Genomic DNA, 54,201 nt, shown 5'->3' with positions numbered 1-54,201 from the left:
TCGAGTAGCTGGCCATACAGGCCAACGCCATATTCGCTGCCACGGCTAGCGGCAACACAGCGCTGCGCAGCACCATCAGCATCAACGGCATGCCCAGTACCAGCAGCAACGAGCCATACATCAGCTCATCGTTGCCCATGCGGCCCACTTGATGCAGCGTAAAGGCCGATAACCACGCTGCACAAGGCGCTGAAGGCAAGGGTGCGGGCTAACAGAATGCTGGCCTGGTCGGTCAAATCATGTGGCAGGAACTGCCCGAGAAAACCCTGTCGCATGCAAGCTCCAATCAGTAGGTTGTGCTCAGCAGTATCGGCGCAAATGGTCGCGTGCTTGAGGGTGGAAAGTGCCAATGTGACGGACGAAATGGCAAAAGGTCAGCCTGGGCGATAAGGCGTCAGCTGCGCCGTTCAGCTCAGCGTCTGGCGATACTGCCCAGGCGTCAGGCCTTTCCAGCGCTTGAAAGCATGGAGGAAGTTTGACACTTCGCTGTAGCCCAAACGTTCGGCAATCTCTTCCAGGCTCAGACTGATGATGGCCAGCAGTTCTTCGGCCAGGGCTTGGCGCACTTCTTCCTGTAACTGGCGAAAGCTGTTGCCCTGATCTTTCAGGTGACGACGCAAGGTGCGGCTGCTGAGGTTCAGCTCATGGGCGATCAACTCCATATCCGGCAGCCGCCCCGGTGTACTCAGTAAGCGGTCACGAATCTGCCCGGCCAGGCCGCTGCGCACTTGGCGCTTGGCCAGTAAGGCCTGGCATTGCAGCTCGCAGAGCTGGGTGCTGTGAGGGTTGGCGCGGGGCAGGGGTAAATCCAACAGGTGACGTAGGAAGCTGATGCGATTGCGCGCACAAGCGAACTCCGGCAGCAGACCAAACTGTTCGATAAATGGCGCCGGATTGTGTGGCGTTGACATGCTCAACTGCACGTGGCTCAGGGGTATTCGAGCGCCGGTCAACTCGCGCTGAATCACCATGACCGCGACCGCATCGCGCAGCAGTAAGAAATCACGCAGCGGGTCCGGCAAGTGGCTGCCGTCAAGCTCCAGGTGGGCGTGGCTGGCATCTTCGCTCAGGGTGATGCGGTTGAAGGCGAAGGTCAGGTCCAGGTAGCGCAGACCGAGTTCGGCGGCTTGGCGGAACGTCTGACTGCTGAGCAAGGCATAGCCCCAGATGCCATAGGTGGTCAGCTGATAACGCAGGCCGGCTTGCAGGCCCAGGTCGTATTGCGCGGGAAGGGCGTCGATCAGATTGCGGATCAGCTGCAGCTCTTGCGCCCCTTCGATTTCACTGTGCAGCTCGGCCAGCTGCAGGGGGCTGAGGCCGGTGTTGTGCAGGCAGCGTTCGACGCTCAGGCCGTGATCGAGGCCTAGTTGCGTCAGCAGTTGAGCGCTGATGATGCTGCGCCTGGATAGGTGAACGGCATTGGCGGGCATGCATCTGTCCGAAAGTCACAATCAATTGGCCGACTATGCCATAACCCGCCAGGCAGCTGACAAGTAGCATCTTGTCATTCGCATTGTTTGCGGTTGGGGATACAACAATGAATAACAACTCCGAGAATCAGGCACCGTTGCGCGTGCTGATTATTGGCAGCGGTTTTGGTGGCTTGGGTATGGCCATTCAGTTGCAGAAAGCCGGTATCGAAGATTTTCTGATCCTAGAGAAGGCTGCAGAAGTAGGCGGCACCTGGCGTGATAACAGCTACCCCGGCGCGGCCTGCGATGTGCCCTCGCACCTGTATTCATTTTCCTTTGAGCTGAAAAGCGACTGGAGCCGTAAATTCGCGCCCCAGGCGGAAATTCACGGCTACATGCTGCACTGCGTGAACAAGTACCAGCTGCGCTCGCGTATTCGCTGCAATGCCGAAGTGGCTTCGGCAGCGTTTGATGCCGAAGCCGCGCTGTGGCGGGTAACCCTAAGCAATGGTGAAGAGCTCTGCGCCGAAGTGCTGATCAGCGCCTGTGGACAGCTCAATCAGCCGACCTTTCCCGCGCTGCCCGGTATAGAACGTTTTCAGGGCGAGGCTTTCCACTCGGCGCGTTGGCGGCATGATCTGGACCTGTCCGGCAAGCGCGTGGGGGTGATCGGTACGGGTGCTTCGGCGATTCAGTTTGTTCCGCAGATCCAGCCCAAGGTTGCCGACCTCAAGCTGTTCCAGCGCTCGCCGGCCTATGTATTAGCCAAACCAGACCGCGTGTACAAACCTTGGGAACTCGCCGTGATGCGCCGGCTGCCGTGGCTGCAGCGCATTGATCGTGGCCTCAAATACATCCAGTACGAGGTACGCGGTCTGGCGTTTATCAGTGTCCCGCGGCTGATGAAGCTGTTTCGCTTCAGTTTCGAGCGTCAGCTAAATCAGCACATCAGTAACCCGCATTTACGCACTCAGCTGCAGCCGGATTACCCCATGGGCTGCAAGCGTATCCTGATCAGCAATGACTACTATCCAGCGTTAGCGCAACCCAATGTGTCGGTGATCAGCGAGGCGATCAGCGCCGTCACTGAAACCGCCATCGTCACCGCCGATGGCCGCGAGCACCCCTGCGATGTGCTGATCTATGGCACCGGCTTTGCGGCCACGGATTTCCTCGCGCCGATGCACATTACCGGGCTGGGCGGGCTGTCGCTCAACCAGGCTTGGCGTGACGGTGCCGAAGCCTATAAAGGCATCAGCGTCAGCGGCTTTCCCAACCTGTTTATTCTCTACGGACCCAATACCAACCTGGGCCACAACTCGATTATCTACATGCTTGAGAGTCAGTTTCGCTATGTGTTGAGTTGCCTTGATGTGCTGCGCCAGGGAGTGCGTTATCTGGATGTGAAGGCCACGGCACAGCAGCGCTTTAATCAGCAGATCCAGGCCAGCTCACATCGAACGATATGGGAACAAGGGTGTTCAAGCTGGTACAAAACCGCCTCTGGCAAAAGCACCAACAACTGGCCGGGCTATACCTTTACCTACCGCCAGCAGACCCGCGCACCGGAGTTAAATGACTATGAATGCACCCGTTGAATTCACTGCCCCAGCGGCCGATCAGGCGTTCCTGCGCAGCGTTTTGCGTACCAGTCTGCGCCTGTTTTTTCGTGGTTTGGTGCGCCCACCTATGCCGGTTGCCGGGCAGCGCGCGGTGTTGCGCCTGCTAACCGCCGCCAGCCCGACTCCGCGCGGGGTCACCCGCAGCGCTGGCACGCTGGGCGGGCGACCTTGCGAATGGCACAAGCCGCAGGGGGCTCGTGGCACTGTGCTGTTGTACCTGCATGGCGGGGCATTTCTGATTGGTGGAGCGAATACCCATCGAGCGATTTGCGCCAATTTGGCTAAGCGTGGGCAGATGGACGTGTGCGCACTGGACTACCGCCTGGCGCCGGAGCATCAATACCCGGCGGCACGCGAAGATGCCCTGGCGGCGTTTCAGGCTCTGCTTGAACAAGGCTACAGACCTGAGCAGATTGTGCTGGGCGGTGATTCAGCCGGTGGCAACCTGAGCCTGATTACCAGCTTGCGTTTGCGCGATTTGAGTTTGCCGCAGCCCGCGGCGTTGGTGTGTTTTTCCCCGGTAACTGATTTCACCGGTACGCAGCTTCACGAGCCACCGGCGGGTGATCCGCTGATCCATCCTAAGTGGGTGGAACTGGCGTTGAAGCTGTATTGCCCAACCGACGTGGCGCATGACGACCCCGGGTTATCGCCACAGTTTGCCGACCTCCAAGGGCTGGCTCCGCTGCTGATCCAGGTGGGTGAAGACGAGGTTCTGCGTAATGACAGCCTGCGCTTTGCCGACAAAGCCAAAGCCGCCGGTGTGGATGTGCGCCTGCAGCGTTATCCAGGCCTGTGGCACGTGTTCCAGGCCCACGCGGGCATGCTTAAGGCCGCCGATTTTGCTCTGGCCGAAGTGGTGAGCTTTCTGCGTGAGCGGGGCTGCTGAGTGCGCAATATTTTGATTACCGGTGCGGCCTCGGGGATCGGCGCGGCCACCGCACGGCTGTTTCATCAGCACGGTTGGCAGGTCGGTTTGCTCGATATCAATCATCAGGCGCTGGCCAAGCTGGCAGGCGAGCTGGGTAACGTCTGGCATGCCGAGCTGGATGTAACTGATCCGGCAGCGGTCAAGGTTGCCTTGGCGGATTTTTGCGCCTTGCATGGTGGGCAGTTACGTTTGCTGTTTAACAGTGCCGGTATTTTGCACTGTGGCCATTTCGAGGACATTGAGCTGGCCGAGCATGCGCGAATTTTGCAAATCAACGTGCAGGGGTTGTTAAACATGACCCATGCGGCGTTCCCGTATCTGAACGCCACACCGCAAGCGCAGGTGATCAACATGGGCTCGGCCTCCGGGCTGTATGGCGTGCCGCATCTGGCCAGTTACTCGGCCTCCAAGTTCGCCGTACGCGGGCTGACCGAAGCGCTGGACTTGGAATGGGCCAAGCACGGCATCCGCGTCGGTGATCTGATGCCGCCCTTTGTCAGCACGCCGATGCTTAACAATCAACGCTTTCAGGCCCCTGTACTGCGCCGTTTAGGGGTTAACTTGGATGCGCACGCCGTGGCCCAGGCTGCCTGGATGCAAGCGCAAAGTCGTGCGGTACACCGGCCAATCAGTCTGCAATTCAAACTGATGTACTGGTCCGGCCAGTTGACACCAGCCTGGCTGACCCGGCGCATCATGGCCTGGTTAGGTCGCGATTGAGGCGGACGATATTTTTAGCTGGGCAAAGGCTACGCGATAGGACTAGTCTGCAATTAACGCGTCTGACGTGTTCGCTCTGAACACGCCTGCGTTGGCCAGACCCTGGTTTCAGGTCTGGCTTATGACATATCAAGCAGCTTGATCGCTTGATTCTCGGGTGGCACTGCACTGGGTGCCGCAACACCGCTGAAGCTCTAGCGGTAGCAATGGGAAAGCGTTTACCAGGTCGTTGCACTGCAGTATCGACACCTTGTTGGTTCTTTAGCGTCCTGTGAATTTGTCCATCGCCTGAGGAGGTCACTTCATGAGCACAGCCTTGCACGATGATGTCAGCAATGGGGTTTTACGGCGGATGAAAGAGGGTGGCTTCGACTTTGCCAGCTTTCATCCCATCGAGTTCTATGCCCTTTTTCCGGATGAGGAGCGGGCCCGCTTGGCCACCCGCAAGTTCCGTGGAGAGTCTTTCCACGCCCTGGTGACCGAACGTGATGACGGCGTTTGGCACCTGCAAGTCAGTAAAGTAATGTTCGCGACGTATCACGGTATTGATGACTTCGAGCATGACCTGGAGTCAGTTGTGGCGCCGCTTGGCGGCAAGCTGGATGGGTGGGGCGTTACCCAGGAAGTGAGAAACCTGCAGCCCTGATGGTCTCAAATACCGGCCAGCCTCAAGCTGGCCGGTTTCGTATCAGCCCCACGTATGTATCTCCCTCACCAATCGCCTCTCGACCCCAGCCTGCGCTTTGCATCAGACTCGGCGCATGACCGACATTCTGATTTTTACCCATATTGATTACTGTCCACCGGCCCATTTGGGCAAGGTGCTGGCGCAGGCTGGCCACGCATTTACCGTGCTGCGCGCCGATTTGGGCGAGCTGGAGGGCATCGATCTTGATCGCCCCAAGGCCGTGGCCATCATGGGTGGGCCGATGAGCGTGAATGACCCGTTGCCCTGGCTGCAAACCGAAGTGGCCGCGCTGCAACACTTGATCCGCCGCGACATCCCGCTGATCGGCCACTGCCTGGGCGGCCAGTTACTGGCCAAGGCTCTGGGTGCGGACATTACTCGCATGCCTTACACCGAAAGCGGCTGGCAGCCGTTGAGTCGTCTCGATCAGGCTGCGCCCAGCCCTTGGTTGCAGCACCTGCCGGCGCAGTTCGCGATGTTTCAATGGCATGGCGACAGCTTTGCCATTCCGGCTGGCGCGCAGCCCTTGCTCGGCAGCCCCTGGTGCAGCAACCAGGCATTTGCCTGGGGCGATAAGCTGCTGGCCCTGCAAGGCCACCCGGAAATGGACGAAGCCCTAGTGCGTCAATGGCTCGGCGACTGGCATCATCTGCTGGACGATAGCCAGCCCAGCCAGCAGAGCAGGGCGCAGATGCTCGAAGGCTTGCCGGCCAAGGTCGTTGAACTGAACCGCGTTGCCGAGGGGTTCTATCGCCACTGGTTATACTTGGCTGGTCTCTGATACGCAGGCGAGACAGCCAGTACCTTGGCCAATCGACACTGCGAATTTTCGTTACCTTACTCACACCATGGAAAGGTCTTGAGATGAAGCCCAAGCCGAAACCTAGCATTGTTGTATTTGCCAAAGACATCCGAAAACTGGCGCACTTCTATCAAGAAGTCGTAGAGATGAGCGTCGCCCACGCCGACAAGGGTCACATCGTTTTAGACCAGGAAGGGTTTCAACTGGTTATTCATGGCATCCCCACGAAAATTGCGGCGCAAATCCAGATAACTGAACCCCCACAGATTCGTGAAAATACCCCCATCAAGCCTTGTTTGCCGGTGGCGAGCATCGATTCTGCACGCCTGCGGGCGGCAGAGCTTGGAGGGAGCGTCGGGGCTAAAAGCCAGGAATGGGAAGCCCGTGGTTTCAGAGCCTGCGACGGATACGACCCGGAAGGTAATGTGTTTCAGGTGCGAGAAGGCGCCTGACCAGCACATGGCCGCAGTGCTCCATACGGTGGGGCTTTTGTGGCATTGCGGGCGCTTATGCAGGGTAGCCAGACCCGCGCCGTTGCCAAGCTGCTGAGGTTGGCTGGTGTGGGTTTCTGCGTTTTTCTGAGTGCCCAAGCCATTCAGGCGTGCGCGCCTTAAAACGGCGCGCGCCGTGACCTGTCGTTCAGCAAGGCGCCCAGGCTTGGTGCGTGTTGCCTGGGTCTAATATCTAACTCATTGAAATATAAGCGTTGTCGTCGATGGCGCGGGCTTTGCAAAGCTGTCTCCATGTCCGGGTGACAAGGAGTACGGCATGGCCCGCACCTTTTACGACGAAATGTACGAAGCGAGTGGCGCTGTCCGCCCGCACTATCAAGCCTTTGCCCGTTGGTTAGCGGATACGCCGGAGGAACTGCTGGCGCAGCGCCGCCGCGAGGCTGACCTGTTGTTCCACCGCGCCGGTATCACCTTCACCCTGTATGGCGATGACCAGGGCACTGAGCGGCTGATTCCCTTCGACATCATCCCGCGCAGCATTCCTGCCAGTGAATGGCGCATCGTCGAGCGTGGTTGCACTCAGCGCGTGCAGGCGCTGAACATGTTCCTCGCCGACCTCTATCACGACCAACGCATCATCAAGGCCGGCATCGTGCCTGCCGAGCAGGTGCTGGCCAACGAGGGCTACCAGATCGCCATGCAGGGCCTCAACCTGCATCGCGACCTCTACGCCCATATCGCCGGCATTGATCTGGTGCGCGATGGCGACGGCAGCTACTACGTGCTGGAAGACAACCTGCGCACACCCAGCGGCGTCAGCTACATGCTCGAAGACCGCAAGATGATGATGCGTCTGTTCCCCGAACTGTTCGCCGCCCAGCGTGTGGCGCCGATCGATCATTACCCGAACCTGCTGCTCGACACCCTTAAAGCCTCCAGCCCGCTGGATAATCCCAACGTCGTGGTGCTGACCCCGGGGCGCTTCAACAGCGCTTATTTCGAGCATGCCTTCCTCTCCCGTGAAATGGGCGTGGAGTTGGTTGAGGGTGCCGACCTGTTCGTGCGCGACGACAAGCTGTTTATGCGCACCACCTCGGGCGCCAAGCAGGTGGATGTGATTTACCGTCGCCTCGACGATGCCTTCCTCGACCCATTGGCCTTCAATCCGGACTCCATGCTTGGCGTGCCCGGTCTGCTGGCCTGCTACCGCAGCGGCAATGTGGTGTTGGCCAATGCCATCGGCACTGGGGTGGCGGACGACAAATCCATCTACCCCTATGTCGATGACATGATTCGCTTCTACCTGAGCGAAGAGCCGATTCTGAAAAATGTGCCGACCTACCAGTGCCGCAAACCGGCTGAGCTGTCGCATGTTTTGGCCAACCTGGAACAGCTGGTGGTCAAGGAAACCCAAGGCTCCGGCGGCTACGGCATGCTGGTCGGCCCTGCTGCGAGCAAGGCTGAAATCGCAGACTTCCGCGCCCGGCTAATTGCCCGCCCCGAAGCCTATATCGCCCAACCGACCCTGTGCCTGTCGACGTGCCCGACCTTTGTCGAGCGCGGTATCGCGCCGCGGCATATCGATCTGCGGCCGTTCGTTCTGTCCGGCAAAGAAACCCGCATCGTCCCCGGCGGCCTGACGCGCGTTGCGCTTCGCGATGGCTCGTTGGTGGTCAACTCGTCCCAGGGTGGCGGCACCAAAGACACCTGGGTGGTGGAGGATTCATCATGTTGAGTCGTACTGCCTCTGATCTGTACTGGATGTCGCGCTATCTGGAGCGCGCGGAAAACCTCGCCCGCATGCTTGAGGTCAGTTACTCGCTGTCGCTGATGCCGCAGGACGGCCGTGGCGATGGCCTGGAAGAACTGGCACTGCCGCTGCTGATTACCGGCACCCTGGATGACTACCTAGAGCGCCACGGCCCGATGCACGCCGAGCGCATGCTGAACTTCTTTGCGTTGGATGCGAGCAACCCAGGCAGCATCTATTGCTGCCTGCAGGCCGCGCGCAGCAACGCACATGCGGTGCGCGGGCGCATTACCGCCGACATGTGGGAAAACATCAACGCCACCTGGCTGGAGATTCGCGGCATCGCCGAGCAAGGCATCGGTCGTTACGGCATCAGCCGCTTCTGCGAGTGGGTCAAGGAGCGCTCGCACCTGTTCCGTGGCGCCACCTTCGGCACCATCATGCGCGGCGACCCGTACCGCTTTATCCGCCTGGGCACCTTTATCGAGCGCGCCGACAACACTCTGCGTCTGCTCGATGCGCGCTATGAAATGCTCGGCGAAGACATCGACGAAATCGACGGTCGCCCGGCCCGCAGCTACTACCAGTGGACCGCGCTGCTGCGTGCGTTGTCCTCGTTCGAGGCGTTTGCCGAGATTTACCGTGGCTCGCCTGGTACGCGCAAAGTTTCTGAGCTGCTGCTGCTACGCGCCGATGTGCCGCGCTCGCTGCGCGCCTGCATGGACGAACTCAACCTGATGCTCGCCAGCCTGCCCGGCGACAACGGCCGCCCGGCCCAACGCCTGGCCGCCGAACTGGAAGCGCGGCTGCGCTACACCAGCATCGAAGAAGTACTCGACGAGGGCCTGCACGCCTGGCTCACCGATTTCATCCTGCTGGTTCGCCAGTTAGGCCAAGCCATCCAAAGCTCCTACCTGGAGGTCGCATGAGACTGTCCATCAGCCACGACACCACCTATCGCTATGAAGATCAGGTGCGTAACAGCATTCAGTACCTGCGCATGACCCCGCACGACAGCGAACGTCAGCAGGTACTCAGTTGGCAGCTGACCTTGCCGCGTCCGGTGCGCGCGCAGCTCGATCCCTACGGCAATATCCTGCATGTGTTGACCCTGGATGAGCCGCACGAATCCATCGTCATCGGCGCCCGTGGCCAGGTGGAGATCGACGAAGCGCGCGAGGCCGAACACGAAAGCCAGTCGGCGCTGCCGTTTCTGCGCTTTACCCGCCTGACCGAGGCTGATGAAGCCCTGCGCGAGTTCGCCAAGCTGCAAAGCCATAGCCGGCCGGATCGCAGCGGCTTGATCGACTTGATGCATGCACTCAATGCGCATATCAGCTACCAGCCGGGCACCACCGCCGTAGAAACCAGCGCGGCTGAAGCCTTCGCCGGCGGTAAAGGTGTCTGCCAGGATCACGCTCACGCCTTTCTGGCTTGTGCGCGCAGCCTGGGCATCCCGTCGCGTTATGTCTCGGGTTATCTGTTTACCGATAGCGAAGACCACCTGGCCAGCCACGCCTGGGCCGAAGCCTGGCTGGACGACGCCTGGTACAGCTTTGATGTGACCAACTGTTTGGCCAAACCGGAGCGGCATTTGAAGTTGGCCGTGGGCCTGGACTATCTGGATGCCTGCCCGGTAAGAGGTATGCGCCGGGGTGGTGGGGTTGAGCAGATGCATGCTCAGGTTGAGGTTGCACCGTTGGTGCGGGTGCAACAGCAGTAGGGGCGCTGCGCTGGCTTTGTACGGTGGGTTAGTCCGTAGGAGAGGCTTTAGCCGCGAGCTTTTGATGCTTTCTGTTCAGGTTCTGCGACAAGTTCATTAGCGTGGTGATTTCTGATTTTGGTTTCGCCCCTTACGGGCGAGTCACTTTGATTCGCTTCGCTCACCCCTTCGGGGCCGTGCTAAAGCACGTTCAGCCTTCGGCTGTGTCAGTCGCCGAAAAGTAACCAAAAGGTCTAGCCCCGACATCCGGCCCTGCCTGCGGCAGGGTTCGTTCACGCCATCGTTGCTCCTGGGGCCCGCCGCGAAGGGCCATCCATGGCCCATCGCGGCTCTCGCATCCATGTCGCTCAACCCCTTGACTCGCTTTGCTCGCCCTGCGGGCCAGCCTGCGGCTGTTACTCCGCTGCGCTTCGTTTCACAACGATTCTGTTCACCCTCCTGAAGGGGCGTTTGGCGTCGTCTGCACGTTTTGTGGGAATTAACTACAAGCCAAAGCCAAGGGCTTTAGGCATTTTGGTTTCTAAACACACATTTCAGATGCGCGTGCAAAATCCCGTCAGGAGGCTGAGCGTAGGTGTTGCGTAGGGGGACGAGCCGCATGGATGCGGCGAGAGGCTTAAAGGGCCAGGGACGGCCCTTGTAAGCCGGCCCCGGAGCAACACCGGAGCGAGGGGAACGAAGCGAAGCGCAGTAACAGTCGCAGGCTGGCCCGAAGGGTGAACGAAGCGAATCAGTGGAGCGTAGCGAAACCCGGATGCAGAGGCGCATTCTCTTTGGTTACTTTCTCTTGTGCGAAGCAAGAGAAAGTGACTCGCCGTAAAGGCGAAAAGCGTCGGTCTAGTCGACCAAGATCTTTTGTAAAACGGTGCTAGGGAGTAAGTAAAGTGTTCACTACTCTTCGTAAAGCCCTCAAGGCTGCATCTTCCGCCCCGTCATATGCCCCAAATACTCAACCAACTCCCCCAGTTCCTTGTCACTCAATACCTCAACCGCAAACCCCGGCATCTTGCCCTGCGGCCAGCGCCGCAAGCTCTGTGGGTCGCGGATATAGCGGGTGAGAAAGTCGCCACTGAAATACTCGGTTGGGTTGTGCGGAATATTCAGGTCGGGGCCCAATTGCGAGTCGCCGGCACCGTTCAAGCGGTGACAGGCCATGCAGTTCTTCTGGTACTGGGCAAAGCCGGCTTGCACCGCCGGGCTGGCGTCGGCGGCTGGGAGTAGTTGCGGAAAGCGCTGTTCTACGGGAGCTAGTTTGCGGATGGCGGTGAGCTGAAATGGCCACTGTTCCGGGCCGATCTGGCTAGCGGCTGGGTTTTGCCAGACCAGGTAGAACGGCCCGGCGCTGGGTTTGCTTTTGCCTAAAACTGGCCAGGGTTGTGCCGGATCTTCGATGGCCAGCCAGGCTTGGCTGCCGGTTTGGCTCAGTATGGGGGCGGCGGAGAGTTCAGCGGCAAAGCCGTCGCTAGCCACCAGTTGCAGGTGATCACCTGGCTGCACGCCGTCCAGCAGCGCGGCCAACGGCACGGCGCGATAGTGCATGCTGCGTTTGTAACTGACGTCGTCACTGATCTTGACGCGTTGCGCCTGCGGATGGGCGAGCAGTTGGGTGCTGCTCAGACGCTGGCTGCCGTTACCCAGTTCCAGCGTCAGTTCGGCTGCATGCAGGTGGGTGAAGGGCAGTAAGGTCAGCAAGCCTATCCATAGCGCGCGTTGGTTCAATCCTGCGACTCCAGGGCGAGTTTCAGTTCGTCGTAGCCGCCGGCGTTGATCAGATTTTTGTAGCCCATGGCGCGCAGGCTTTCTTCGGCGATGCTAGAGCGGCGGCCGCTGCGGCAGTAAAGAACGATGGGTGTGTCTTTGTCCGGGGCCAAGGCGCTGATCTGACTGGCAATCTGTTCGTGGCCAATACGTTCGGCGTTTGGCAAGGCACCGGCTTCGAATTCTTCCTGCGTACGCACATCTATAAGCAGCGTATCGGTGGATTGTAAGGCGGTGACCGCAGCGTTGAGTTCGGCTTCGCCTGCCATCAGCGGCAGGCTGATGAGGAAACCGAGAGTGGCAATTAAACGGCGCATAACGAACTCCTAGGGTTGATTGAAATCACCCTAGCACAGGCGCTGCTTTGCACGCGTTTGTCGAGGCTGTGCTGCCGCTGCCGGCTCACTCCACGGTGGCGGGCAGGGCAGGAAATCAGGGCTTAGCTGACCAAGCGGGTCAGGTTGGGAAGAATCAGAATGACTGTGGTAGCAAACACGATCATGCCTGCCTGACGCATTTTCACTGGATTGAACATGGCGGTTGGCCTTGTTGTTTTTTGCGGGTGGTCGTCGCTGTCCTGCGCAATGTGCGGATGCGACGCCACGCCTCGTATTGATCATTCAAACCGTCCCGGCAAAACCCGGCGACGACGCCTACAGCAACCGACCTGCACGCTATTTGCCGGTGGCTTGATTCAACTGTAGGAGCGCGCAGCGGCGAGCTATAGACGCCTTGATTACTAAGGTGCGCGGGTTAGTTGCCAGCGGTTATGACGCAGGCCTTGTTATAGGCACGCGGGCCTTGAGCTAGACGCGCTTATTGCCCTTCGCTCAGTGATTGACCGTTTGTCTGAGCTGAGCGGTCAATAGGCCTGAGCATTTCGGTCATTGAGCCTGCCTGTGCGCGGCGTATGGTGACTGCATTCAACAAAAACAGGCGTGGGCTCGACCTGCGCTGCTAGCCACCCTCCATTGGAGGTCTGAGGACGCCATGACCGAAGCATTTATTTTCGACGCGGTGCGCACGCCCCGCGGTAAGGGCAAGAAAGACGGCGCGCTGTACAGCGTCAAGCCCGTCGACCTTGTTGCCGGCCTACTCAAGGCGTTGCAAACGCGCAATAACCTCGATACCAGCCAGGTCGATGACATTGTGCTGGGCTGCGTGACGCCGGTGGGCGATCAAGGTGCAGACATTGCCAAGACGGCCGCCATGGTTGCCGATTGGGATGTCAGCGTGTCGGGCGTGCAGCTCAACCGCTTCTGCGCCTCGGGCCTGGAAGCAGTGAACCTCGGCGCGATGAAGGTGCGTTCCGGTTTTGAAGATTTGGTGGTGGTGGGTGGCGTCGAGTCGATGTCGCGCATTCCCATGGGCTCCGATGGCGGCGCCTGGGTGATGGACCCGGCCACCAATATGCACACTCATTTCACCCCACAGGGTATCGGCGCCGATTTGATCGCCACCCTCGAAGGCTTTAGCCGTACTGACGTCGACAGTTTTGCCCTGCGCTCGCAGCAGAAAGCCGCTCGCGCCAGCAAGGACGCCTCCTTCAGCAAGTCGCTGATTCCGGTAGCCGACCAGAACGGCATCGTATTGCTCGATCACGACGAATTTATCCGTGGAGAATCCACCCTCGAAGGCCTGGGCAAGCTCAAGCCAAGTTTCGAGATGATGGGTCAGATGGGCTTCGACAGCACGGCGCTGCGGGTTTACAGCCACGTCGAACAAATCAATCACGTGCACACGCCGGGTAACAGTTCAGGCATCGTCGATGGCTCGGCCTTAATGTTGATTGGCTCCGAAGCCAAGGGCCGCGAACTGGGCCTCAAGCCACGTGCGCGCATTGTTGCCACCGCTGTGACCAGCACCGACCCGACCATCATGCTCACCGGCCCCGCGCCGGCTACGCGTAAGGCCCTGGCTAAAGCCGGGCTGAATATCGCGGACATCGACCTGTTCGAAGTCAACGAAGCCTTCGCCTCGGTGGTGATGAAGTTTATGAAGGAAATGGGCGTCAGCGAAGACAAGGTCAACGTTAACGGCGGCTCTATCGCCATGGGCCACCCGCTGGGTGCGACCGGTTGCGCCATCCTCGGCACCCTGCTCGACGAGCTGGAGAAGCGCCAGTTGCGCTATGGCCTGGCCACTCTGTGCGTGGGCGGCGGTATGGGTATTGCCACCATCATCGAACGAATCTGAACCGTAGGATGGGTGGAGCGAAGCGATACCCATCGCCCCGTTTGATGGGTATCGCGGGGCTCAACCCATCCTACGTCCCCCACTTTGGGATGAGAGCAAGAATATGACTGACGCCATCCGTTACGAAAAAGGCCAGGACAATATCGTCGTGCTGACCATGGACATGCCCGGCCAGAGCGCCAACACCATGAACGCGGTGTACCGCGAAGCCATGGGCAAGATTGTCGAGCGCCTGGAAGCTGAAAAAGACTCTATTGCTGGGGTGATTGTGACCTCGGCGAAAAAGACCTTCTTCGCCGGCGGCGACCTGGGTGAGCTGATCAAAGTCACCAAGGCTGACGCGCAAACTTTTTACAACATGATCCTCAACATCAAAGGCCAACTGCGCCGCCTGGAAACCTTGGGTAAACCGGTGGTGGCTGCCATCAATGGCGCGGCGCTCGGTGGTGGCTGGGAAATCTGCCTGGCTTGTCATCACCGTATCGCGCTAGACAGCTCCAGCGTGCAGCTGGGCCTGCCGGAAGTGACCCTCGGTCTGCTGCCGGGCGGCGGCGGTGTGGTGCGCATGGTGCGCCTGCTCGGTCTGGAAAAGGCTCTGCCGTACTTGGCTGAAGGCAAGAAGGTTCGCCCGGATGCCGCGCTTAAAGCCGGTTTGATTCATGAGCTGGCATCCGACAAAGATGACTTGCTGGCCAAGGCCCGCGCCTGGATTGCCGCCAACCCGGCGCCGAAGCAGCCGTGGGATGTCACGGGTTATAAGATCCCGGGTGGCACGCCGTCGAGCCCGAATGTGGCGCAGATGCTGGCCATCGCCCCAAGCGTGCTGCGTGACAAAACTAAAGGCTGCTTCCCGGCGCCGGAGAAGATCATGTGCGCCGCCGTTGAGGGTGCCCAGGTTGACTTCGATACCGCACAAATCATCGAAGCGCGCTACTTCACCGAGCTGACCACCGGCCAGGTGGCGAAGAACATGATTGGTACCTTCTGGTTCCAGCTCAACGAGATCAACGCCGGAGGCTCACGCCCGCAAGGCTTCGAACCCTACGTGACCAAAAAGGTTGGCGTACTCGGGGCCGGCATGATGGGTGCCGGTATTGCCTACGTGTCGGCGGTTGCTGGGATCGATGTCGTGCTCAAAGACATCTCCATTGACGCGGCCGAGAAGGGTAAAGACTACTCGGCCAAGCTGTTGGCGAAGAAGGTGAGCCGTGGCCAGATGAGTGCCGAAAAACGCGATGGCATCCTGGCGCGGATCAAGCCCAGTGCTCGCGAATCTGACTTCGAAGGCTGTGACCTGATCATTGAGGCGGTATTTGAAGACCGCGACCTCAAGGCCAAGGTTACTGCCGCTGCCGAGCGTGCGGCGCTGTCTGATGCGGTGATCGCGTCCAATACCTCAACTTTGCCGATCACGGGCTTGGCTGCAGCTGTACAGAACCAAGATAAATTTATCGGCCTGCATTTCTTCAGTCCGGTGGACAAGATGCCGCTGGTGGAAATCATCAAGGGCGAACAGACCAGCGATGAAACCCTGGCGCGCGGCTTCGACTACGTCATGCAGATCAAGAAAACCCCGATCGTGGTCAACGACAGTCGCGGCTTCTTCACCTCGCGGGTATTCGGCACCTTCACCAATGAAGGCTTGGCCATGCTTGGCGAAGGCGTATCGGCGGCGATGATCGAGACCGAAGCGCGCAAGGCCGGCATGCCGGTTGGCCCGTTGGCGATCAGCGACGAAGTGTCGATGAGCCTGATGAATCATATTCGCCAGCAAACCATTAAGGATCTGGCGGACGAAGGTAAGCAGATCCCTGAGCATCCGGCTTACGCCGTCATCGACATGATGCTTAACGAGTACAAGCGTCCCGGTAAGGCGGCCGGCGCTGGCTTCTATGATTATCCGGAGGGTGGTAAGAAGCACTTGTGGCCAGAGCTGAAGACGCGCTTCGAGAAGTGCGACGCGCAAATTTCGCAGCTCGACGTGCGCGATCGCATCCTGTTTATCCAGGCCATCGAGACCGTGCGCTGTGTGGAAGAGGGCGTGTTGACATCGGTTGCTGACGCCAATATCGGCTCGATCTTCGGCATAGGCTTTGCTGCCTGGACCGGTGGTGCGTTGCAGTTCATCAACCAGTACGGTGTGCAAGACTTTGTCGCCCGCGCCCAGTACCTGGCCGAGCAGTACGGCGAGCGCTTCCTGCCGCCGGCGTTGTTGCTGGACAAGGCCGCGAAAAATCAGAGCTTCTAACGCCGTCGCGTTAAAGTGGATGCACTGAAAACCGGCTCCCTGTGAGCCGGTTTTTTATGGCCTACCATCCATGGCGGCCACGCAACGCGAGCCATGGTGCCGAGCATTGTTTATTGAGTGGGGCCGCTAGACTGCTGCAACGGCCGCGCGGGTGTGGCGCAAAAGGGGTGTTATGAACGTTGGAATCAATACTGCGCTGGCAATCAGCCTGGGGTTACTGGCCGTACCGGTATGGGCGGATGATTGCGCCAATGCCATGGATCAGTTCACCCTCAACCAGTGCGCGGCGGCGGAGTACGCGACTCAGGACAAACGCCTGAATCAGCTGTACGGCGATTATCGCAAGCGTTTGGATGATGGACAAAAGCAGCAGCTCAAGGACGTGCAGCTGGCCTGGATCAAGTTCCGTGACCTGGCCTGTGCATTTGAGTCGGCGTCAGTGGAGGGCGGTTCAGCCTATCCGATGATGATGAACGGCTGTTTGAGCGCAAAAACCTCGTCGCGGGCCGATGAACTGGAACAGTTGAGCGCCTGTGAAGAGGGCGACCTGAGCTGTCCGGCGCCCGCTCCGTAATACGCTGCTTACTCAGCACGCCTGACGGCCGCACACCAGTTGCTGAATGGCCTGGCGCTCGCTCAGCTGGGTAGGCATGCGCAGGGTGGTCAGGGTGCCGTCGCTTAACTGGATGGCCAGCTCGGACTCGAAGTGGATGCCACTGCCGTCGACAGTGGCGTAGGTCACGCCATAGACGTTCTGGTTACTCAGCGATTGGGCGATGCTCATGGCGTTCTCCTGGTTATGGTGGCGCAGTTATTTACCGGTGTTCTGATCAGCCTTGAGTTGTGCAGCCTGTAATTTTTCGGTCTGGCGTTGGCTGCGCGCGCTGTGATTGCTGTTGAATGCCGATGCGGCAAGCAGGCTGGCGATGGCGGAAAAACTGGTCATGGTGATGCCCTCTGGTTGGTTGGGCGCAGTGCCCGATGGCTAGATCATCGGCGCGTGCACGTAATGGCAGAAGTGAATGGTGCTTATGGTGACTATCGAGCCGGCTGATAGCAGGGAAACTGCGGTGCAGCTGGTCAGGTTGTGCCTTGAACTATTGCCATGTGCCCTGTCAGCAGGCACGCTTGCGCGCTGATTAGCTAACCCTCCTGCGCCCTAGGTAACCGCCCATATGCCGCTGCAAATCTGCATCCTGGAAACCGATGTTCTTCGCCCTGAATTGGTCGACCAATACGACAGTTATGGCCGCATGTTCGAGCAGTTGTTTGCTCGCCAGCCGATTGCTGCCCAATTCAAGGTGTACAACGTGATGGAGGGGCGTTATCCGCCGGACAGCGAGCGCTACGATGCCTATCTGGTGACGGGCAGCAAAGCCGACTCCTTCGGCAGTGACGCCTGGATTCAGACACTGAAAACCTACCTGCTGGAGCGCTACAACCGTGGCGACAAACTGCTCGGTGTGTGTTTCGGTCATCAACTGCTCGCGTTGTTACTGGGCGGCAAGGCCGAGCGCGCGGTGCAGGGCTGGGGCGTGGGTATTCATCAGTACCGCTTGGGCAACAAGCCGACCTGGATGAGCCCTGATCTGGAAGACCTGACCCTGCTGATCAGCCATCAGGACCAAGTCACCCAGCTGCCGGACAATGCCACCTTATTAGCCAGCAGCGAGTTCTGCCCGATTGCCTCTTACTGCATCGGCGACCAGGTGTTGTGCTTCCAGGGCCATCCCGAGTTTGTGCACGATTATTCGCGTGCCCTGCTCGATTTGCGCCAGCAGCATATCGGCGAACCGGCCTACACCAAAGGCGTCGACAGCCTGCAGCACGACCACCAGGGGCACACCGTGGCCGAGTGGATGATGCGCTTTGTTGCTCAGGGCCGTGCCGGCCTGGCTGAATGACACGCGGTTGTATGAAAAAGCCCGGTCACTGACCGGGCTTTTTTATGGCGTGCCATCCATGGCAGCCACCCTGCGGGCCGCCGCTACGCGACGTTAAAAATCGCTCCAGACGATTTTTATAGCCAGCCATAGTGCTTGAAGCTGGCATAGAGCCCGATGCATCCGGTGGTAATAACCCCGAGTACGGCGAAATAGCCGTACTGCCAGGTGAGCTCGGGCATGTTTTGAAAATTCATCCCATAAATCCCAGCCACTGCCGTGGGAAACGCCAGAATTGCTGCCCAGGCGGCGAACTTGCGTTGGGTGATGCTTTGTCGTGAGGACTCCAGCAGCAGGCCGATCTCGAAGGCGTGGTCGGCCATTTCGCGCAGGCCGGTGAGGTCTTCCAGCAAGCGGTTGACGTGAATCGCCACATCGCGGAAGTAGGGGCGCATGTTCTTGTCGATAAACGGAAAGTCGAGGCGTTGCAGTTCTTTGCAGATTTCCGCCAGCGGTCCGATATAGCGGCGCAGCCTGAGCAGATCGCGGCGCAGGCCCTGGATGCGCTCGACATCGGCCTGGCTCAGTGGGTTTTTCAGTACGTGCTGTTCCACCTCCTCAAGCTCAAGGTGGTAGTTGTCCATCAGCGGACGGTAGTTTTCGATCACGAAGCTGAGCAGTGCGTAGAGCACGAAATCCTCGCCGTGCTCAAGCAATAGCGGGCGTGCCTCGCAGCGTTGGCGCACTTGAGAGTAGGGCGCAGACTCACCGTAGCGAGCGCTGATGATGTAGCCACTGCCGGCAAATAACTGGGTTTCGACAAAGGTCAGTTCATCGTCGACCAGAATCGGCGAATAAAGCACCAGAAACAGTGCATCGCCGAAGGTTTCCAGCTTGGGTCGGGTGTGCCGCTGGAGGGCGTCTTCCAGGGCCAGTTCATGCAGATCGAATTGCTGCTGCAGGTTGATCAGCTCTTCGGGGCAGGGCTCATGTAAGCCGATCCAGACAAAATGCTCTGGTTTTTTTGACCACTGCTTGCCTTCATCGAGGCTGATGCTCGCGACTTTCTTGCCGTGGCTGTACACGGCGGCTGCAACAACTCGACCCATGGCGATTCCCTTGGCGGATGGCTGACTTAGGCACGCAGCTTAGCGGCTTGACAGGCCCAATAGTGGCGAAGTTGCCCGCAGCGTGATGCACAGTCACAATCTAGTTGCCGAGCACTGGCTGCGGCGGCAACCGGCGTGCGGCATAAAAAAGCCCGGCGCTGGGCCGGGCTTGGTTAAGCATCTGCGCTTCAGGTGCGCTGCGTTAGCTCGGCGTCCATGGCATCGATGCACTCTTGCATCTGCTTCTGGCAGGTTTCGAGCAGCTTCGGCAGGTCATCCTGAGTCAGGCCGGCAGTAGGGATGGCTGGCAGCGAGCGGATCATGATCTCACCGCTGTTCCAGCGGTTGAGCTGCATGTGATTGACGTAGGTGCTGGCGCACACTGGGATAATCGGCACACCGGCGGCAATCGCCATTTGAAACGCACCTTTTTTGAAAGGCAGCAGCCCTTTACCCAGATTACGGGTGCCTTCGACAAAGACCCAGATGGAGGTGTCTTTGTGCTTAAGCGTTTCGGTGGTGGTGAGCATGGCCTGCTTCGCTCGAATGGCGTTGCCACGATCCAGCAGTACGTTACCCGCCAACCAGAAGAGTTGGCCAAAGAAGGGTACCCACTTCAGGCTCTTTTTGCCGATGGTCACTGTCCGTGGCGGGACCACACGGCCGAGCACATAAAGGTCATAGTTGGATTGGTGGTTGGCAACTATCACGCACGAACGCTGATGGTCGAGTAGCGGCTGTGCATCAATAGTGACGTTCCAGCGCAGCAGCCATTGCGCCGGGATACTGTACAGGCGCGCACAGAGGCGGCTGTTATCGGGGTTGAACGGACGGCAGATGCCAATTAACAGGCCCAAGATGCCGGCGAGGATAAAATGCACGCCCATCGCCAGCATGCGCAGAAGAAAAAGCATTTGGTACGCCCGTCATAGGAAAAAGGCGCGCAGTGTACGGGCGTGCACTGTTTTCGGCAATTGATGCTGATCAGAGGTCGTTACCGCTTGTTGCTCCCTCGCCAGAGCCTTGATCGGTGGCTGGCAGCAGGTCAATCGAACTGTAGCGCTGGGCCAGGCGGATGATGCTACCGTCGTGTTCAAGGGCTAGCAGGGCCTGATCCAGCTGTTGCATAAAGTCCTGTTTGTAGGGGTAGGCCTGTTCATTGATCCGGGTGTAGCCCAGGTGACCGTGTTCGCTGGAGAGCTTTGGCCCTTCAACCAGCCAGTCCAGCCCGCTGCTGGCAAACAGGCCTTCGCTGTGCATCTGTTGCAGCTCCCAGAGGATCGACAGGCGATCATTGATATACACATCGATGCGCTTGCGCCTTAGCTGCAGCAGGTTGGTACGATTGTCTGTGGCGTAGCTCTGTGTGACCTCACCCGCCGCGAGCATGGTCTTGTAGCTCGGCGCGGCGATGATATTGAAGCCTCGGTTGAGGCCGATGCGCAGGCCGACGTAAGCCCTCGGGAAATCTTCAATGGCGCGCTGCTGAGCAAGCTCGGTGCGTACGAAGGCCACCACGCTTTCCTCCAGAATCGGCCGCGAGTAATCCATCCACGGGCGTTCCAGGGGGCGATGGTAGGGCGGGAACAGGGCAAAGGCTGTGCCTTTTTCCAGCGCCGCCAGCCCGCGTGGCCAAGGCACTGGACGGATGCTGACGCGATAGTCCGGCATGCGCGCGAAGGCCGTACGCAGGATGTCGCTGTACAGGCCTTTGGCTTCACCGTTTTCGGCGTAGCTGTAGGGTGGATAACTGGCGTCACACAGCACCGTAACACTGACGGGCGTTTGCGCCTGGGCGATGCCATGCATGACCAGGTACAGCAGCCACGTTACGAGTATGCGCATACCCAATCTCCTTATCGGTTGGCGCTGGCTACACGCGCAGGTGCAGCCCGATAGATGAGCGCTCAGACCTTGAAGCGCCCGAGCAGATGGTCCTGCTGGCCGACCTGTTCGACCATCACAGCGCACTGGCGTACCTGTTCTTCGGCGCCAGCGGCCACCTCATGGCTGATGTCGCGGATATTGGTGGTGTTGCGGTTGATCTCCTCGGTGGTGGCGCTCTGCTGCTCGGCGGCGGTGGCGATTTGCAGATTCATGTCGTTGATCCGAGTGATGGCATCGCTGATGCGCCCGAGCATCTCGTTGGCCGCGCCGGCTTCTTCGGCGGTCTTGCTGGCAGTGTCGCGGCTCTGCTGCATGCGCGATTCGGCCTGCTTCACTCCGGATTGCAGCTGGTCGATCATCTGGCGGATTTCCTGGGTCGACTGCTGGGTGCGTGAGGCCAGCGAGCGCACTTCATCGGCGACCACGGCAAAACCTCGTCCGGACTCACCGGCGCGCGCGGCTTCGATGGCGGCGTTGAGGGCGAGCAGGTTGGTCTGGTCGGCAATGCTGGTGATCACCGAGAGAATCGACTCGATGTTGTGGCTGAGTTTGGCCAATTCGTTGATCGCATGGCCGGTTTCGTTCATTTCTTCGGCCAGGTGCTTGATCGCCTCGGTGGAGCGCGAGACCACGCGCACGCCATTCTCGGTTTCTTGATTGGCTGCCAATGCGGCCTGCGCCGCAGCCTGTGCATTGCGCGCAACTTCTTCGGCGGTGGATGCCATTTCCTGCATGGCAGTGGCGAGCTGATCAAGCTCCTGCAGCTGCTGCTGCAAGCGGTTGGCGGCCTGGTTGGCCTCGCTGGAGGTTAGGGCGGTGCTTTCGCGCACCTGCCTGGAACTGCCCATCACCTCACTGATCAGGCTCTGCAGGCTTTGTAGGAAGCTGTTGAACTCTTTTGAGACCTGCGAGATTTCATCGTTACCCGTGGCAGGTAGCCGGCGAGTGAGGTCGCCTTCGCCACTATTTACTTCCTGCAGAGACGTATTTAGATGATCAAGAGGCTTTAACAGGCTTTTCATCAGCACGCCGAGAACGATCAAGCTGATGACCACGCCCAGGATAGTGCCAATCACTGCTCGCCAACTCAGGGCGTTGGCCTCAGCCATAACCACCCCTTTGTCCAGCACTACGCCGATATACCAGTCCATGCCTTTGAGATTGGGCAGTGGGGTGAAGGACACCAGAAGGTCTTTGTCGTTAGTGCTGATATCTTGCAGCTCTTTATTGAGCGCAGGGCTTTGGCCATCAAACAGTTCGCTATAGCTTTTGCTGTTCAACTCGGTGTTGGGGTGGGAAATGATGTTGCCATTGCGGGTGAGCAAGAAGGCGTAGCCGGCACCATTAAAATCAAGGGTGTTAACTGCATCGGCAACAGTTTCCAGTCGGATATCGCCGCCCAGCACACCGAGAAATTCGCCGGCATTGGTGATTCGCGTGACGGCGGAAATCAGGATTTCTCCTGTGGTTGAGTCCACGTAGGGTTCGGTGAGCACGGCCTGACTACTGGCTTTACTGGTGGCATACCAGGGGCGCTGGCGACCGTCCCACTCTGGCGCAGGCTTCCACTCGTCACTGTTTTTGATCGGTTTGCCATCACTTTGCAGGGCGCCGAACACCAGAATGAACTCGTTTTTCAGCATTGGCGTATTGACGATGCGCTGGGTTTCTTCGGGGCTGTAATTGCTGTCGATGCTTTGCGCCATCAAGTCCATCAGCTTGAGCTTGGCGTTGAGCCAGTTCTCGATCTGCCGCGCCAGCGCGTTACTCGACTCTGCAATGCTTGAGGCCACCTGTTTGTGCAGGGTGCCGCGCACCTGGTTGACCTGCGCCAGTGACAGCAGGCTGGTGGTAAGGAACAGCACGATGGCCGCAGCCAGGCCAACCTTGTGGGCAATCTTCATAACATGCTCCCGACGGCAATTTCGAATAGATCGGTGAGTGCCTCTGCTCCCTGGCCTTACCTGTTAAAAGTAATACAGGTTGGCCAGATTGCTTGCGGGTTCGCCATTGTTTTGCCATTAAATGCAAAAGCCCGGCACATGGGCCGGGCTTTGCGGTGTTGCCTTGTCTGCTTACACCATGTGCTTCTTGTCCAGCTCGACTGCCAGGTCGAGGGTCTCGAGCAGCGTCTTGCGTACTTTCAGCTTGGTGTTCTTGTGCGCGGTCATGTTGATCTTCTTCATCTGTTGGGCGACTGCCAGAGCCGTTTCCATCAATTGTTCGGCGGGCACTACCTTGTCAAGGAAGCCAGCATCGACGGCGCTTTGCGGGTTGAACATCTCACCGTTGATGACCGAGCGGTGGAAAGCTGATTTGCGCAGACGATCACGGGCCAGTTCGATGCCAGCGTGGTGCATGGTCATGCCGATTTGCACTTCGTTGAGGCCAATGCTGAACGGGCCTTCGACACCAATCCGGTAGTCGGACGAGAGCAGAATAAAGGCACCCTTGGCCACCGCGTGGCCTGGGCAGGCGACGATGATCGGGAAGGGGTGGGCAAGCATCCGCCGCGCCAGGGTGGAGCCGGAGGCAACCAAGTTGATCGCATTTTGCGGGCCGGAGGTCATCACCTTAAGGTCGTAGCCGCCGGAAAGGATGCCCGGTTGGCCTGTGATGATAACGATGGCCTTGTCCTGTTCGGCACGATCTAGGGCCGCATTGAACGCGGTGATCACGTCCGGGGAGATGGCATTTACCTTGCCATTACACAGGGTCAGGGTGGCAATGCCATCGTCGAGTTGGTAGCTGATCAGGTCGCTCATGGTCCGGTTCCTTGTGCTGAAGTGCAGCAGACGTTACTCATCCGCATCGATCAGGTAAAGCACGATGGCTGACTGATGAGTCAGTGGTTACTGCTGTTATTGGCTATATAAGTGCTCAAGACAGCTGACCCTCCAGCACGTCGCAGACTTAGCGTGGCGTTGCTTCAGTCTTTTGCGTGGGCTGCTTTATTGCGGGCTGGTGGGCTTCGATGCCTTCTTGCGGTTGATCGGTTTGCTGAGGCTGTCTTTATTCAGTCGGCCCCGTGCTTTGCTCTATTACGCCAAAAATGATCTGGGAGATGTTCCGGCTGCTGACCGGTACTTGGCATAAGCACATGAATCTTCTGAAAAAATATTTTGCCTTTAACCGGCTGTTCGGCTAGATTAGCGCGCCTCGACAAACAGCAATGCTTGTCGACATCCGGTGAAGTGTCCGAGTGGCTTAAGGAGCACGCCTGGAAAGTGTGTATACGAGAAATCGTATCGAGAGTTCGAATCTCTCCTTCACCGCCATATAGATTCACGAAAAAGCCCGACTTGATGTCGGGCTTTTTCGTTTCTGCTGTTTACTGGCACGCCGAGCGCCTTTCTAAGGTGGCTCAGTGCAAAACGGAGCAGCGCATGCGCGCCACCTGGGACATTTTCTGTAGCGTTGTCGATAACTACGGCGATATCGGTGTGACCTGGCGGCTGGCGCGGCAGTTGGTGGCCGAGCATGGCCAAGCGGTGCGCTTGTGGGTGGATGACCTCGGGGCTTTTGCGCGCTTGTGTCCAGAGGCGGACGTGCAGGCTTTGCGGCAAATGCAGCAGGGTGTTGAGGTGTGCGTCTGGGCGCGCCAATGGCAGCCCGTCGCACCGGCTGATGTAGTGGTCGAGGCCTTTGCCTGTGAGCTGCCGGCGACCTATATAGCGGCGATGGCGCAGCGGCAGACGAAAATCCTCTGGCTCAACCTTGAATACCTCAGCGCCGAGGATTGGGTGGCGGGTTGCCATGGTTTGCCCTCGCTACAGTCCAGTGGCCTGTCGAAGTTCTTTTTCTTCCCCGGCTTTACTAATGGCACGGGCGGCCTGCTACGTGAGCGCGAGTTGTTGGCGCAACGGCGAGCCTTTCAAGCCGATGAAGCTGCACGTGATGCGTTCTTAGTGAGCCTAGGCGTGGAGCCGTTAGCGGGCGCGCGGCGGATATCTCTGTTTGCTTATGAAACCGATGCTTTGGCCGGTTGGTTGGATGCGTTGGCCGCTGGGTCACAACTCACGCAATTGCTGGTGCCTGAGGGGCGCATTCTGAGTAGCCTGCAAACCTGGCTCGGTGGCCCTGCGCTGCAGGCAGGAGATGCTCAGCAGCGTGGTCAATTACATATCCAAGTACTGCCGTTTATGCGGCAGGAGCAGTACGACCAATTGCTTTGGAGTTGCGACTTCAATGTGGTGCGCGGTGAAGACTCTTTTGTACGCGCGCAATGGGCCGGGCGACCGTTGCTCTGGCACATCTATGAGCAGGCTGATGGCGCGCATCTGGAAAAGCTCGACGCGTTTCTGGCGCTCTATAAAGAAGGCTTATCGGCTGATGCGCAGGCGGCGCTGGTTGCTTTATGGCATGCCTGGAATAGTAATGGCGCGAGCGCTGAAAGCTGGAAACAGCTGCTGGGAAGCTGGCCAGAGCAGGCGGAGCATGCCGAAGAGTGGTGCCTAGCACGGGCTGCCCAGACCGATCTTGCCGCGGCGCTGGTGCAGTTTTACCTAAATTGGCTATGATACGCGGCCAAGAATTCTGTAATTCCATCCAAACCCGGATATTCGTATGAAAACCGCACAAGAAATGAAGCCCAACAGTGTGGCCCTGATCGACGGCCAACCTTGGCTGATCCAGAAGGCCGAATTCACCAAGTCCGGTCGTAACAGCGCCATCGTTAAAATGAAGTTGAAGAACCTGCTGACCGGTTCTTCGACTGAAACTGTGTACAAGGCTGACGACAAGCTTGAACCGGTTATCCTGGATCGCGTAGATGTGACCTACTCCTACTTCAGCGAGCCGAACTATGTCTTTATGGACAACGAGTTCAATCAGTACGAGCTGAACCAGGACGACCTGGAAAGCGTAATGCCGTACATCGTCGATGGCATGACCGACGTCTGCGAAGCCGTGTTCTTCGAAGGCAAAGTGGTTTCGGTTGATCTGCCAACCACCATCGTTCGTCAGATCACCTACACCGAAGGTTCTGCCCGTGGCGATACCTCTGGCAAAGTGATGAAGCCGGCCAAGCTGAGCAACGGTACCGAAGTCAAGGTTGCAGACTTCTGCAACATTGACGACTGGATCGAGATCGACACCCGTACCGGTGAGTACAAATCCCGCGCTAAAGCCCCGGTCTAAGACTGGCTTTAACCGTGTGAACAAAAAGCCCGACCTAGCGTCGGGCTTTTTTATGCCTGCGTTATGTTGAACTGCATCCGTTAGTGCCGCTGTAGGCCGCTTTGCAGGGCTAAGTCCCAGGGCGCGACTGGGCCAAAGCGGGCCTTGAGAAACTCCAATAGCAAGCGGCTGCGTGAGTCGGTCTCGCGCTCCAGGCGCAGGGCGTAGATGCCGCTGGGTTCGGGTGCTGGTAGGCCGTTCTCGCAGAATAACGGCAGCAGTTCGCCGCGCAGCAGGTAATCGCTGATCAGCCAGGTGGGCAAGTGAGCGATACCGAGGCCGGCGAGTGCGCTAAACAGCAAGGCTTCGGCGTTGTTGGCGGTCATGCGCAGGCGTTTGGGTCGGCACAGCTGCAGTTTGCCGTCCTGCTCGAAGCGCCAGGCGTAGGGCGGTGCCAAGCTGTCCCAATTGAGGCCGTCATGTTCTTCGAGCTCGCTGGGGCTGCGGGGTAGGCCGCGACGAGCCAAGTACTCGGGGCTGGCGCAGACGACGCGCACCATGGGCGATAGCGCTGTGGCGACTAGGCGGGTATCGGCCAGCGGGCCGATGCGCAGCACCAGGTCGACTTCGCCTAAGTGTGTGCCCTGTAGGTCGACGAAACTGTCGATCAGCCGTAGCTGCACATCAAGACCCGGATAGGCGACCAAAAATTCGGCAATAGCGGGAGCCAAATGGCGTCGGCCGAATGGTGCGGGCGCGTCGATGCGGATTAACCCTTCCGGGGCGCTGCTTAGTGAAACGGCTTCGGCGCGGGCCAGGTGCAGCTCGGCGAGAATGCGCCTGGCCCGCTCGGCAAATGCCAGCCCGGCAGAGGTGGCGCGCACAGCATGGGTACTGCGGCTGAACAGGCTACTGCCGAGCGAACGTTCCAGGCCGTCAATGCGGCGCGCAACGGCCGAGGGGGTCAATGGGTGCCGACGGGCGGCAGCGGAGAAGCTGCCAGTTTCCAATACATCGAGAAACAAGCTGAGTTGGTCGGTCAGGCTATCGGGGTTCATGCTAAGGCCTTGCTGCGCGTTATAAGCAAAGCCATTGTGCGTTGCTGTGCGTTTCGCGGCTAGTAGCCACTGGTTAGGCTGTGAAGCTCTTCCTGGAGCGTGCCGATGACCGTGCTCGATTTTGTCTTGAACCTGCTGCTCGGACTCGTCCTTGGCACCTTGGGCGGTCTGTTTGGGATTGGTGGTGGGCTGATCGCCATTCCTGCGCTGGGCGTGCTGTTTGGCCTGGATCAACAGTTGGCTCAGGGTACGGCGCTGGTGATGGTGGTGCCCAATGTATTGCTGGCGTTGTGGCGCTATCACCAACGCAATCGAATCGCATGGCGGCATGCTTGCGCGTTGGCGGCCACGAGTCTGGTTTTTGCTGTGCTGGGTGCGGGGTGGGCGGTCACTTTGGAGGCGGAGCGCATGCGCCTAAGCTTTGTGATTTTCTTGGTGTTACTGGCGGCGTATAACTTCTCGCGCCTCTACAGTAAGCCCGCCATGTTGTCGGTGGGGCTGCGTTATCCTTGGCCCTGGCTGACGCTCTTGGGCAGTGGTGCAGGTTTGCTGGGTGGGTTGTTCGGCGTCGGCGGCGCGGTGTTGGCGACGCCCGTTTTAACCACGGTTTTTGGCACCAGCCAAGTGGTGGCGCAGGGGTTGTCCCTGGCACTGGCGGCGCCGAGCACAGCGGTGACCCTGGTCACCTATGCGGCCCATGACCATGTTGATTGGCTCCTGGGTGCCCCCTTAGCGTTGGGCGGTATGTTGAGCATCAGCTGGGGTGTGCGTTTGGCGCATGCATTGCCCGAGCGCCTGCTGCGTGCGCTGTTCACGGTCTTTCTACTGCTCTGTGCCGTGTCGCTGGGGCTTAAGCTTTAAAGCCTTCGGCGATCTGCTCGGCCAAGGTTTCGGTGACCTGGGTTTGCGTGTTGCTGTTACGCAACAGCACGATGCTGGCCGAGGGCAGGGCTGGCATGCCTTGCGCTTCGCCAATGACCTGCAAGTCCGGAGTAATAAGACTTTGCAGCTGGGCGGTAATGGCCAGGCCGGCGCTGACTGCAGCCATGATGGCCGACAGGCTCGGGCTGGTGTAGGCGATACGGAAGTTACGGCCCATCGCATCCAAGCCATTGCTGGCCCAAGAGCGGCAAAAACACTGTGAGTTGAACATTGCCAGGGGCAGGGTTTCCAGTTCATGCAGGTTGCTGTTGCGGGCCTGGGCCCACACTAGGTGCTCCTGACGCAGCAATTGACCGATCTCAGTACCAGGCTCGCGGGTGACGATCGTCAGGTCGAGATCCTGGCGTTGCAGCAGCTGGAATGACGGTTCGCAATGCAGCTCTACCTGCACCAACGGATAGGACTGAGCGAAGCGCACCAGAATGCCCTGCATAAAGCGCATCACATAATCATCTGGGGTGCCGATGCGCACGGTGCCGACCATGTGTGGCTCGCGCATGCTGTTCATCACTTCGGCATGTAATTTCAAAATACGTCGGGCGTAGCTCAGTAGCAGTTGGCCTTCGGCGGTAAGACTGAACTGGCGACCATCGCGAATAAACAGCGGACGCTGCATCACGTCTTCTTCGAGGCGTTTCATCTGCATGCTGACGGCCGACTGGGTGCGGTTAACCATCTCCGCGGCGCGGGTAAAGCCGCCCTGATCAGCAATTGCAACAAAGGTGCGCAGTAGTTCACTGTCGATACTCGGATAATTGGCCATTCATCAATCTCTGAGATGTATTGCATAAGAAACATTCGTTGGATTGATCATAAGCCCAGCGCGAGACTGTCGCCAACCCCACAAGGAGGGCGACGAGATGAAAGGTCAAAAAGGTTATGCGTTAGTTGGAACTGGGCGCTTGCTGGGTCGGCGGCCGCTTGAGGTGTTGCGTGCAGTCGGGCGCCAGCTCTATCGTTGGTGGCAGTTGTCAGAGCAGCGCCGGCGTTTATCCATGCTCGATGAGGCGGCGTTGAAGGATCTCGGCCTGAGCCGTGGCGATGTGCTGCAGGAAAGCGAGCGGCCCTTCTGGGATGATCCGCTTTCGCGTTGAACCGCTGAGTTGCAGCCCTGCGTTGTGCGGCTGCACGGCGTTGGAACTGTGCGCTAAGGGCAATGGTTAATCAGGAAACTACTTTAAAAGGAGCGTGTCGATGTCTGCCTACCAACTTGCACAGTTGAATATTGCAACGATGAAGGAGCCGCTGGAGTCGCCGAGCATGGCCGATTTCGTCGCCAATCTGGAGCGCATTAACGCGCTTGCTGAAGCATCGCCAGGCTATATCTGGCGATTGCAGGACGAGGCGGGCGACGCCACGGCGCTGCGCCCGTTTGGTGATGAGGTGCTGGTGAATCTGTCGGTGTGGCGCGATGTGCCGGCGCTGAGTGATTACGTGTACAAGTCCGCCCATACCGAGATGCTCAAGCGCCGTCAGGAGTGGTTCAGCAAAGTCAGTGCGGCGCATATGGTGCTGTGGTGGGTGCCGGCTGGGCATCGCCCATCGATTCAGGAAGCGGCCGAACGCTTGGCGCTGCTGCGTGAGCAAGGGGCGAGCGCGCAGGCGTTCAGTTTTCGCCAGGCGTTCCCTGCGCCGGATGAGCTGGTGGCTTTGGCTGTTGAGTAGCGTCGGTTGCAGCTAGCTAACGGTGGGTCGGTCTAGCGTTCTGGCGCGCTAGGCTGATCACCGGAGCGGCAGAGGGGCGATGCATCCGCTACAATGCGCGCCGAATTTGTCTTGCCCGAGAGCCTAGCCATGCCCGCTTGTCAGACCCCTATTATCGTTGCCCTGGATTTTCCGACCCGTGATGCCGCACTGGCGTTGGCTGATCAGCTCGATCCGGCGCAGTGTCGGGTAAAAGTCGGCAAGGAGCTGTTCACCCGTTGTGGTCCGGACATCGTCAACGTACTGGCCGGTAAGGGTTTTGAGGTGTTTCTCGACCTGAAATTCCACGATATTCCCAATACCACGGCGATGGCGGTAAAGGCTGCCGCTGAAATGGGTGTGTGGATGGTCAATGTGCATTGCTCGGGTGGCTTGCGCATGATGGCCGCCTGCCGCGAGACTCTGGACAAACTTTCGGGCGCCAAGCCGTTGCTGATTGGCGTGACCGTACTGACTAGCATGGAGCGTGAAGACCTTGCAGGTGTTGGCCTCGACGTCGAGCCACAGGCGCAAGTGTTACGTTTGGCCGGGCTGGCGCAACAGGCGGGGCTGGATGGGTTGGTGTGTTCGGCTCAGGAAGCGCAAGCACTGAAAAGTGCTTACCCTGCACTGCAACTGGTAACCCCTGGGATTCGTCCCGCGGGCAGTGCGCAGGATGATCAACGGCGTATCCTGACGCCGCGCCAGGCGCTGGATGTTGGCTCTGACTACCTGGTTATCGGCCGACCCATCAGCCAAGCGGCCGACCCGGCGCAGGCGTTGGCGGCGGTGGTGGCTGAACTGGCTTGAGTGCCGAGCTGGTCTCGCGGAAGTACTTTAAAAACTGTATACAATCGCTGCGTCTCGATTAGTCAGGTCATACCTATGCATCCCGCCGCCGAAGATTCGCCTCTGGGTAAATCCAGCGAATACATCGTTACTTACACCCCTTCTCTGTTGTTCCCGATTCCTCGTGCGGCCAAGTGGGCTGAGCTGGGCTTGAGTGCTGAAACGCTGCCCTACCAGGGTGTGGATTTCTGGAACTGTTTTGAGTTGTCCTGGTTGCTACCGTCGGGCAAACCGGTGGTGGCCATGGGTGAGTTCGCCATTCCCGCCGATTCGCCGAATATTATTGAGTCAAAGTCGTTCAAGCTGTATCTCAACTCGCTGAATCAATCGGTGTTCAACACTGCTGACGAGTTGGTCGTCGTATTGAAAAAAGACCTTTCGGCGGCCGCAGGTAAGTCTGTTGGCGTGCGTGTGCGCAGCCTGGGTGACGTGACGGCAGAGGGGGTTGGCAGTGCGCCAGGCAGCTGCATTGATGAGCTGGATGTGGCCATCAGCAACTATGCGCAGCCGCAACCCGAACTGCTGCGTTGTGATACGACGCGAGTGGTTGAAGAGAGCGTGCACAGCCATCTGCTCAAATCCAATTGCCCGGTTACTGGGCAGCCCGATTGGGGCACGCTGGTGGTGCAATACCGCGGTGCGGCGTTGGATCACGCCAGCCTGCTGGCCTATTTGGTGAGCTTTCGTCAGCACGCGGACTTTCATGAGCAGTGCGTGGAGCGGATTTTTCTCGACTTGCAGGGCTTGCTCAAACCGCAGCAGCTGACCGTCTATGCGCGATACGTGCGGCGCGGCGGTTTGGATATCAATCCGTATCGCAGTAGCGGTCCGATCAGCCCGGATAACCGCCGTTTGGCACGCCAGTAATGCAAAACCCCAGCTAGTGCTGGGGTTTTCTTAGACTGAGTGGATGGGCGCTTAGATACCCATATTGGCCAGGCTCTGCACGATATTGCGCAGGGTGCCGGCAAGGGTTGGGTGGCTGGCTTCAAAGCGCTCCACCGCCAGGTTCACTCCATCAATCAGGGTTGCGTCAGGAGCTGCCGCGGCCTCGCGGGCCAGTTGCAGTTCAATTTCCTGAGTCAGCACAAACAGTTCGGCGCGTTCTTCTTCAGTCAGTGGCGGTTGCTCGGCCAGTTGGTCGCGCAGGTCTTGCAGTTGTTGCTGCAGGGTGCTTGCAGGCATGGAAATCTCCCTTTAGTAATCGACAGAGTGACTGACCTTGCGCGGGTGCGGAAGGTTCTGCATACGTTTAGGGTAATCCAAGCTCGCTGGCTTTGCTTGCTTTGGATCAAGCGTCAGGTTTGCCTGCGTTCTCAGTGCGCTCACGGCTTTTCACCTTTTTGCCGGCGCTGACTGAGGTCTGCCAAGCAGGCTGGCAGGTCGCTGAGCTGGTCAATTACCGAATGCACGCCAAGTCGGTACAAATGCAGAGTGGCTTGGCTGCGTAGTCGGTCACGCTCGCCCATTGGCAGGCTTTGCCAGTCTGCCAGCGCCAGGGCGCAGAGCGGGCCGCTGATCGCCAAGCCAATGGTCCAGATACCGGCATTGAGTGCTGCTTGCAGCAGGCGCGGCTCGCCGCTGACCAGTACGCAGCCTTCAAGCTGATTGACCTTTAAGGCCATCAGACTGAGCCAGATGGCGTCGGGCGCTGGCCATGGCCGATGATTGTGATCGGGTGTGCCAGGTAGCCAGCTTGGCAGTGCACTGGCCAGGTAAGTACTGGCATCACGCGGTAATTCATCTAGCCAGGCACAAGGTACACCCTGGTTTTGCAGGCGTTCTAGCAGGGGCACAGCGGAGCCCACGGCTTCTGCATGCGCTTGAGCCATCGTGCACAGTTCTTGTTGGTAAGCTCGCCATTCCTCTGGGTGCGGTTCACGGCCAAGGGCATGCGATAAGTTTTGCGGGGCACATGCTGCCGGATAAAGGCGTTGCAGGGTGAGGGGGGCGGTACGTGCGCCGAAGTCCACTAGGCAACCGGACAAACTGAACAATATGGCGCTGAATGGGGGCGAGGAAGCAGGGGTTTGCATGGGCCGTCCTTGAAGATGGTCTAGTCCACGCTAATGTCCCTGCGTTACAACTTGATGACGAGGTTGTGTCAGTGAGGCTCTGTCGGCAACCGGACGATGATCGCATAGCCATCGATTAAGAAGTTATCAGGCGCCTACTCATCCGCTATGCTGCCAATTCGCGGTGTTGCCGCCTTATAATGCGCCACCTGATGTGGCCTCCCAATAGGTAGGCAGCCCGACTATTTTCAAGGAGTGACTGTAATGCGTGTGACTGGTGTGAGTTGGACTGAGCGATTGGGCGTGCTGCTTGCCTGTGCGGGCCTATTGTTGCTGCCTGCGCTGGCGCAAGCCAATGAGGACGACCCTTGGCAGGGTTACAATCGCTTTATGTTCCGCATCAACGACAATGTTGATGCCTATACCCTTAAGCCTCTGGCCAAGGGTTACCAGGCCGTTACCCCGAAATTTCTTGAAGAGGGTGTGCATAACGTCTTCCGTAATATCGGGGATGTGGGCAACCTGGCTAACAATCTGCTGCAAGCCAAATTCCATGACGCGGGAGTTGATAGCAGCCGCCTGATCTTCAATACCACTTTCGGCTTGTTGGGTTTCTTTGATGTGGGCAGCGCTATGGGCCTGCAGCGCAGCGATGAGGACTTTGGTCAAACCATGGGGGCTTGGGGGCTCAACAGCGGGCCTTACGTAGTGCTCCCACTGTTGGGGCCGAGCACCGTACGCGATGCCTTCGGTAAGGTGCCTGACAGCATGCTGACGGCCCCTGCGTATATCGACCATGTGCCAACCCGTAATGTCGTGCGAGCCGTCAATCTGGTGGATGTGCGTGCCAGCCTGCTCTCGGCTGAGCGTCTGATCAGTGGCGACAAGTACATCTTTGTCCGCAATGCCTACCTGCAGAATCGCGAATTCAAAGTGCGCGATGGCGAGGTTGAAGACGATTTCTGAGTCGTCGGCCTGGAGCAGTTCTTAACGTTGTGTAGCAATGATTCGTAGAGTGGCTGCCATGGATGGCGGACCATAAAAAAGGCGACCTGTATGGTCGCCTTTTTGTTTTTGAGCGTATTCAGCTCATGGAAATAATTGCCAACCCCAGCGCCTGACGGCCGTCGTCCATTGCGCTAACGCGCACCACTTCGGCCTGTGCATCCAATCCGCGTAACTCGTTATGGTCTGAGGCGATGTGGATACGTACCTTGTCGCCCATCTTCACCGCGCTCTCGGCCTCCAGCTGCATGCCGGTGCTGGACAGGTCTAGACACAGTGCGGGAATTTCTTTGCCGTCATGGTGCAGGGTGACGGGGGCCTCTAGCCGCATACGGATGTAATCGCGTTTTTCACTGTAGTCACGATCATTTTGGCTCATGGGCATTTTCCTCTTGTTATGGGGGCTGTCCTGCAGCTCTTATAACCTTGGCTGATTTGAGGTGTAAAGGCATGCTGCGACGACCGGCGCACGCTTGAATCACGTTGCGGATGGGAGTACCGTCTGCGCCTTGATGCAAGCCGAGTTCGCGCGTCCGGGCAATTGCCCTGACGCATAAGCCAACCCACACCCGGCGCAGTTTGCCTGGATACCCCATGCACAAAACCAGTGCCACGTTGCTGATAATCGATGACGACGACGTAGTGCGTGCGAGCCTCGCAGCCTACCTGGAAGACAGTGGTTTTCATGTGCTGCAAGCCGCTAATGGCTCGCAGGGGCTGGATGTCTTTCATGCAGAGTCGCCGGATCTGGTGATCTGCGATCTGCGTATGCCGCAAGTCGACGGCCTTGAGCTGATCCGTCGTATCAATGCACTGCATGTGGAAACCCCGGTGATCGTGGTGTCCGGTGCGGGTGTGATGAGTGATGCTGTCGAGGCCTTGCGCCTGGGCGCGGCCGATTACCTGATCAAACCCCTGGCTGACCTGGCTGTACTGGAGCACTCCGTGCACCGTGCGCTGGATCGCGCCAATCTGCGTCTGGAAAACCAGCGCTACCGTGATCAGCTAGAAACCGCCAACCGCGAACTGCAAGCCAGTTTGCACCTGCTGCAGGAAGATCAAAACGCTGGTCGTCAGGTGCAGATGAACATGCTGCCGATCACGCCTTGGCAGGCTGACGGCTTGAACTTCGCGCACCAGATCATTCCTTCGTTGTACCTGTCGGGCGATTTTGTTGACTATTTCCGCGTCGACGACAGCCGTATCGCTTTTTATCTGGCCGATGTTTCCGGGCATGGCGCGTCTTCGGCATTTATCACTGTATTGCTGAAGTTTATGACCACGCGTTTGCTGTATGAGTCGCGTCGCGGCGGTAATCTGCCAAATTTCAAGCCCTCTGAGGTGCTCGGCCATATCAACCGGGGGCTGATCAACTGCAAGCTGGGCAAGCACGTGACGATGCTCGGTGGTGTGATCGATCATGCCAACAATCGCCTGACCTACAGCATTGGTGGTCATCTACCTCTGCCTGTGCTGTACAGCGAAGGGCAGGCGCGTTACCTAGAAGGGCGTGGCTTGCCGGTCGGACTGTTTGTTGAAGCCGAATACAATGATCTGGAAATGGACTTGCCTGAAGCCTTCAGCTTGACGCTGCTCTCCGACGGCATCCTCGATTTGTTGCCGGGTGATACCTTGAAAGACAAGGAAACGCTCTTGCCGCAACTGATCAGTTCCGCGGGTGGCACCCTAGATGGCTTGCGCAAGGCTTTTGGGCTGGCCAATCTTGGGGATATGCCGGATGATATCGCCTTGCTGGTGTTAAGCAGGAACCTTGCATGAACCCTGGGATAAGCCCCGGTAGAATCCAGTTTGCCGAGCAAGATGGCACCTTCATCTTGAAGTTTGTCGGTGAAGTTCGTCTGACGCTGTGTTCGGCTCTGGACTCGACCATCGAGAAGATCTTCACTGCGCTGAACTTCTCAGCCATCGTGATTGATCTGACTGAAACCCGCAGTATCGACAGCACTACCCTTGGGCTCTTGGCCAAGTTGTCGATCTTGTCGCGGCAGAAAATTGGTTTACTGCCCACGGTGGTGACTACGCACGCCGACATCACTCGGTTGTTGCAGTCCATGGGCTTCGATCAGGTATTCAATATCGTCGACACACCGCTGCCGTGCCCGGATTGCCTGGATGACCTGCCATCGCAGGATCAGTCGGAAGAATTGGTGCGAACCAAGGTGCTAGAGGCGCATCGCATTTTGATGGGCTTGAACGAGTCCAATCGCGAGGCTTTTCACGATCTGGTCAATGCCCTCGAACATCATTGATGTTGGCTGTATAAACAAACGGGGCGCTCAATGAGCGCCCCGTTTGCATTTAGGGCTGTCAGGCTTGAGCGGTTAACAGCTTTTCCAGCTTTTCCTGATCGCGGGCAAACAAACGAATGCCCTCAGCCAGCTTTTCCGTGCCCATAGCGTCGTCGTTCATGGCCCAGCGAAATTGGCTTTCGTTCAGGCTCTGCTTGGCTTCGGCAGCCTTGCCCGGATTGAGCAGGCGGGCTAGTGGCTGTTGATCATCCGCCAGCTGTTGCAGCAATTCTGGGCTGATGGTCAGGCGATCGCATCCCGCCAGTTGTTCGATTTGGCCAAGATTGCGAAAGCTCGCGCCCATCACCACGGTTGGGTAGGCGTTAGCTTTGTAGTAGTTGTAGATGCGCGTGACTGATTGCACGCCTGGGTCCTCGGCGCCGACATAGTCACGGCCCTCGGCTTTTTTATACCAGTCGTAAATGCGGCCGACGAAGGGTGAAATCAGGAATATGCCAGCATCTGCGCATGCCTGGGCTTGGGCGAAACCGAACAGCAAGGTTAGGTTGCACTGGATGCCGGCCTTTTCCAGTTGCTCAGCGGCGCGAATACCTTCCCAGGTCGACGCGATCTTGATCAGTACGCGTTCACGGCCAATACCGGCTTCTTCATAAAGCCCAATCAGGCGCTCGGCGCGGCGCAGGGTGGCTTGGGTGTCAAAGGACAGACGTGCATCGACCTCGGTGGAAATCCGCCCAGGGATGATTTTGAGAATTTCACCACCCACAGCGACGCCAAAATGGTCGCAGGCCAAGCCCAGGTCGCCCTGGCTGGCCTTGACGGCGCTTTTCAGCAGTTCGCTGTAGCCCGGCATGGCAGCGGCTTTGAGCAGCAGGGAAGGGTTGGTGGTGGCATCGACCGGTTTCAGACGGGCGATGGCGTCGAGGTCGCCGGTATCGGCGACCACGGTGGTGAACTGCTTGAGTTGATCCAGCTTGGAGGTCATGACACAGCCTTGTCGTTGCAGATGCACCGACCTTACCCGAGTCAGCGGCCTTGCAGCAATTGCGCCGCTTGATCGAAAAGCACCAGCGGCTCACTGGTTTTGTGAATATCCACCGAGAGCAGTTGGCGAAAGCGTCGCGCACCGCTGAAGCCTTGGGCCAGGCCCAGCATATGGCGGGTGATATGGTGCATGCTGCCGCCTTCGGCGAGGTGAGCGGCAATGTAGTCGCGCATGCTCTGCATGGCTTCGAAGCGGCTCATAACAGCGCGCGTAGAGCCGAATAGCTGTTGGTCAACCTGAGCCAGCAGGTAAGGGTTGTGATACGCCTCGCGGCCTAGCATCACGCCATCGAAGGTTTGCAGGTGCTGCTGGCAATCTTCCAGGGTCTTAATGCCGCCATTGAGGATGATCTCAAGCTCCGGAAAGTCCTGCTTGAGCTGCGCTGCCACCTCATAACGCAGCGGTGGCACCTCGCGGTTCTCCTTGGGCGATAACCCTTCGAGAATGGCGATGCGCGCATGCACGGTGAAGCTGCGGCAGCCTGCATCGCGCACCGTACCAACGAAATCGCAAAGTTCGGCATAGCTGTCGCGGCCATTGATGCCGATGCGGTGCTTGACCGTGACCGGGATGTCGACCGCGTCCTGCATGGCTTTCACGCAATCGGCGACCAGCTGCGGATGACCCATCAGGCAGGCACCGATCATGTTGTTCTGCACTCGATCACTGGGGCAGCCGACGTTGAGGTTGACCTCGTTGTAGCCCGCTTCCTGCGCCAGTTTGGCGCAAGCCGCCAAGTCCGCCGGCGCGCTGCCGCCCAGCTGCAAGGCCAGTGGGTATTCGGCTGCACTGTGGCGCAGAAATCGCGCCGTATCGCCATGCAATATCGCACCGGTGGTGACCATCTCGGTGTAAAGCAAGGCCTGCTGAGACAGTTGGCGCAAGAAGAAACGACAGTGCCGATCAGTCCAATCCATCATGGGTGCAACGGAGAAGCGGCGCGAGAGTTTGGCTGCAGATGTGCTGGCAAGCGGTAAAGAAATATCGGGCATCGGGATCAGTCTGCTTGACGACCTGCGTAGAGGCGGTCGTGGTTCTGTGGCTACTGGTGCGCCTGCCTTGATTAAGCAGGCAGCGCCTGGGTGCGATGTGCGGCAGTTTATCAGCCTGAGTAGCGTTTTCGTTTTTTGTGCGCGGGCTGATATGTGTTCAAGGTGCGCAGATTTTATCTGGCGGGTTGGGTCGCAGGCACTTCATCGTTATGCTCTGCGCCACAAACCAGCCAGTGGGTGAGTAATGTTTAAGTCTGTTCGCGTAGTAAAGCTTCTGCCGGTTGCTCTGTTGTTTCTGCTAGGCGCTTGCTCCAGTGGGCCGCAGTTACTGCCTGAGACCAAGCGCTTACCCGAGCGGGTTGAGTTGGCTGATGTGCCGTTTTTTCAACTCAGTGATGCGCAGGGCGGGCCTTCGGCGTTGGCGGCGTTGCTCAATCATCACGGGGTGATCAGTAGTCCTGGTCTGGTGGATGAGCGCATTCAGCAAATGGCCAAAGGGCAAAGCACGCAAGCCGGGCTTGAGGCGGTGGCGCGGTCTTATGATCTGCTGGTCTATCCGCTGCCCGGTAATCTGGACGCGCTTATGCAGCAGGTGTCTGCAGGGCATCCGGTGCTGGTGATGCAGGATCGGCTGTTTGGCGGCCCCGGCTCCCAGTTTGCCGTGTTGGTAGGTTACGACCAGCGGGAGCGGACGTTGGTGCTGCGTTCCGGCAATACGCGGCGCTGGTACACCAGTTTTGCCAGTTTTGATCAAGCCTGGAGCGAAGCAGGGCGCTGGGCGGTGCTGATTCAGCCTACACATCAATTGCCGGCTCAGCCGGTTGAGCGAGTCTGGTTGCAGGCCGCCCGTGATCTGCAGCAGCAAGGCCGAGGCGATGCAGCGCAGCGTGCGCTACGCGCGGCGCGTCAGGTTTGGCCGGATGCGGCGCTGTAAAGATTTTGCGCAAAATAAAAGAACGCAAAACGGCACCCGAGGGTGCCGTTTTGTATGGGTTGTATTGTTTAGATGCCCAGCTTGTCACGCAGGGTGTAATACCAGGCGCCCAGTGCGCTGAACGGTACTTGGAATAAGCGACCGCCTGGGAATGGGTAATGCGGCAAGTCGGCAAATGCGTCGAAGCGTTCGGCCTGGCCGCGCAATGCTTCGGCCAGCACTTTGCCGGCCAGGTGTGTGTAAGTCACGCCGTGGCCACTGCAACCTTGCGAGTAATAGATATTATCGCCCAGGCGACCCACTTGCGGCAGACGCGATAGCGTCAGTAGGAAGTTGCCGGTCCAGGCGTAGTCGATCTTTACGTCCTTCAGTTGCGGGAAGGCTTTGAGCATCTTCGGGCGAATGATCGCTTCAATGTTTGCCGGGTCGCGTGCGCCGTAAACAACGCCGCCACCGAAGATCAGGCGGTTGTCGCCGGTCAGGCGGTAATAGTCCAATAGGTAGTTGCAGTCTTCGACGCAGTAATCTTGCGGTAGCAAGCTTTTCGCCAGCTCAGCAGAAAGCGGTTCGGTTGTGATCACCTGTGTGCCGCATGGCATCGATTTGGCCGACAACTCAGGCACCAGATTGCCCAGATAGGCGTTACCCGCTACGACGATGAACTTGGCTTTGATTCGGCCGTTGGGGGTGTGCACGACGGGGTTGGCACCGCGGTCAATGCGGATGGCGGGTGATTGCTCATAAATCACCCCGCCCAGCGACTCGGCTGCTGCCGCTTCGCCCAACGCCAGGTTGAGGGGGTGGATATGGCCGCCGCTCATGTCGAGCATGCCGCCGGCATAAATGTCAGTACCCACCACTTCTTGTATGCGCTTGGCATCCATCAGCTCTAGTTGGGTGTGCCCGTAGCGCTCCCAGAGCTTTTTCTGTGATTCCAAGTGCTTCATGTGTTTTGAGGTGTTGGCGGCAAACACGCCGCCGTCCTTGAGGTCGCACTGAATGTTGTACTTGGCGATACGCTCACGAATGATTCGGCCGCCTTCAAACGCCATATCGCCGAGCAGCTGTGCCTGCTTGGGCGCGCAGCTGCGCTCGATTACATCGATATCACGGCTGTAGCTGTTGACGATCTGTCCGCCATTGCGGCCCGATGCGCCGAAGCCGACTTTGGCTGCTTCGACGATGCTCACTTTGAAACCGTTCTCCAGCAGGGCAATAGCGGTAGACAGGCCGGTGTAACCGGCGCCGATGATGCACACGTCAGTCTCGACGTCGCCATTCAATTCCGGGCGGGCCGGTACCGAATTGGCTGAGGCCGCGTAGTAGGATTGTGGATAAGCTGTGTGCGCCATTTTGCAACCTCTGTTCTTTATTTTTTACGAATGGACAGATGCTACCTGAGTTAAAAATGTCCGGCTAGTGACCCGTGTGAAATATTAAACGCACTATAGAACAGTAAAAAATTCATCTATTCAGGCAGTTAGCGAAAAATATGTTGACTCTTTTTATCGCGGCCGTAGAATGCGCACCCATCGTAGGCACGTAGCTCAGTTGGTTAGAGCACCACCTTGACATGGTGGGGGTCGTTGGTTCGAGTCCAATCGTGCCTACCAGATTTGGTAGAAAAAAGGGTCGCTGATGCGGCCCTTTTTTTGTTGGGTCCTTGTTCGTAGGCCATGCCTTTGCAAGCATCCGTGCTTTTAGTTGTTGTTTAAACCTCCAGTGACTGCGGTTCGGTTTTGGTTTGGCTTACAGGCTTCTGCTTTTGTATGGCAGGTTTACCGACGAATCGCTTACTGGCTCATCCCAACCCATGTGGCCTTTGGTAGAGGTCACCACTAGGAGAGGAGGCGCCATGCCCATCATTACTCTTCCCGACGGCAGTCAGCGTCCATTCGATCACCCGGTATCCGTACTCGAGGTGGCGCAATCCATTGGCGCAGGTCTAGCCAAGGCTACAGTGGCCGGTAAGGTCAACGGTAAGCTGGTCGATGCATGTGACTTGATTGACAGCGACTCAACCCTGCAGATCATCACGCCAAAAGATCAGGAAGGGCTCGAAATCATTCGCCACTCCTGCGCGCATTTGATTGGTCATGCGGTCAAGCAGTTGTTTCCTACGGCCAAGATGGTGATTGGGCCGGTCATTGATGACGGTTTCTACTACGACATCGCTTCTGAGCGTCCTTTTACTCTAGATGATGTGGCGGCTATCGAGCAGCGCATGCAGCAGCTGATCGAGAAAGATTACGACGTCATCAAGAAAGTCACCCCGCGCGCAGAAGTTATTGATGTGTTCACTGCCCGTGGTGAGGACTACAAGCTGCGTCTGGTTGAGGGTATGCCGGATGAGCAGGCGATGGGCCTGTACTACCACGAAGAATACGTCGACATGTGCCGCGGCCCGCACGTGCCGAACACGCGCTTTCTCAAGGCCTTCAAGCTGACCAAGCTGTCCGGTGCTTACTGGCGCGGCGATGCCAATAACGAGCAGTTGCAGCGTGTGTATGGCACGGCTTGGGCGGATAAGAAGCAGTTGGCGGCTTATATCCAGCGTATCGAAGAAGCCGAGAAACGTGATCACCGCAAAATCGGCAAGCGCCTTGATTTGTTTCATACCCAGGAAGAAGCGCCGGGTATGGTGTTCTGGCATCCAAATGGCTGGACCATTTATCAAGTGCTAGAGCAGTACATGCGTGGCGTGCAGCGCGAAAATGGTTACCAGGAAATCAAGACGCCGCAAATTGTTGACCGTGTGCTGTGGGAGAAATCCGGGCACTGGGGTAACTACGCTGACAACATGTTCACCACTCAGTCGGAGAGCCGCGAATACGCGATCAAGCCGATGAACTGCCCGTGCCATGTGCAGGTGTTCAACCAGGGTCTGAAAAGCTACCGCGAGTTGCCGCTGCGTTTGGCCGAGTTCGGCTCTTGTCATCGCAATGAGGCGTCAGGTGCGCTGCACGGCATCATGCGTGTGCGTGGCTTTACTCAGGACGATGCGCACATCTTCTGCACCGAAGAGCAGGTCAAGAAAGAGGCTGCGGACTTCATCAAGCTGACCTTGCAGGTCTACGCCGACTTTGGCTTCAGTGACGTAAAAATGAAGCTTTCCACGCGCCCTGCAAAGCGCGTGGGTGATGATGCGTTCTGGGATCGTGCTGAGGAAGCGCTGGCCAATGCATTAAATGAGGCGGGCTTGCCCTGGGAGTACTTGCCGGGTGAGGGGGCTTTCTACGGCCCGAAGATCGAATTTACCCTGCTCGACTGTCTGGGTCGTGCTTGGCAGTGCGGTACCTTGCAGTACGATCCGAACATGCCGCAGCGTTTGGATGCGAGCTATGTGTCCGAGGATAACAGCCGCAAAGTGCCGGTCATGTTGCACCGGGCAATTCTCGGTTCGTTTGAGCGCTTTATCGGTATTTTGATTGAGCACTACGAGGGTGCATTCCCAGCTTGGCTGGCGCCGACCCAGGCCGTGGTGATGAATATCACGGACAAACAGGCCGATTTTGCCCTCGAAGTGGAAAAAACGCTCAATCAAAGCGGCTTTCGTGCCAAGTCTGACTTGAGGAACGAGAAGATAGGCTTTAAAATCCGCGAGCATACTTTGCTCAAGGTTCCCTATCTCTTGGTTATCGGAGATCGGGAAGTTGAGACGAAAACTGTCGCTGTGCGCACTCGTGAAGGTGCTGATCTGGGCTCAATGCCCATCACTCAATTCGCTGAATTTCTTGCGCAGGCGGTTTCCCGGCGTGGTCGCCAAGATTTGGAGTAATCATTATTAAGCGTGAAATGAGACAAGATAAACGAGCTGCACCGAAGGCCCCGATCAACGAGAATATCTCGGCACGCGAGGTTCGGTTAATTGGCGCGGAAGGTGAACAGCTTGGGATTGTGTCAATTGAAGACGCGCTTCTTAAGGCCGAAGAGGCCAAGCTGGATCTGGTAGAAATTTCTGCCGATGCAGTGCCACCTGTTTGCAAGCTGATGGACTACGGCAAATCGATCTTCGAAAAGAAGAAGCAGGTTGCTGCTGCAAAGAAAAACCAGAAGCAGATTCAGGTTAAAGAAATCAAGTTTCGTCCAGGGACGGAGGAAGGGGATTACCAGGTAAAACTACGCAACCTGGTACGTTTCCTTAGTGATGGGGACAGGGCCAAGGTATCGCTTCGATTCCGCGGCCGTGAGATGGCGCATCAGGAGCTGGGCATGGAGTTGTTGAAGCGGGTTGAAGGTGACCTGCTTGAATACGGCACCGTTGAACAGCATCCAAAGATGGAAGGACGCCAGCTGATAATGGTCATCGCCCCCAAAAAGAAGAAGTAACCAACAGGGCACGGCAGGCCTTGCGGTTATATTTATCAACTGAATGCGGAGTATCCGAACATGCCAAAGATGAAGACTAAGAGTGGTGCAGCCAAGCGTTTTCTCAAAACCGCTAACGGCTTTAAGCACAAGCACGCTTTCAAGAGCCACATCCTGACCAAGATGTCCACTAAGCGTAAACGTCAACTGCGGGGCAGCTCTATGGTGCACCCGTCTGACGTAGCAAAAGTGGCGCGCATGCTGCGCGTTCGTTAATCGGTCAAGATAGAGGAAATTACTCATGGCTCGTGTTAAGCGCGGCGTTATTGCTCGCAAGCGTCACAAAAAAATTCTGAAACTCGCTAAAGGTTACTACGGTGCGCGTTCACGCGTATTCCGCGTTGCCAAGCAAGCGGTCATCAAGGCAGGCCAGTACGCCTACCGCGACCGTCGTCAGAAAAAACGTCAGTTCCGCGCTCTGTGGATCGCTCGTATCAACGCTGGTGCTCGTGTTAACGGTCTGTCCTACAGCCGTTTCATTGCTGGCCTGAAAAAAGCGTCCATCGAGATCGACCGTAAGGTACTGGCTGATCTGGCAGTGAACGAAAAAGCGGCGTTTGCTGCGATTGTCGAGAAAGCGAAAGCCATACTGGCTTAAGTCCCCGACAATCACCGGGCTCGCCCGGTGCTAAACGTCACCAATAGGGGAAGAGCCTTAAAGCTCTTCCCCTATTTCGTATCTGGAGTTTGTAAATGGAAAATCTGGATGTGCTGGTCTCGCAAGCGCTTGAGGCCGTTAGCCACACCGACGATGTGAATGCCCTTGAGCAGTTGCGGGTTCACTATCTGGGTAAAAAAGGCGAATTGACTCAGGTGATGAAGACCTTGGGCAATCTGTCGGCAGAAGAGCGCCCGCAAGCCGGTGCGCTGATCAATGCTGCAAAAGATCAGGTTCAAGATGCCCTGAATAGCCGTAAGGCAACGCTGGAGCAAGCTGCGCTGAGTGCCAAACTCGCCGCTGAAAAAATTGACGTAACTCTATCCGGTCGTGGCCAGACCTCCGGTGGTCTGCACCCGGTAACTCGCACGCTGGAGCGTGTTGAGCAGTTTTTCACCCGCATTGGCTACGGCATTGCCGAAGGCCCGGAAGTGGAGAACGACTACCACAACTTCGAAGCGCTCAATATTCCCGGTCATCACCCTGCGCGGGCGATGCATGACACCTTTTATTTCAATGCGAACATGCTGTTGCGTACCCATACTTCGCCGGTACAGGTACGCACCATGGAGTCGCAGCAGCCCCCGATCCGTATCGTTTGTCCGGGTCGTGTGTACCGTTGTGACTCTGATATCACCCATTCGCCGATGTTCCATCAGGTTGAAGGGCTGTTGGTCGATGAGGGCGTGAGCTTTGCTGACCTCAAGGGCACTATCGAAGAATTCCTGCGGGTGTTCTTCGAGAAACCGTTGGGCGTGCGTTTTCGCCCGTCATTCTTCCCATTCACCGAGCCATCGGCTGAAGTCGATATGCAATGTGTAATGTGCAGCGGCAAAGGTTGTCGCGTGTGCAAGCAAACCGGCTGGCTAGAAGTTATGGGTTGCGGCATGGTCCATCCGAATGTGTTGCGCATGTCTGGTATCGACCCGGAAAAATACTCCGGTTTTGCTTTCGGCATGGGTGTCGAGCGCTTGGCGATGCTGCGCTATGGCGTTAACGATTTGCGCCTGTTCTTCGATAACGACCTGCGATTCTTGGCGCAATTTCGCTAGAGCCGCATGACCGTAACCGAATTGTTGAGGAGAGCAGGATGAAATTCAGTGAACAATGGCTACGTGGTTGGGTGAACCCTGCGGTTTCCCGTGACGAGCTGGTGGCGCGCCTATCCATGGCGGGCTTGGAAGTGGATAGCGTTACGCCGGCTGCTGGTGTTTTCAGTGGCGTAGTAGTGGGTGAGGTACTCAGTACCGAACAGCACCCAGATGCCGACAAGCTGCGTGTGTGCCAGGTCAGTAATGGTGTGGAAACCTTTCAGGTAGTGTGTGGCGCGCCGAATGTGCGCCCCGGCCTGAAAATTCCGTTCGCCATGATCGGCGCCGAGTTGTCGGGCGACTTCAAGATTAAGAAAGCCAAGCTGCGTGGTGCTGAGTCCAACGGCATGCTCTGCTCGGCCTCCGAGTTGCAAATCAGTGACGATAACGATGGCCTGATGGAGCTCCCCGTCGATGCGCCGGTAGGTCAGGATATTCGTGTTTATCTGGAGCTGGACGATACCAGCATCGAAGTTGATCTGACGCCGAACCGGGGTGATTGCCTGTCCTTGGCGGGCCTGGCGCGTGAGGTGGGTGCTTTATACGACGCACCGGTAACGCGTCCTGTGATCAGTGCGGTAGCGCCGAGCCATGACCAGGTGCTTCCCGTTGAGGTTATTGCTACGCAAGCCTGCCCACGTTATCTGGGCCGAGTCGTGCGTAATGTTGACCTGTCCAAGTCGACTCCGTTGTGGATGGTTGAGCGCCTGCGCCGCGCCGATGTGCGCAGCATCGATGCCGTCGTTGACGTCACCAATTACGTGATGCTCGAATTGGGTCAGCCACTGCACGCGTTCGATCTTGCTGAGATCAAGGGCGGTATTCGCGTGCGTATGGCCGAGGAGGGTGAGAAGCTCGTTCTGCTCGACGGTCAGGAAGTTAGCCTGCGTGCAGATACGTTGGTCATCGCCGACCATGGCCGTGCTTTGGCAATCGCGGGTGTTATGGGTGGGGAACACAGCGGCGTTAGCACGAGTACTCGCGATCTGTTCCTCGAAAGTGCGTTTTTCGACACCATTGCCATCGCCGGCAAAGCGCGCTCCTATGGTCTTCATACTGATGCCTCGCACCGTTTTGAACGTGGCGTGGATTGGCAGTTGGCGCGTGAAGCGATGGAGCGTGCCACGGCACTGTTGCTGGATATTGTCGGCGGTGAGGCTGGGCCGATCATTGAGGTTGTCGATCAGGAGCAGTTGCCGAGCATTGCCCCGGTGACGCTACGTGCTGAGCGTGTCGAGCAAATGCTTGGCCTGAAAATAGATGATGCCGAAATTGTCCGCTTACTGACTGCTTTGGGGTTGGGTATTACCGCTGCTGGAGAAGGGCAGTGGCAGGTCGGCGTCCCGAGTCATCGTTTCGATATCAGTCTGGAAGTTGATCTAATCGAAGAGCTTGCGCGGCTATATGGCTACAACCGCTTGCCGGTCCGCTATCCGCAAGCGCGTCTAGCTCCACAGGCCAAGGCTGAAGCTGCAGTCGAGCTGCCTGCGTTACGCCGCTTACTGGTTGCCCGTGGTTATCAGGAGGCGATCACCTACAGCTTTATCGATCCAAAACTGTTCGAGTTGTTCAATCCAGGCGTTGCGCCGCTGATGCTGGCCAATCCGATCTCCGCAGATATGGCAGCAATGCGCTCTTCTTTGTGGCCGGGTTTGGTCAAGGCGCTTGAGCACAACCTTAATCGTCAGCAATCACGTGTGCGTCTATTCGAAAGTGGTCTGCGTTTTGTTGGTCAGCTCGAAGGGCTGAAACAAGAGCCGATGCTGGCGGGTGTTATTTGTGGCGGACGTTTGCCAGAAGGTTGGGCTCACGGCCGTGATGACATCGACTTCTATGATGTGAAAGCGGATGTCGAAGCGTTGCTTGCCAGTGCTGGCGCAAGCGCTAGTTTTGACTTTGTGCCGGGTGAGCATGTGGCTTTGCATCCAGGGCAGACTGCCCGCATCGAGCGAGAAGGGCGTCTTGTCGGCTTCCTTGGGGCGATGCATCCTGAGCTGTCTAAGGCGCTAGGTCTGGATCAAACGGTGTTTATGTTCGAACTGGTACTGGGTGAAATCACTCATGGCCGCATGCCGCAATTTCATGAATTGTCGAAGTTTCCGGAGGTGCGCCGAGACTTGGCCTTGCTGGTCGATCGTGATGTGCCTGCACAGGAGTTACTTAACGCTATTCGTGAAGCCGCAGGCGAGTGGTTGACTGACCTCAAGCTATTTGACGTGTATCACGGTAAAGGCATTGATCCAGATAGAAAAAGCCTTGCCGTTGGCTTGACCTGGCAGCATCCATCGCGCACTCTTAATGACGATGAGGTGAGTACCACAACGCAAAATATTCTCACCTCCCTGGAACAAAGGTTCAACGCCACGTTAAGGAAGTAGCGTATGGGGGCTCTGACGAAAGCTGAGATGGCGGAACGTCTGTATGAAGAGCTGGGCCTGAATAAACGGGAAGCCAAGGAGTTGGTGGAGCTGTTCTTTGAGGAGATCCGCCAAGCGCTGGAGCTCAACGAACAGGTCAAGCTCTCGGGGTTCGGTAACTTTGATCTGCGCGATAAGCGTCAGCGCCCCGGTCGCAATCCAAAAACAGGAGAGGAAATTCCGATCACGGCTCGCCGTGTGGTGACTTTCCGTCCAGGCCAAAAACTTAAAGCCAGGGTCGAAGCGTATGCTGGAGCCAAGTCATAACGACGAATTACCAGTAATACCCGGTAAGCGCTATTTCACCATTGGTGAAGTGAGCGAGCTTTGTGCAGTAAAGCCGCACGTATTGCGCTATTGGGAGCAAGAGTTTCCTCAGCTCAATCCAGTTAAGCGGCGCGGCAACAGGCGTTATTATCAGCGTCAGGATGTGCTGATGATTCGTCAGATCCGTGCGCTTTTGTACGATCAAGGTTTTACCATCGGCGGGGCGCGCCAGCGTCTTTCTGGTGATGAAGCTAAAGATGACAGTACCCAGTACAAGCAATTGATCAAGCAGATGATTACTGAGCTTGAGGATGTACTGTTAGTGCTTAAGAAATAGCTACCTTCTCAAAAAGTTTCCACATTTCAAAAGCTTAATGTATAGTTCGCGGCGTTTCCGGGTGTCCGGGAATAGATTCACGCCTAGTCGGGGCGTAGCGCAGTCCGGTAGCGCACTAGCATGGGGTGCTAGGGGTCGAGTGTTCGAATCACTCCGTCCCGACCATATAATTCAAGCATTAGAGCCTGGTCAGTGATGACCAGGTTTTTTTGTGTCAGGGGCTTTTGCGGGGCTTTTTTCATCCTGCCTTCCTCCTCAGTATTGTCAGCGCCGGCCCACGTGGGTCGGTAGCCGATATATTGTTGGCTTCATCAATCAGCTTGCCCAGCTCTGCACCCGAGTAGTGGCTGGTGATGCTGCCGTTCTTGTGGCCTAACAGGGCTTTCCTGTCTTCCTCAATGACTCCTGCGGCCCTTAGTCTTCGACCGAAGGTGTGCTTCAGGTCGTGGACGCGTATCTAGGCGAAGCCTGCGGGAGCGGGGCGCGGATCTTGGACGTAGTCGGCCAGCGAGGTATGGCAGCCGCAGTATTCTTCCTCAGCCGCTTTGCGCGCCTCGTCGATATCGTTGAAGTGGGTGAGTAGGGCGCCACCGAACTCAGGGTAATCCTCGTAGGCAATGAGGACGCGCATCTGAAAAACCTTAGCTTCTTGATGCCTGGCAGGTCGTGCATCTCTCGCTCTTCTACGACTTGCTGTGCACGGCTGTATACGGCACACGGGCGTATGACCGGGATCAGTGGTCAGGCCAAGCCACTATGGCTTGGCCAATCAATGGCATTCAACGCCTAGAAGAGATCACTGCGCCGCTACTGATACGCGCTGGTGAAGCCATGGGGATCAAGCCAAAAACGGCCCGGGACAACACCGGAAACTTGTAGACGGTGTGCGCATAGCCGCACCGAAGCTGCTGGATGAGGTAATTCAACAGAATGCAGAGCTCCTGCAGGATAGGCCGGAGCTTAAGGCCACATTAGGGGACGAAGTCCGGCTGTTGAGGAGCATTACTGCAATCGTCATCAGTGAGATGATGGCTCAACTGAATGAAGGCCTGTAAGACCTCCATAGTGATCACAGGAACTGAGAGCAGGCAGGTTCGACCCGGAACATAGCCCAGCCACCTTTGGCCACTGGGCTTTTTGCCATTGGTGTTGGATTAAATAATCTTCACTCCGCTTTCTGGGACAAACATAAAGCAGTAGAAGCCGTACTCAACCAACAGCTCGCGGCTGTCGGTGCTGGAGACCGGACCTTGGTTGACTTGCCAGTTGGCTGTCACGGGGTTATTGATCGGGTTACCGGCAAAATCGAAGTTGGTCACTTGGTCGGAACCGTCCTTCTGCGACCAGCTGTCGCAAGCGCCGGATGAGTTGTCACAGCGCGCCCAATGGTAGTCGCCCGGCCAGTTGGCATCACCCGCCGTTGAGACCATCAGCGCGACAAAGTGTCCGCCTAGGTAGCCAGCCCCCAAGTTGCTTGGCGGCTGTGGATTAGTGCCCTGCTTGCTGGACTTGAACGCAAGCAGCTGTTCGAGGCTGGTGCCGACCAGCTCCAGCCCGTCCTTAACTGCGTAGCTGCTGACCAGCGCTCCCAGATCGGAGAAGGGCTGTTGAAAGTTTGCGGCGGTGAGCAGATAGCCGCTCTGCCGCCCTGGCTGAGGAAAGGTGTTCGGGGTGATGTTGCAGCCGTAGGCGTAACAGTTGTTGTTGGGCTGGAACCGGAATGACATGAAGTTGCCCTGGCAGTCCCCTGCGGGGTCGTAGCGACCGGCTGCCTCTCCATATACTGTGGCCGAATATTGTGGCACGCCGATGGTTTTCTGTTCGGGCACACTAATATTTACTGGGATAACCGTGGGGGCGATGTAGTGCTCGTCCGGTACCGCGCCCAGTACTGAGGCTCTGGTGGTTTGGTGAAAGAAATCCTGGGGCGCAATAACACCGCTGAATTTAAAGGGACGTGCTGAGCTGCTCATGGCGTATTCCTTTTCGCTGGGTGGATTGGGACTAAGGGTAGAGCTGGCTGGCGCTGACCATGCTGGAGTAGTTGTACACCTGCATGGTTAGGCTGTTGCTTGGCGCAGAACTCGCGTAATGGCCGCTAATAACCAGGCGCGAAGACGCACCGCCAAACTGGCCAGTGTCGCTGGCCCAGATGGCCTGGTTGTTGCGGTTGTAGAACACTAGGTTGCCGTCATCCTGCATGCGCAGGCGACCTGGCAAATCACTTGGCTGGAGTGTGATGGGGAGGCGCCACAGTGGCGTGTCCTGGCCGCTGGCTCGCAGTAGCGGACCTTGGTCTGGGGTGTTGGTCAGGCTGGCGCTGCCATCCAGGGCGCTGATGCTCTGGTTGGGTAGCAGTTCGGCGTTGATCCGGCTGTCGAGGTAATTGACGCTCTGCATCTCGCCGGCCAGGTTGGTTTGCAGCAGGGTCTGCACCTGCTGCCGCGTCCAGCCGTTGGCTGCGGCGGCTGCCATCAGAATCATCAACTTTGCCAGGGCGGCCATGGGTGTCATGTCCGCTGGCGCCAGGGCGCCTACTTGCGGGAGCCAGGCGCCTGAGGCATAGGCGCTGTTGTTCACCGTGCCAGCCAAGACCTGGGTGCAGTCGACTAGGTTGACGCTGCTCTGGTTGGCCTGACTCAGCGCCTGGTAGATGGCCCCGGCGCTGGGTGTGTCCGGGTTGCCGGAGGGGAAATTACCTTCGCCATAGGACTCCAGAATGATGCCGCGTGCCCCGGCCGTAACCACAGCGTTTATCAGCGTGGCGAGAAAGGCGCTGGGTGGTGAGATGCTGTAGGGCGCGGGGAATGCGTTCAACTGAACAATCGGAAAATTATTGATGCAGGCCGTTATTTGGTTGAGCTGGTTTTGCTGGCCGGCCATTACGCTGGGGCTCTCCAGGCTTAGGCTCGCGTGCACGGGGCCGGGCAGGCAGGCTGCGTTGTTAAGCGTCAGACTGATGCCATATTCGGCCAGGGCCGGGTAGTTGGGAGATGAGAAAGCATCGAACTGGCTTGCGTTGGTTTTAACCACGCGGTTGCCGCGGTAGAGGTGGTTGTGAAAGTACACGCCCACCTCGGCAATACCGCTTTGTGCGGCCGCGACTGCGCCACAGAGGTTCTGATAAGCGTCGGTGTTGAAGTTCAGGCTTAACGCTTGGTCGCTGCTGGCCTGGTAATACAGCGGCACCTGCGAGCCGGTGATGATCACCGGCTTGTTCAGCACAGCGGTGGCATAGCCATTGGCGTCGAAGCTGTTGAGCAGAAACGCCAGCGCGGCACCCGAGAAGTCCATGCTGTCGGTACCGTGGAGAATGACGAAACCGTCGTAGGCGGCGTAATTGTCCAAGACACCTTGGGCCATGATGCACCAATCGGTGGGTTGCAGATTGGTGCTGTCCAGGGTTTTGCTGGCCGACTCGGGGAAACTGATCTGGGTCAGATAGCCGACGCTGAGGTCAGGGAATTGCTGCTGCAGGATTGGGTTGAGCAACTGCTCACTGGCCGCTGCAAAGGCCGTGGCACTCATCGGTGCCAGCGGGTCGCCGACGCAGCTGATAGTCCCGCCGGTATTGATAATCGCGATACGCATAGGGTGCCTCCTGGCAAGTCTCGGTCGTGGCTTAACGTTGGGTCAGCAGGACCTGGCGTAGCCGCACGAAACTGGGCGCAGTAGTTCGCTTCAAGTGCTGGGCGCTGAGACTGACCACAGGGGCCATAGCGATGGCGAAGGCGGCACCCAGCTTGAGTTGGTCGGAGAACCAGGGGGCCTCGTAGGCCGGGGTGGTCGACCAGTTCTGCCGGATTTCTTCGCTCTGCAAATTGACGATGTTGCTGAACGCCGTGTTGGGGTCTTGCGGGTCTTTGCGAAACTGCAGGGCGATTTCCGCTAGTTCGACCAGTTCAGCATGGGTAAAGGGCAGGCCGGCGTCGCGAATCTGCACGGGCGGCTGCTCCTGGCGACGCATGATGCAGTACACCGTTTGCCCGCCGCAGGTTGGATCACGCTGGTACAGCTGCAGGTCGTAGGGTTGGTTGGTGGCCACGGCGCTGCCATCGCCGGAGTAACTCACGCCGAAATCGCCACGGTTGTCCTGCCGAGGGTCACCCTGCAAAAGCGCCAGTTCGCATTTCACGACACGGCTGCCGAGTTGGTCAATACGGGCCTGCAATTGGCTGGCATTGGCCTGGGCGGTGCTGTTGTCAGGAGGGTTCGCACCTTGAGCGAATACTTGCCAGCTGTTGGCGGGCTGGGCGGCGATCAGATCGAAGAAGGCGTCGATGCAGGCAGGGCTGTCGAGGTGGGCCAGGGTCAGGCTGTTGCGGTCATCGAAGTTGCTGACCACAGCGGTGATGATGCAGGAGGTGGCACTGTCGGAGTAGGCCGTCAGCGGGGTGTCCGTCAGCACGAAGGTCTGGTAGTTGCCCTGGTCGACATAGAAGAACCCTTGCGTGGGTGGGGCAATAGACGATTGGTCGGCGAGCTTGAGGCTGATGTCGATGGGGCTCATGACAGGATCTCCGGAAACAGGCTGAGGGGGTTGGTCTTCGGGTTGCCGTTGATCTGGTACTCACACTGCGCGCTGCCGGCACTGGAACTGAACAGCGCGCTGGCCTGGGTGTGAAATTCGATGCCCAGGTAGTCAGTTTCACGGCAAATCGAAAGCTCTGTTTCTCCGTAGTACTGGTCGCTGAGCAGGGTTTTAATGCCCTGATTGCTAGGGTCGACTTGGAGAATGGTTTCGGCGCGCTGCAGGCGCAGGTAGGTGCTGTGATTCGCCGCGTAGTCCACGGCATTGGGTTGCAGGCGAAAATTGTTGGTTGAAACGAAGAAACCACCCGTTCGCTTGATCAGGCGCACCGAGTCCTGGTTAAACGGGTTGGGCATGTACTCGATCAGAATGCTGATCGGCTGCGTCTTCTGGGGATCTGCCCAGCCGCTGATCAAGGAAATGTCCGGTGCTGGAAATGGCGTGTTGCCGCCTGTGTTGCGATAGAAATCAATCAGGCTTTGCGCCGCCTCGGTGGCGCTGGTATGGCTGCTGATGCTGGCCTCGTAAGCGGCAAACAGGGCCTCGGCTTGGGCGCTGCTGGCGTAATAGTTGGCCGCGGTGGTGGTGTAGGTGTCGGCGGCGACAAACGCTACGCCATGGTCATTGACCCCGGCCCAGATCCCCGCGCTGCCCTGGCGCGTCATGGCTATATAGCTATTTACGCCATTGCTGCCGGCCCGCACATCAGGCGAGTTGAAGACGGTGACAGGGATCAGGTCACACTGTTTGAAGGTGTGGATGCTGCCGCCGTCAAAGACGGTTCCGATGGTGCACATAGGGAGTTCCTTTCCTGTTTGCGAGATAGGGACGAGCGCGCGCAATCGGTCTCAGGCATAGGGTGAGCCGACAAAGCGCCAGGGGTGATTTCTTACGATAGGAATAGTTTTGGCGGTGCAGAACCGCCAAAAGAAAGCGAGAGGCAGAGGCGCGGCCTTGCGCATGGGGGACATAGCTCGAACTCCTTTTCAAGGTTCCCAGAGCGTAGTCCAGTCTGTGTGGATGCCAAGTATCCGGACAGGCTGGACTACCTGAAGCCTGAGGTTTCTACGAAATTATGAGCGATTCAGTTTAGGGCTGAGAGCTAGGGGGTAGCAGGGGTGGGGGAGGTGTGGCGCAGAGTCCCTGAGCTCCTCAAGGACTTTTGCGGGGAAACGTTGACAGTCGTTAGATTTCGTGGGGCTTCGGAGCTGTTCGCTGGCGTCATTTGTAGGTCGTATGCTTATTGCGCCCGATCGAGTGTTCATGCTTCGCGCCAGGCACATCTTTTGCTGATTGATACTGAAGGAAAGTCTTAATAAAGGATTGACCTTCTATAGTTAATCCCTATAATTCGCACCTCTTCAGGCGTACGCGGCTCCTTAAACTCCTTGTAAAACAAGAAGTTAGATTTAAAAGAGGGGTTGCAAAGCAGCGAAAGCT

Annotated in this window: 56 protein-coding genes, 3 tRNA genes and 2 pseudogenes (1 of these 61 only partly in view); 35 read left to right on the top strand and 26 right to left on the bottom strand. The window is 57.9% G+C overall.

Translation table 11 applies throughout. The annotated features are described in order from the left end of the window. Both D8779_RS18385 and D8779_RS18380 read right to left on the bottom strand, forming a co-directional pair. On the bottom strand, window positions 1-139 hold the start of the coding sequence (locus tag D8779_RS18385) for a hypothetical protein (protein ID WP_136665921.1). Its footprint begins 245 nt before the window's first position; 139 of the gene's 384 nt are visible here — the first part of the coding sequence; it begins with the start codon at window positions 137-139; the stop codon falls past the left edge of the window. 268 nt (window positions 140-407) lie between these two features. After that, window positions 408-1,430 carry an AraC family transcriptional regulator gene (locus D8779_RS18380; RefSeq protein WP_136665920.1) on the bottom strand — a complete coding sequence of 341 codons (1,023 nt, stop codon included), beginning with the start codon at window positions 1,428-1,430 and terminating at the stop codon, window positions 408-410. Between the two features lie 107 nt (window positions 1,431-1,537). Between D8779_RS18380 and D8779_RS18375 the strand changes: the two genes are divergently transcribed. From D8779_RS18375 to D8779_RS18335, 9 genes are all read left to right on the top strand, one after another. After that, a complete protein-coding gene (locus D8779_RS18375) occupies window positions 1,538-3,010 on the top strand; it encodes a flavin-containing monooxygenase (protein ID WP_136665919.1) in 1,473 nt (490 codons plus the stop codon). Then, complete coding sequence (locus D8779_RS18370) at window positions 2,994-3,923, top strand: alpha/beta hydrolase (RefSeq protein WP_136665918.1); 930 nt, start codon at window positions 2,994-2,996, stop codon at window positions 3,921-3,923. The genes D8779_RS18375 and D8779_RS18370 overlap by 17 nt, the downstream gene beginning before the upstream one ends. Continuing rightward, window positions 3,924-4,685 (top strand): SDR family oxidoreductase, encoded by a 762-nt coding sequence (locus D8779_RS18365; protein WP_136665917.1) that lies wholly within the window; start codon window positions 3,924-3,926, stop codon window positions 4,683-4,685. A gap of 304 nt (window positions 4,686-4,989) precedes the next feature. Next, window positions 4,990-5,331 (top strand): ribonuclease E inhibitor RraB, encoded by a 342-nt coding sequence (locus D8779_RS18360; RefSeq protein WP_136665916.1) that lies wholly within the window; start codon window positions 4,990-4,992, stop codon window positions 5,329-5,331. Window positions 5,332-5,446: 115 nt separating this feature from the next. Then, entirely contained in the window at window positions 5,447-6,154 is a 708-nt protein-coding gene (locus D8779_RS18355) for a type 1 glutamine amidotransferase (RefSeq protein WP_136665915.1), read from the top strand. Between the two features lie 83 nt (window positions 6,155-6,237). Next, complete coding sequence (locus D8779_RS18350) at window positions 6,238-6,627, top strand: VOC family protein (protein ID WP_136665914.1); 390 nt, start codon at window positions 6,238-6,240, stop codon at window positions 6,625-6,627. A gap of 316 nt (window positions 6,628-6,943) precedes the next feature. Beyond that, window positions 6,944-8,362 (top strand): circularly permuted type 2 ATP-grasp protein, encoded by a 1,419-nt coding sequence (locus D8779_RS18345; RefSeq protein ID WP_136665913.1) that lies wholly within the window; start codon window positions 6,944-6,946, stop codon window positions 8,360-8,362. After that, window positions 8,356-9,306, top strand: coding sequence for an alpha-E domain-containing protein (locus D8779_RS18340; protein WP_136665912.1), 951 nt, complete (start codon window positions 8,356-8,358; stop codon window positions 9,304-9,306). Before D8779_RS18345 ends, D8779_RS18340 begins: the two co-directional genes overlap by 7 nt. Continuing rightward, complete coding sequence (locus tag D8779_RS18335; protein ID WP_136665911.1) at window positions 9,303-10,100, top strand: transglutaminase family protein; 798 nt, start codon at window positions 9,303-9,305, stop codon at window positions 10,098-10,100. Before D8779_RS18340 ends, D8779_RS18335 begins: the two co-directional genes overlap by 4 nt. Before the next feature lie 909 nt (window positions 10,101-11,009). On the opposite strand, the gene D8779_RS18325 is transcribed toward D8779_RS18335, so the two are convergent. After that, window positions 11,010-11,819, bottom strand: a complete 810-nt coding sequence (locus tag D8779_RS18325) for a c-type cytochrome (RefSeq protein WP_136665909.1) — start codon at window positions 11,817-11,819, stop codon at window positions 11,010-11,012. Further along, window positions 11,816-12,175: a rhodanese-like domain-containing protein gene (locus tag D8779_RS18320; RefSeq protein ID WP_136665908.1), complete on the bottom strand. Its 360-nt coding sequence runs from the start codon at window positions 12,173-12,175 to the stop codon at window positions 11,816-11,818. The genes D8779_RS18325 and D8779_RS18320 overlap by 4 nt, the downstream gene beginning before the upstream one ends. Before the next feature lie 673 nt (window positions 12,176-12,848). Between D8779_RS18320 and D8779_RS18315 the strand changes: the two genes are divergently transcribed. From D8779_RS18315 to D8779_RS18305, 3 genes are all read left to right on the top strand, one after another. Then, window positions 12,849-14,054 (top strand): acetyl-CoA C-acetyltransferase, encoded by a 1,206-nt coding sequence (locus D8779_RS18315; RefSeq protein WP_136665907.1) that lies wholly within the window; start codon window positions 12,849-12,851, stop codon window positions 14,052-14,054. Window positions 14,055-14,157: 103 nt separating this feature from the next. Continuing rightward, window positions 14,158-16,302, top strand: coding sequence for a 3-hydroxyacyl-CoA dehydrogenase NAD-binding domain-containing protein (locus D8779_RS18310; RefSeq protein ID WP_136665906.1), 2,145 nt, complete (start codon window positions 14,158-14,160; stop codon window positions 16,300-16,302). 172 nt (window positions 16,303-16,474) lie between these two features. Beyond that, window positions 16,475-16,876 (top strand): lysozyme inhibitor LprI family protein, encoded by a 402-nt coding sequence (locus tag D8779_RS18305; RefSeq protein WP_136665905.1) that lies wholly within the window; start codon window positions 16,475-16,477, stop codon window positions 16,874-16,876. 12 nt (window positions 16,877-16,888) lie between these two features. Here D8779_RS18305 and ptrC read toward each other — a convergent pair whose 3' ends face one another. Together ptrC and D8779_RS20950 are read right to left on the bottom strand one after the other, a co-directional pair. Next, window positions 16,889-17,086 carry a type III secretion system co-regulatory protein PtrC gene (ptrC, locus tag D8779_RS18300; protein WP_136665904.1) on the bottom strand — a complete coding sequence of 66 codons (198 nt, stop codon included), beginning with the start codon at window positions 17,084-17,086 and terminating at the stop codon, window positions 16,889-16,891. 27 nt (window positions 17,087-17,113) lie between these two features. Next, window positions 17,114-17,248 (bottom strand): hypothetical protein, encoded by a 135-nt coding sequence (locus D8779_RS20950; RefSeq protein WP_276605893.1) that lies wholly within the window; start codon window positions 17,246-17,248, stop codon window positions 17,114-17,116. A gap of 229 nt (window positions 17,249-17,477) precedes the next feature. Here D8779_RS20950 and D8779_RS18295 point away from each other — a divergent pair, with 229 nt between their 5' ends. Continuing rightward, complete coding sequence (locus D8779_RS18295; protein WP_136665903.1) at window positions 17,478-18,206, top strand: amidotransferase; 729 nt, start codon at window positions 17,478-17,480, stop codon at window positions 18,204-18,206. A gap of 116 nt (window positions 18,207-18,322) precedes the next feature. Here D8779_RS18295 and D8779_RS18290 read toward each other — a convergent pair whose 3' ends face one another. From D8779_RS18290 to D8779_RS18270, 6 genes and pseudogenes are all read right to left on the bottom strand, one after another. After that, on the bottom strand, window positions 18,323-19,294 hold the full coding sequence (locus tag D8779_RS18290; protein WP_136665902.1) for a magnesium and cobalt transport protein CorA: 972 nt from the start codon (window positions 19,292-19,294) through the stop codon (window positions 18,323-18,325). A gap of 188 nt (window positions 19,295-19,482) precedes the next feature. After that, a complete protein-coding gene (locus D8779_RS18285) occupies window positions 19,483-20,208 on the bottom strand; it encodes a 1-acylglycerol-3-phosphate O-acyltransferase (RefSeq protein WP_136665901.1) in 726 nt (241 codons plus the stop codon). A gap of 70 nt (window positions 20,209-20,278) precedes the next feature. Continuing rightward, window positions 20,279-21,139 carry a substrate-binding periplasmic protein gene (locus tag D8779_RS18280; protein WP_136665900.1) on the bottom strand — a complete coding sequence of 287 codons (861 nt, stop codon included), beginning with the start codon at window positions 21,137-21,139 and terminating at the stop codon, window positions 20,279-20,281. Between the two features lie 62 nt (window positions 21,140-21,201). Continuing rightward, window positions 21,202-22,029 carry a methyl-accepting chemotaxis protein gene (locus tag D8779_RS21180; RefSeq protein ID WP_405121142.1) on the bottom strand — a complete coding sequence of 276 codons (828 nt, stop codon included), beginning with the start codon at window positions 22,027-22,029 and terminating at the stop codon, window positions 21,202-21,204. Between the two features lie 30 nt (window positions 22,030-22,059). Beyond that, window positions 22,060-23,085 (bottom strand): annotated as a pseudogene (locus tag D8779_RS21175) (HAMP domain-containing protein); the annotation flags it as partial. 171 nt (window positions 23,086-23,256) lie between these two features. Further along, a complete protein-coding gene (locus D8779_RS18270; RefSeq protein WP_136665898.1) occupies window positions 23,257-23,946 on the bottom strand; it encodes a crotonase/enoyl-CoA hydratase family protein in 690 nt (229 codons plus the stop codon). A 423-nt stretch (window positions 23,947-24,369) separates the two neighbouring features. Between D8779_RS18270 and D8779_RS18265 the strand changes: the two genes are divergently transcribed. From D8779_RS18265 to efp, 3 genes are all read left to right on the top strand, one after another. Beyond that, window positions 24,370-24,459, top strand: a tRNA-Ser gene (locus D8779_RS18265). 108 nt (window positions 24,460-24,567) lie between these two features. Further along, window positions 24,568-25,701, top strand: a complete 1,134-nt coding sequence (earP, locus tag D8779_RS18260) for an elongation factor P maturation arginine rhamnosyltransferase EarP (RefSeq protein ID WP_136665897.1) — start codon at window positions 24,568-24,570, stop codon at window positions 25,699-25,701. Window positions 25,702-25,747: 46 nt separating this feature from the next. Beyond that, complete coding sequence (efp, locus tag D8779_RS18255; RefSeq protein ID WP_136665896.1) at window positions 25,748-26,320, top strand: elongation factor P; 573 nt, start codon at window positions 25,748-25,750, stop codon at window positions 26,318-26,320. An 80-nt stretch (window positions 26,321-26,400) separates the two neighbouring features. Here the strand turns inward: efp and D8779_RS18250 are convergent, their stop codons facing one another. After that, window positions 26,401-27,357: a LysR family transcriptional regulator gene (locus D8779_RS18250; RefSeq protein ID WP_136665895.1), complete on the bottom strand. Its 957-nt coding sequence runs from the start codon at window positions 27,355-27,357 to the stop codon at window positions 26,401-26,403. A gap of 105 nt (window positions 27,358-27,462) precedes the next feature. Between D8779_RS18250 and D8779_RS18245 the strand changes: the two genes are divergently transcribed. Beyond that, window positions 27,463-28,218: a sulfite exporter TauE/SafE family protein gene (locus D8779_RS18245; RefSeq protein WP_136665894.1), complete on the top strand. Its 756-nt coding sequence runs from the start codon at window positions 27,463-27,465 to the stop codon at window positions 28,216-28,218. On the opposite strand, the gene D8779_RS18240 is transcribed toward D8779_RS18245, so the two are convergent. Continuing rightward, entirely contained in the window at window positions 28,208-29,062 is an 855-nt protein-coding gene (locus D8779_RS18240) for a LysR substrate-binding domain-containing protein (protein WP_136665893.1), read from the bottom strand. The two genes, D8779_RS18245 and D8779_RS18240, sit on opposite strands and share 11 nt — an antisense overlap. 97 nt (window positions 29,063-29,159) lie before the next feature. Between D8779_RS18240 and D8779_RS18235 the strand changes: the two genes are divergently transcribed. The 4 genes from D8779_RS18235 (at window position 29,160) to queF (ending at window position 31,698) form a co-directional block, all read left to right on the top strand. Beyond that, window positions 29,160-29,393 (top strand): DUF1127 domain-containing protein, encoded by a 234-nt coding sequence (locus D8779_RS18235; RefSeq protein WP_136665892.1) that lies wholly within the window; start codon window positions 29,160-29,162, stop codon window positions 29,391-29,393. 100 nt (window positions 29,394-29,493) lie between these two features. Continuing rightward, window positions 29,494-29,964, top strand: coding sequence for a DUF3291 domain-containing protein (locus D8779_RS18230; protein WP_136665891.1), 471 nt, complete (start codon window positions 29,494-29,496; stop codon window positions 29,962-29,964). A 129-nt stretch (window positions 29,965-30,093) separates the two neighbouring features. Next, window positions 30,094-30,792 (top strand): orotidine-5'-phosphate decarboxylase, encoded by a 699-nt coding sequence (pyrF, locus tag D8779_RS18225; RefSeq protein ID WP_167492595.1) that lies wholly within the window; start codon window positions 30,094-30,096, stop codon window positions 30,790-30,792. 75 nt (window positions 30,793-30,867) lie between these two features. Then, window positions 30,868-31,698 carry an NADPH-dependent 7-cyano-7-deazaguanine reductase QueF gene (gene queF, locus D8779_RS18220; RefSeq protein ID WP_136665889.1) on the top strand — a complete coding sequence of 277 codons (831 nt, stop codon included), beginning with the start codon at window positions 30,868-30,870 and terminating at the stop codon, window positions 31,696-31,698. 51 nt (window positions 31,699-31,749) lie between these two features. Here the strand turns inward: queF and D8779_RS18215 are convergent, their stop codons facing one another. Then, window positions 31,750-32,016, bottom strand: a complete 267-nt coding sequence (locus D8779_RS18215; RefSeq protein ID WP_136665888.1) for a DUF4404 family protein — start codon at window positions 32,014-32,016, stop codon at window positions 31,750-31,752. A 140-nt stretch (window positions 32,017-32,156) separates the two neighbouring features. Further along, complete coding sequence (locus D8779_RS18210) at window positions 32,157-32,663, bottom strand: HAD superfamily inactivated hydrolase PcrP (protein WP_338109879.1); 507 nt, start codon at window positions 32,661-32,663, stop codon at window positions 32,157-32,159. Window positions 32,664-33,110: 447 nt separating this feature from the next. Here D8779_RS18210 and D8779_RS18205 point away from each other — a divergent pair, with 447 nt between their 5' ends. Next, a complete protein-coding gene (locus tag D8779_RS18205; protein ID WP_136665886.1) occupies window positions 33,111-33,812 on the top strand; it encodes an MlaA family lipoprotein in 702 nt (233 codons plus the stop codon). A 118-nt stretch (window positions 33,813-33,930) separates the two neighbouring features. Here the strand turns inward: D8779_RS18205 and D8779_RS18200 are convergent, their stop codons facing one another. Next, complete coding sequence (locus tag D8779_RS18200; RefSeq protein WP_136665885.1) at window positions 33,931-34,230, bottom strand: PilZ domain-containing protein; 300 nt, start codon at window positions 34,228-34,230, stop codon at window positions 33,931-33,933. Between the two features lie 215 nt (window positions 34,231-34,445). Here D8779_RS18200 and rssB point away from each other — a divergent pair, with 215 nt between their 5' ends. Beyond that, a complete protein-coding gene (gene rssB / locus D8779_RS18195; protein WP_136665884.1) occupies window positions 34,446-35,630 on the top strand; it encodes a two-component system response regulator RssB in 1,185 nt (394 codons plus the stop codon). 8 nt (window positions 35,631-35,638) lie between these two features. Then, window positions 35,639-36,121: an anti-sigma factor antagonist RssC gene (gene rssC, locus D8779_RS18190; RefSeq protein ID WP_136666114.1), complete on the top strand. Its 483-nt coding sequence runs from the start codon at window positions 35,639-35,641 to the stop codon at window positions 36,119-36,121. Window positions 36,122-36,179: 58 nt separating this feature from the next. Here the strand turns inward: rssC and tal are convergent, their stop codons facing one another. Further along, window positions 36,180-37,106: a transaldolase gene (tal, locus tag D8779_RS18185; RefSeq protein WP_136665883.1), complete on the bottom strand. Its 927-nt coding sequence runs from the start codon at window positions 37,104-37,106 to the stop codon at window positions 36,180-36,182. Window positions 37,107-37,147: 41 nt separating this feature from the next. Continuing rightward, on the bottom strand, window positions 37,148-38,158 hold the full coding sequence (dusA, locus tag D8779_RS18180) for a tRNA dihydrouridine(20/20a) synthase DusA (protein WP_136665882.1): 1,011 nt from the start codon (window positions 38,156-38,158) through the stop codon (window positions 37,148-37,150). 244 nt (window positions 38,159-38,402) lie between these two features. On the opposite strand from dusA, the gene D8779_RS20575 reads away from it, so the two are divergent. After that, window positions 38,403-39,092, top strand: a complete 690-nt coding sequence (locus D8779_RS20575; RefSeq protein WP_167492594.1) for a PA2778 family cysteine peptidase — start codon at window positions 38,403-38,405, stop codon at window positions 39,090-39,092. A 68-nt stretch (window positions 39,093-39,160) separates the two neighbouring features. Here D8779_RS20575 and D8779_RS18170 read toward each other — a convergent pair whose 3' ends face one another. Then, complete coding sequence (locus tag D8779_RS18170; RefSeq protein ID WP_136665881.1) at window positions 39,161-40,444, bottom strand: NAD(P)/FAD-dependent oxidoreductase; 1,284 nt, start codon at window positions 40,442-40,444, stop codon at window positions 39,161-39,163. 184 nt (window positions 40,445-40,628) lie between these two features. Here D8779_RS18170 and D8779_RS18165 point away from each other — a divergent pair. The 10 genes from D8779_RS18165 (at window position 40,629) to D8779_RS18120 (ending at window position 48,395) form a co-directional block, all read left to right on the top strand. Then, window positions 40,629-40,705 (top strand) — tRNA-Val (locus tag D8779_RS18165). 242 nt (window positions 40,706-40,947) lie between these two features. Then, complete coding sequence (thrS, locus tag D8779_RS18160) at window positions 40,948-42,870, top strand: threonine--tRNA ligase (RefSeq protein ID WP_136665880.1); 1,923 nt, start codon at window positions 40,948-40,950, stop codon at window positions 42,868-42,870. After that, window positions 42,870-43,421, top strand: a complete 552-nt coding sequence (gene infC, locus D8779_RS18155) for a translation initiation factor IF-3 (RefSeq protein WP_171970586.1) — start codon at window positions 42,870-42,872, stop codon at window positions 43,419-43,421. Before thrS ends, infC begins: the two co-directional genes overlap by 1 nt. 60 nt (window positions 43,422-43,481) lie before the next feature. Continuing rightward, complete coding sequence (rpmI, locus tag D8779_RS18150; protein ID WP_136665879.1) at window positions 43,482-43,676, top strand: 50S ribosomal protein L35; 195 nt, start codon at window positions 43,482-43,484, stop codon at window positions 43,674-43,676. Window positions 43,677-43,701: 25 nt separating this feature from the next. Continuing rightward, window positions 43,702-44,058 carry a 50S ribosomal protein L20 gene (gene rplT / locus D8779_RS18145; protein ID WP_053121417.1) on the top strand — a complete coding sequence of 119 codons (357 nt, stop codon included), beginning with the start codon at window positions 43,702-43,704 and terminating at the stop codon, window positions 44,056-44,058. Window positions 44,059-44,153: 95 nt separating this feature from the next. Further along, complete coding sequence (gene pheS / locus D8779_RS18140; protein ID WP_136665878.1) at window positions 44,154-45,170, top strand: phenylalanine--tRNA ligase subunit alpha; 1,017 nt, start codon at window positions 44,154-44,156, stop codon at window positions 45,168-45,170. A 38-nt stretch (window positions 45,171-45,208) separates the two neighbouring features. After that, on the top strand, window positions 45,209-47,587 hold the full coding sequence (gene pheT, locus D8779_RS18135; protein WP_136665877.1) for a phenylalanine--tRNA ligase subunit beta: 2,379 nt from the start codon (window positions 45,209-45,211) through the stop codon (window positions 47,585-47,587). A gap of 3 nt (window positions 47,588-47,590) precedes the next feature. After that, window positions 47,591-47,893, top strand: a complete 303-nt coding sequence (gene ihfA / locus D8779_RS18130) for an integration host factor subunit alpha (RefSeq protein WP_069900301.1) — start codon at window positions 47,591-47,593, stop codon at window positions 47,891-47,893. After that, entirely contained in the window at window positions 47,874-48,230 is a 357-nt protein-coding gene (locus D8779_RS18125) for a MerR family transcriptional regulator (RefSeq protein WP_136665876.1), read from the top strand. Before ihfA ends, D8779_RS18125 begins: the two co-directional genes overlap by 20 nt. Before the next feature lie 88 nt (window positions 48,231-48,318). Beyond that, window positions 48,319-48,395: transfer RNA gene (locus D8779_RS18120), tRNA-Pro, on the top strand. Window positions 48,396-48,468: 73 nt separating this feature from the next. Here D8779_RS18120 and D8779_RS18115 read toward each other — a convergent pair. The 6 genes and pseudogenes from D8779_RS18115 to D8779_RS18090 all read right to left on the bottom strand — a co-directional run. Continuing rightward, a pseudogene (locus D8779_RS18115) lies at window positions 48,469-48,714 on the bottom strand (tyrosine-type recombinase/integrase); the annotation flags it as partial. Next, on the bottom strand, window positions 48,688-48,861 hold the full coding sequence (locus D8779_RS18110) for a hypothetical protein (RefSeq protein ID WP_240789769.1): 174 nt from the start codon (window positions 48,859-48,861) through the stop codon (window positions 48,688-48,690). The pseudogene D8779_RS18115 and the gene D8779_RS18110, both read right to left, overlap by 27 nt. Before the next feature lie 523 nt (window positions 48,862-49,384). Next, window positions 49,385-50,203: a hypothetical protein gene (locus tag D8779_RS18105; protein WP_136665875.1), complete on the bottom strand. Its 819-nt coding sequence runs from the start codon at window positions 50,201-50,203 to the stop codon at window positions 49,385-49,387. A 31-nt stretch (window positions 50,204-50,234) separates the two neighbouring features. Continuing rightward, window positions 50,235-51,821 carry an asparaginase domain-containing protein gene (locus D8779_RS18100; protein WP_136665874.1) on the bottom strand — a complete coding sequence of 529 codons (1,587 nt, stop codon included), beginning with the start codon at window positions 51,819-51,821 and terminating at the stop codon, window positions 50,235-50,237. A 31-nt stretch (window positions 51,822-51,852) separates the two neighbouring features. Continuing rightward, window positions 51,853-52,740 (bottom strand): hypothetical protein, encoded by an 888-nt coding sequence (locus tag D8779_RS18095; protein WP_136665873.1) that lies wholly within the window; start codon window positions 52,738-52,740, stop codon window positions 51,853-51,855. After that, window positions 52,737-53,558: a C45 family peptidase gene (locus D8779_RS18090; RefSeq protein WP_136665872.1), complete on the bottom strand. Its 822-nt coding sequence runs from the start codon at window positions 53,556-53,558 to the stop codon at window positions 52,737-52,739. The genes D8779_RS18095 and D8779_RS18090 overlap by 4 nt, the downstream gene beginning before the upstream one ends. Window positions 53,559-54,201 lie beyond the last annotated feature (643 nt).

The organism is Pseudomonas leptonychotis, from assembly GCF_004920405.1.
Lineage (GTDB): Bacteria > Pseudomonadota > Gammaproteobacteria > Pseudomonadales > Pseudomonadaceae > Aquipseudomonas > Aquipseudomonas leptonychotis.
The sequence above is the reverse complement of the archived record's forward strand: the minus strand, read 5'-3'. Positions and strand labels throughout refer to the sequence as shown.

Bases quoted from the DNA above. Each gene is read 5' to 3' on its own strand.
- D8779_RS18380 (WP_136665920.1), bottom strand. From the start codon at position 1,430: ATGCCCGCCAATGCCGTTCACCTATCCAGGCGCAGCATCATCAGCGCT.
- D8779_RS18375 (WP_136665919.1), top strand. From the start codon at position 1,538: ATGAATAACAACTCCGAGAATCAGGCACCGTTGCGCGTGCTGATTATT.
- D8779_RS18370 (WP_136665918.1), top strand. From the start codon at position 2,994: ATGAATGCACCCGTTGAATTCACTGCCCCAGCGGCCGATCAGGCGTTC.
- D8779_RS18360 (WP_136665916.1), top strand. From the start codon at position 4,990: ATGAGCACAGCCTTGCACGATGATGTCAGCAATGGGGTTTTACGGCGG.
- D8779_RS18355 (WP_136665915.1), top strand. From the start codon at position 5,447: ATGACCGACATTCTGATTTTTACCCATATTGATTACTGTCCACCGGCC.
- D8779_RS18350 (WP_136665914.1), top strand. From the start codon at position 6,238: ATGAAGCCCAAGCCGAAACCTAGCATTGTTGTATTTGCCAAAGACATC.
- D8779_RS18345 (WP_136665913.1), top strand. From the start codon at position 6,944: ATGGCCCGCACCTTTTACGACGAAATGTACGAAGCGAGTGGCGCTGTC.
- D8779_RS18340 (WP_136665912.1), top strand. From the start codon at position 8,356: ATGTTGAGTCGTACTGCCTCTGATCTGTACTGGATGTCGCGCTATCTG.
- D8779_RS18335 (WP_136665911.1), top strand. From the start codon at position 9,303: ATGAGACTGTCCATCAGCCACGACACCACCTATCGCTATGAAGATCAG.
- D8779_RS18320 (WP_136665908.1), bottom strand. From the start codon at position 12,175: ATGCGCCGTTTAATTGCCACTCTCGGTTTCCTCATCAGCCTGCCGCTG.
- D8779_RS18315 (WP_136665907.1), top strand. From the start codon at position 12,849: ATGACCGAAGCATTTATTTTCGACGCGGTGCGCACGCCCCGCGGTAAG.
- D8779_RS18310 (WP_136665906.1), top strand. From the start codon at position 14,158: ATGACTGACGCCATCCGTTACGAAAAAGGCCAGGACAATATCGTCGTG.
- D8779_RS18305 (WP_136665905.1), top strand. From the start codon at position 16,475: ATGAACGTTGGAATCAATACTGCGCTGGCAATCAGCCTGGGGTTACTG.
- ptrC (WP_136665904.1), bottom strand. From the start codon at position 17,086: ATGAGCATCGCCCAATCGCTGAGTAACCAGAACGTCTATGGCGTGACC.
- D8779_RS20950 (WP_276605893.1), bottom strand. From the start codon at position 17,248: ATGACCAGTTTTTCCGCCATCGCCAGCCTGCTTGCCGCATCGGCATTC.
- D8779_RS18295 (WP_136665903.1), top strand. From the start codon at position 17,478: ATGCCGCTGCAAATCTGCATCCTGGAAACCGATGTTCTTCGCCCTGAA.
- D8779_RS18290 (WP_136665902.1), bottom strand. From the start codon at position 19,294: ATGGGTCGAGTTGTTGCAGCCGCCGTGTACAGCCACGGCAAGAAAGTC.
- D8779_RS18285 (WP_136665901.1), bottom strand. From the start codon at position 20,208: ATGCTTTTTCTTCTGCGCATGCTGGCGATGGGCGTGCATTTTATCCTC.
- D8779_RS18280 (WP_136665900.1), bottom strand. From the start codon at position 21,139: ATGCGCATACTCGTAACGTGGCTGCTGTACCTGGTCATGCATGGCATC.
- D8779_RS21180 (WP_405121142.1), bottom strand. From the start codon at position 22,029: ATGGGCAGTTCCAGGCAGGTGCGCGAAAGCACCGCCCTAACCTCCAGC.
- D8779_RS18270 (WP_136665898.1), bottom strand. From the start codon at position 23,946: ATGAGCGACCTGATCAGCTACCAACTCGACGATGGCATTGCCACCCTG.
- earP (WP_136665897.1), top strand. From the start codon at position 24,568: ATGCGCGCCACCTGGGACATTTTCTGTAGCGTTGTCGATAACTACGGC.
- efp (WP_136665896.1), top strand. From the start codon at position 25,748: ATGAAAACCGCACAAGAAATGAAGCCCAACAGTGTGGCCCTGATCGAC.
- D8779_RS18250 (WP_136665895.1), bottom strand. From the start codon at position 27,357: ATGAACCCCGATAGCCTGACCGACCAACTCAGCTTGTTTCTCGATGTA.
- D8779_RS18245 (WP_136665894.1), top strand. From the start codon at position 27,463: ATGACCGTGCTCGATTTTGTCTTGAACCTGCTGCTCGGACTCGTCCTT.
- D8779_RS18240 (WP_136665893.1), bottom strand. From the start codon at position 29,062: ATGGCCAATTATCCGAGTATCGACAGTGAACTACTGCGCACCTTTGTT.
- D8779_RS18235 (WP_136665892.1), top strand. From the start codon at position 29,160: ATGAAAGGTCAAAAAGGTTATGCGTTAGTTGGAACTGGGCGCTTGCTG.
- D8779_RS18230 (WP_136665891.1), top strand. From the start codon at position 29,494: ATGTCTGCCTACCAACTTGCACAGTTGAATATTGCAACGATGAAGGAG.
- pyrF (WP_167492595.1), top strand. From the start codon at position 30,094: ATGCCCGCTTGTCAGACCCCTATTATCGTTGCCCTGGATTTTCCGACC.
- queF (WP_136665889.1), top strand. From the start codon at position 30,868: ATGCATCCCGCCGCCGAAGATTCGCCTCTGGGTAAATCCAGCGAATAC.
- D8779_RS18215 (WP_136665888.1), bottom strand. From the start codon at position 32,016: ATGCCTGCAAGCACCCTGCAGCAACAACTGCAAGACCTGCGCGACCAA.
- D8779_RS18210 (WP_338109879.1), bottom strand. From the start codon at position 32,663: ATGGCTCAAGCGCATGCAGAAGCCGTGGGCTCCGCTGTGCCCCTGCTA.
- D8779_RS18205 (WP_136665886.1), top strand. From the start codon at position 33,111: ATGCGTGTGACTGGTGTGAGTTGGACTGAGCGATTGGGCGTGCTGCTT.
- D8779_RS18200 (WP_136665885.1), bottom strand. From the start codon at position 34,230: ATGAGCCAAAATGATCGTGACTACAGTGAAAAACGCGATTACATCCGT.
- rssB (WP_136665884.1), top strand. From the start codon at position 34,446: ATGCACAAAACCAGTGCCACGTTGCTGATAATCGATGACGACGACGTA.
- tal (WP_136665883.1), bottom strand. From the start codon at position 37,106: ATGACCTCCAAGCTGGATCAACTCAAGCAGTTCACCACCGTGGTCGCC.
- dusA (WP_136665882.1), bottom strand. From the start codon at position 38,158: ATGCCCGATATTTCTTTACCGCTTGCCAGCACATCTGCAGCCAAACTC.
- D8779_RS20575 (WP_167492594.1), top strand. From the start codon at position 38,403: ATGTTTAAGTCTGTTCGCGTAGTAAAGCTTCTGCCGGTTGCTCTGTTG.
- D8779_RS18170 (WP_136665881.1), bottom strand. From the start codon at position 40,444: ATGGCGCACACAGCTTATCCACAATCCTACTACGCGGCCTCAGCCAAT.
- thrS (WP_136665880.1), top strand. From the start codon at position 40,948: ATGCCCATCATTACTCTTCCCGACGGCAGTCAGCGTCCATTCGATCAC.
- rpmI (WP_136665879.1), top strand. From the start codon at position 43,482: ATGCCAAAGATGAAGACTAAGAGTGGTGCAGCCAAGCGTTTTCTCAAA.
- rplT (WP_053121417.1), top strand. From the start codon at position 43,702: ATGGCTCGTGTTAAGCGCGGCGTTATTGCTCGCAAGCGTCACAAAAAA.
- pheS (WP_136665878.1), top strand. From the start codon at position 44,154: ATGGAAAATCTGGATGTGCTGGTCTCGCAAGCGCTTGAGGCCGTTAGC.
- pheT (WP_136665877.1), top strand. From the start codon at position 45,209: ATGAAATTCAGTGAACAATGGCTACGTGGTTGGGTGAACCCTGCGGTT.
- ihfA (WP_069900301.1), top strand. From the start codon at position 47,591: ATGGGGGCTCTGACGAAAGCTGAGATGGCGGAACGTCTGTATGAAGAG.
- D8779_RS18125 (WP_136665876.1), top strand. From the start codon at position 47,874: ATGCTGGAGCCAAGTCATAACGACGAATTACCAGTAATACCCGGTAAG.
- D8779_RS18110 (WP_240789769.1), bottom strand. From the start codon at position 48,861: ATGCGCGTCCTCATTGCCTACGAGGATTACCCTGAGTTCGGTGGCGCC.
- D8779_RS18105 (WP_136665875.1), bottom strand. From the start codon at position 50,203: ATGAGCAGCTCAGCACGTCCCTTTAAATTCAGCGGTGTTATTGCGCCC.
- D8779_RS18100 (WP_136665874.1), bottom strand. From the start codon at position 51,821: ATGCGTATCGCGATTATCAATACCGGCGGGACTATCAGCTGCGTCGGC.
- D8779_RS18095 (WP_136665873.1), bottom strand. From the start codon at position 52,740: ATGAGCCCCATCGACATCAGCCTCAAGCTCGCCGACCAATCGTCTATT.
- D8779_RS18090 (WP_136665872.1), bottom strand. From the start codon at position 53,558: ATGTGCACCATCGGAACCGTCTTTGACGGCGGCAGCATCCACACCTTC.